Here is a 41,786-nt window from a genome sequence, read left to right as displayed (position 1 = left end):
AAAAAAATGAATGAACTGCGTCTTCTTTAGTGCTGTTCTTTTTCTTCGACTGCCAGATATTTAATTTTCATGGTAGTTTAAACTCGTGTGCCTCCCTACTACTACAAAAAACGTTCACCCAAGTGAGTGAACGCCATAGAAGAAACCTTCTTATCTTTATTTACTACTTCAACACTTTATTGTCTAATTCAAGACTTTAATGTCTCCCGACACATTATTAGCATACACACCGCCCATTGACATTCCATCTTCCACGTAATAAAATATTTTTACGTAACATATTCATTGTACTGGAGGAAACCTCTCCATGCTAAAAGATATCCAAGACAGGTATTACATCGAGTCTCCCGAACAAGCAACAGTCCTGCTGAACCCAATTCGCGGCGAGATCATCGCGCAGCTTCTGGAGCCGGGATCTGCCGCTGAAGTGGCACGAACGCTAGGAGAAACTGCGCAGCGCATCAACTATCACCTGAAGGCCTTGGAGAAAGCAGGTCTCGTTCAGCGAGTCGGCACACGTCAAGTGCGCAATCTTGTGGAAGTGCTGTACAGAGCCATCGCCAAAACCTTCGTTCTGGCAGACTCGCTCAGCATGAAACCGGAAACTGTGCAAAAGCTGAAAGACCAGAGCTCGCTAGCGCATCTTGTCACGACATCGGAACGCATCCGAAGAGATGCGATACTGCTCATGGAGCAGTCCGATGTGGGAGAATTTATTCCCAGCGCCACCCTTCAACTGCAGGTACATCTATCCGATGAGGGGCAAAGGCAAGCTTTCATCGAGGAGTATGCCGCTTTGGTGGAGCAGCTCGTGAAACGTTACGCTATGCCTGCAGGCAAAGAGCAGCATGATCCCTATCACGTATTGTTAGCCGTGTACCCGAAACCGAAAGAATGAGGAGGCTGCCTAAGATGAGCAATAATCAGGAGCATGAAACGAATAAGCCGCTGAAGGATGCTGCCCATGAATCACCTGTAATTACGTGGGAGAAAGCTTTAGTTGAACGGTCAATTCACGAAAATGACAAGGTGATTCCGCTCGACGCCTATCGCCGCCAAAGCGAGTCTGAATCAGAAGCTACATTTAACGTTCGTACCTTCCCCGCCTTTCAAGGAGAGGAACCTATCCGTCTCATCGTCGTTTCCTCCGGGTTTGGTCAAAAGCTGCCTGTTTCCCATCATACGGTGCAAAGCAAAGCCGCTGCCTAAAATCGGTTATCTCTTACAAAAGAAAGGATGAGTCCTATGAGTTTCATACCTATGGTTGTTGAACAAACGTCGCGCGGCGAGCGCTCTTACGATATTTATTCCCGTCTGCTCAAAGACAGAATCGTGTTCCTCGGAACAGAAGTGAACGATCAGGTCGCCAATGCGATTATTGCCCAGCTGCTTTTTCTTTCTGCCGAAGATCCGGAGAAAGATATTTCGCTCTACATTAACTCACCTGGGGGCTCCACATCGGCTGGATTAGCCATTTATGATACGATGAATTTCATTAAGCCTGACGTATCTACAATTTGTGTCGGTATGGCGGCATCCATGGGTGCCATTTTACTGACGGCCGGCGCACCGGGCAAGCGATTCGCTCTGCCGAATGCCGAAGTTATGATCCACCAGCCATGGGGCGGCGCTCAAGGGCAAGCCAGCGATATTCATATTCGCGCCCAGCATATCCTCAAAACACGCCATACCCTTAACCGCATTCTGGCAGATACGACAAAACAACCAATCGAGAAAATCGAATTGGATACAGACCGTGACTACTTTTTGGAAGCCGAAGATGCAAAAACTTACGGCTTGATTGATAAGGTTATTGAGAAAATCTAATCTAATGACTAAACGAGAGAGCCCTCTGGGGCTCTTTTTTTAACAACTGGACAGCATAGATCGCTGTCTCTGGCTGCACAGTCTGAACTGTTAAGCAGAGTAGCGCGGAAAAAAGCAAAGCTAGAGCGGAAAAGAGAAAAGTGGAAGAAGACAGTGTGGAAAAATGCAGAACGGGGCAAGCGGAGTGGAAGAAAGCAAAGCGGAAGAAGGCAAAGCGGAAGAAAGCAAAGCGGAAGAAAGCAAAGCGGAAAAAGGCAAAGCGGAAAAAGGCAAAGCGGAAGAAGGCAAAGCGGAAAAAGGCAGCGGAGATATAACCAATGGGAACAATAGTACGCTATTTCCTCAAAAAACTAGCTTTTAGCCAATCAGCGGGAACTATGATCCGCTATATTCCGTTTTTATGCAGCTTGAGCCCAACATGGGGAAAATAAGACCCTATAGGTTCCCAATAAGCCTAATAGCAGCGCATTTGGCTCAAATAGAGCCCTGTATTTCCCTCCCACAACAAAATGAAGAGGCTGCCACGAAAGCAGTATAGTCTACTTTCGGGACAACCCCACCTGAGGTATATGGATATCTTATATACGGATTACGCCATCCCTCGATATCGTCAGCTTCTCCCATCCGCTATCCGTGATCAAGTACGTATCCTCAACCCCGACCACCCCGCGGCCAGGGAAGGTGAACTTGGGCTCAATCGCGATGACCATGCCGGGCGCCAGCGGGTATTTGAAGCCTTTGGCGAGAACGGGTAGTTCATCAATCTCGAGCCCGATGCCGTGACCAAGAAATTTCACTTGGTCGGCGCCGTACCCCATGAAGTGGGCGCTCAGCCCCGCTTCCTGTACTTGATCCAGCGCGAGCAGATACAGATGCTCGGCAATCACCCCAGGCTGCAGCCTGGCTTCCGTGGCGCGGAGCACCTCCTCCGCCACGTCATAGGCACGCTGCAGCTCCGGGTCCAAATCGCCGATCACCAGCGTCCGCGTCTGATCGATCAAATACCCGCTCGTCATACAGCCGATGTCGACGAGGATCGGTTCGCCGCGCCGAATCAGCGTGCGGCCCGAGCTCTGCGGGCTGGACGGGTGAAGCCCTGTGCCCCCGGCCGGCCCGTCGAAATAAGTCGGCACCGCTGCCGACGCGCCTGCCGCGACCATTCCGGTGATCAACTCGGAATTGTACGCGCGCATGCGCATCAGCCCTTGGTGCCCGCGCAGCCGGAGCTGATGCTCGATGAGCGCCATCAGCTCAAACTCCGCCATCCCCTCACGCACGTGAGGGATGACCGCCTCCAGCGCCGCGTCGACGACGCGGGCGGACTCGCGAATCGCCGAAACTTCGTCCGGCGATTTAATCATCCGCTGCTCGCGCACGAGCAGCGAGCCGTCCTCCCAGACCGCGCCGGGCAGCGCGGCCTGGAGCTTACCATAGAGCTGGACGGGCAACACGTCCAGCTCAGTCGCGATCCGCAGCGGCGCATCCGCTGCGGACCCGCGCGCGCGAAGACGCTCAGCCAGCGTCTTCCAGGAGCCCAGCGCTTCCACGTCCGCTGACGCTTCCTCCTCCGCGCGGGTCAAACTGCGGCGAACGAGATAGAGCGCTTCGCCCTCCGCCGGTATAAACAAATACCCCGTCTGCATCGAGCCGCAGTAATAATATATATCCACATGGTGGGTGACCAGGAAGCCCGACCACCCTCGCTTTAATAACTCCCCCTGCAGCCACTGCTGCCTTTCCCGAAAAATCGTCATTCGTACCTCTCCTTACACTGCCAAGAATGTACACCTCACCTTCTATTATACATTCAAAATACCATTTCCGCAGAACACTTCACCGTCCAGGCAATTGGCTGTAGAACCGTATAGGTTCGAGGGTACTCCATGCGAATAAACATGATCACCCCCGGCCGGTTCAGTGTAACCGAGTACCCGTAGGCCGAATTCGTATACGTATACGGAAACACCTCCCCATGATTAACAATCTTAAATAACTCTACGATAATCCCCTTCTGCAGAAAGGATCCCGGCAGCGGAACATTCGCCGCATCCAGCCGCAAATTCGCTTGCAAATACTGTCCTGCCGCCTCCCTCGCCTTCTTCTCATCTATGGCATGAATGCCCTCTGCCAGCTTCGCTTGATCGCTTTGCTGAGCCGCCGCATGAACAGCACGATTCAGCGCATGTTTCCCATAAAAAAGCGTATGCATCGCCACCTCCTGATCGGTTTGCAAAGCATACATCGACATGATCAGCACACTCATTAACACCGTTAAAAGCAGCTTGTACAACGCACCACCTCAATTGCTCCGTCCTTAAGGCACATATTCGCTCATTTTCATTCCCATTGCCCCCATCCGGTCAGATTCGGAAGGAACCGTAATGCCGACCAAACGGTCGATGACAAAAAGCCGATGATACGGATACGTCAGCTTTAGCCGCAATCCCGCCCCCCTCCAAACAGGGGCGCTTGCATCAGTTCCCCCGACTCCGGTCGTCGTTTCTACCGTATACACAAGATCACCCGGAACGAAGCCTCTTGCTTTCATGCGAATCCTCGACTCCTTGATCATCGCGCTGTCGATATACCCATGCCTGCCGTTAGCGCCTATTTCCAGCAAATAATCGACCTCCTTTTGCAAGACCGCCTGCCGCACAATCAACACATGCTTATACACCGGTGCAAACATGAGCCAACAAAGCAATGCAGCCAACATTACGAAAACCAGAATCTGCTTCATGGATCAATCCGCTCTATCGTTCCATTGATTTTCGCCCCGCTGTGGCCAACTTGCTTCCGTGTACCCATATTCCCACCAACAATACTGTTGTATAAAACCACCACCACCGCAATCAGCATCACCGTCACTAAGATAGACCTCACACTAACCTTCCTCCCTAAGGAGTTAATGCCGTAATATCCGAATTGGCCTTGGAACCGTGTGTCGAAATATTCCGTCTTAATCCTGTCGAACCATCATTAACAATGGATGTAAAAAGAAAAGCTACCACAATAAGCATCATTACCGTGATCAAAATATTCCTCATCGTCCTGCACGCTCCTTAATTAATCCCATGAAATAATCGCTGGCCTTCTGCCACCCACGGGTACATGAATACCCGAAACGTATTCAAAATCGGCAGTCCCGCAAGCACAAACAGCACGTAAGAAACCGTCTCTTTCCTACCGTCGCGGACCAAATCCATCTTCTCTTTGTAATCTTGAATTCGCTGCTTGAGCAATTCGTAATAATCTGCGCGTTCATTCAGCCTAAGGGCATTCAGGGTCTCCCCAAAGCTGTGCGCTTCGTCTGTTCCCAGCCGTATTTTGAACTGGGCGATCGCCGCTTCAGCACCTTGATACCATTCATTCAGCAGTAGACCGAATTGCGTCCTGATCGACCGAGTCTGCGGTGCGCACAAAGAAAGCTTGGCATGCAAACTCATTCGCGAGTCATTGTAATACAGCAAATGATGACTAATGACATAAATCTCCCGAACTATGCGATGTGCCCTTTTGGCTTTCAATTGAACCAGCGCCTTTTTATCGAAAAACAGGAAAATGAGCACGCACAGCGCCGCCGCCATGACGTAGGCAGGTTCCATATTCAAAGTGACCACCGGGTGCTTCAAAGCGATATATCCCGCACCCCCTGCCAAGAAAGCCGCACACATCAACAATCTCTTCGTCCCTTCATAGAGTCCGGCATTTATCCGAAATCCACAACCCAGCAGAAGCTGCCGCTTCTCTTCCACCCTCTTCACTTTCAACCTCAAAAGCTTGAATAGCCATGGAGGAAGCTGTGCCTCCTTCAGATTACGTAAGACTTCAAACGATCTCCATCTTTTCGCCCGAACGGGAAGAAGCATAAATCCGTGGTACACAGCCATCATCAATAGCACAAAAAGCAGCACATGAAATATGATTTGAATCCTACTCACCCTCACATTCTTCGCATCGAAAGATATATGCCCATTAAAAAAGAAACAAAAATAAGCAATAGCGCATCCAACAGCATATTTCGCCCAACTGGATCAACCATATAATACAAATAAGCGTTGTCTGCATTAACCTTGAAATTAATGAATAGAAACAAGGCAAGAAACAAAATCGGCGTAAAATTGGCAATCCGAATTTCCAATAACCGATTTCGCTCCAACTGATCGAAGCGCTGCGCTTTCCTCATATCGACAATCAATTCCTTGAAGCTATCGCCGACATAGCTCCCTTCCGTCAAAGCGACACGCAGAATGCCGATAAAATAATCCCCCCATGCGTGACCCAAAGTGAGAGAGAAAATGCGCAAGCTCTCCTCCGTATCTCTTTGTGTCATTAAATTGCGGTATAATTGTTCAAAAACAGGTTTTATCGGATACAAAATACGGTTCTCCTCTAAGCAATACTTCAATGCCATTTTGATGTTCTTATGAGGATCAACCATATAGTACTGATAGAAGACTTCCACTACCGGCAGAAACTCCAGCCGGGTTTGCAGCCTGATACTGACCAGCTTAAGTCTGAGCAGCATATAGGGCAGCGACATGCAGATAAACGTTAAAACAAGCACGCCTTTCACAGACTGGAAAAACAACGCCCCTGCCAACAGTCCGACGAGAAATAAAATTAGGCTTACCGTCAGCATCGTCTGCATGCTCATGCCCAATTCGACGGATTCCATCATCTCCTTCACATGCTTAAACAAACGGCTCCTATTTCCCAAATATTCGCTGAATCGATGGCCGAACGCGGACATTTTGACATAATGCAGCCTGAACCTGGCTTTCCTTTGTCGGATAACAATGTGTAAAACGGACCTTATAACCAAGAATATCAATACGAACAGCAAGAGTAGAAAGACATATTTGGCAATAATCATCCCTTTACTCGCCTTCTTTCTCAATAAAACCGAGCTTCGACAACAAAGCATGCCCCGCTTGGTCAGCCTTACCGATTTTCCGCGATGCAGGTTGCGACAATTTCCCGGGAAATTTCCACCCATCTGTCGACTTGTCATAAACTGCGAGATCCGTGACGCAAACCTCTTCATTTTCGAACCGATATTCGACGATCCGCACAATTTTTCTTTTCCCGTGAACGACAGCCATTTCCATCCCGATTTGTGTCACAAACTCGGTGATTCTTTTCCTTAAGCGGAGCGGATTCATCCCTCGGCCATCCAGCATGCACATATCTGTAATGGCATCCGGCACATCCTCCAATTCACTAACATGGACAGAAGTGATGCTGCCTTCATGCCCCCGCGTGCAGGCCCTGACATAAAGATTGGCGTCATCGTCCCGTATTTCGGCATGACAAATCCGTTTCGGCGATTGCCTTAAAGCCAGCTTAAAAGCCTGCAAACCGGAATGTCTCGGATCCTGGTCATCAATCTCGTATTCGACGATATTTTTGTGCGGAAAATCCCGCTTTAAATTCAATTCGAACCGCGATTCGATCGTAATAATCCTTTCGTTATCATCCATCTCAGCAATGATCGCTTTAATGAGATTCGTTTTACCAGAATTCGTCGGGCCGATCACGACCATATTGAAATACGAGCGGATCATGCACCGGATCAGCACTTCCATGCGATCGTCCATCGTGGCAAGCTCAGCAGAAGCAAGCACGGCCAGATCAAATCGCTTTACCGTATAAAAACGAATCGTCAACGTCGGTTCAGCCGTGAACCCAAACCCCGTCATCGTCACACGGGATCCGTCCCGCAGCACAACCTCGGCCCATTTTTTCCTGGGATTCAGCGTATCGTTATTAAAAAGCACCAAATTTTGCTGAATTCTTTCCAATTCGCGTACAGATGGCAGAACATAACCCGAAGGCAAGGCGTATCCGCCTCTCACCTCAAAAATTTGTCTGCCGACAACCTGAATCTCTTCAAGTCCCTCCTTCTGCTTGAGCACAAGCTCAAGTACATTCATCCCGATGATTTCGGCAAAAATCGCCTCCGGCAGCGTCGTATACCCGCTCGTCCGGGGAGGCCGGCCCGTGAGTCTTCTTTTCGACACAATATCATGGATAATGGCGAGAAGCTTTCCACGCTCCTCTTCATATCCGAGAATAGCCCGATTTAATGTCTCGTTATAGAGCTGCTTCTCCTCATCCGTCCTGCCCTTCATCCCGACAAGCTCGCTTCGTATTTCCTGCACCCATTGTTGAAAAATCACATCTTCAATCTCTGTGCCAAGAGACCTTCCTAACATGCGGCCCGATCTCACATCCGTTTGCAAACCTATGGTGTCAGCTTGTTCCTCCGTTTTCCGTTCATGCATATAGGTAATAATCGAAAACCTTTCCTCGTTCACTCCTCTCACCTCATTCCCGGTTCATTAACTGGCCGTTTTTCTCCCTGTCATAAGCTTTTGCAGCCAGGTGGCTTGCCGAATATTCTCCTTCCTCGGCAGCTTATAAAAGTCGGCGAACTTCAACGCTACATCTCTAACCTCCTCGTACATCAGATGGCTTGGACTTAGCATGTCGAACAGCTTCCCTTGATTGCAGCGAGCAAGCGCATCGCCATGCCTGGATACTTGCCCCATCAAATGCAGCTGCGTCTCCTTCCGAATATCTTTAATCGTAAACTCATTGTGTTTGGCATGCTTCTCGGTTTGAACCGCCATCAGCTCAAAACGATCCGGCTGCAGCCCAAACACCGAACCGACCTGCCTGATCCACCTTGAAAAGTCCTCTTGAAATTGTGCAATATCCGCTGTTGTTACGACGACCTTGCTGTCGGCTTCCAATAATCCGCAGACCGTTGCCGCATTGTCCCAATACGCATTGACCTCGATGATACAAATATCAAAAGTACGCCTGGCTACGCGCAGCAAATGCACAATTTCCGATGGCGTGAAAAATTCCGCCTGTTCGCGCAGCATATTCCCGTACAGCACATGCAGTCCCTGCGCTTCTCTCGGTTGATCGCAAACGAGCAGCAGCCTCTCTGGCGTGAGACTCTGAGCTTTGAGTTCCGCCCTCAGGCCGTCGAGTGTAAATACTTGATCGTCTTTCCCTAAATAGCGATGAAGCTTTGAGCTTTTTAAATTTAAACAAAGATAACCGACCCTTACACTCGTCTCCATAGCCAGCAAAGAGGCAACGCCAAAAGAGGCAAGCGTCGTACCTATATTGGGGGTTGAGCCGATAAAAGTAAGCAATTTCCCCGCCGGCTGCCCGGATGCCTGTTCTCCCGTCCCTCCATCCACCCAAGCCCGAATATCGTCAGCAATAACTGCCGTGCTGCGTCCTGGTTGAATGTAGTCAAGCTTCATCAGCTTGCACATCTTGACATACTTTTCATTCATTGATACGTCATGATAATTGGATAGCATAACGATCATTTTCAGTTCCGGGTTCATCTGCTGCAAATGCTCCAGAAACTCCTCCAAACCGCCAAAGTCAAGCTCGCGATCCGAAATAATCATATGAGAAAAAGCCTTCTCTTCCCCTAAACTGGCGGCCAGCTCCGCCGCAGACGGCGAAACAACCCAGTTCACAGGCTGTCGGTAAACGACGTGAATAATTTCGTCAATTAAACGTTGATCGGTTGAAAGTAATCCGACATTCACCTCTCCTACCTCCTTTCCATTCGCTAATCCCATTAATCTTCTCTCAAAATGGAAGAGGAGCTGAATGCAATCACCAGCTTTGCTTTCTTCGTACTGCATAAACGATCGATCTCCAGCCATTCATTCTCCGTTAAATTCAGGTTAATCTGGTCAATAGCCCCGTTCGCTTCCAATCGGGAAGCATACATCTTCTCCTTATCTCCTTCCACCTTGGATAGCAGATTAGGATTCTTCGGATTGTCCACTTCCACATTGGCGGATGATTTGACCGAGGCAACCTTTATCTCTTTTTCATCAAAAAGCCGCCTTGAACTGCTGCCATCGCTACCAGACACATAGAGCCGGACCCGATCTCCAGCGCGAATGCCATTAGACACAGACAGCACATATTCTTTAGGAATTTGAAAAGTCGCCTGCCATTCCGCCGGGAGCAAATGATAGCGGTTCACCTTCCATTTTAAAATCGGTTCCTCCTTCCCTAGCGGAATCAACGTCTCCAGCCCGACAATCTCATTCAAGTCCGACATCATACTGCTCGTGAAGCTCCCTTTTTGAACCGATTTCAGCTCTACCATATCCTCTTGAATCAAAACACCGGCCCGGATAAAATCTTTCGGAACCGCCACCTGAACCGTCTGCTGCAGCTCAACCTGATTGACTTGCAGCACATACACCCCGTACACAAGCATTGCTGCCATAATTGCAGACACCAAGCCGATTAGCAGGCTTCTCCTGCGATTCACCTTCTCACCTCCTTTTCCAAATAGCCCACAGCTACTTATTCAGCGACAAAAAACAAAAAAACGCAGCTCTCGGACATTCATCCGAAATCTGCGTTCTTCGCCATTTAAAAATATCATAGAATCTTCCAATTATCAACCTACAAATATCACTTTTGCGTGCATGCAAGCGAAATCTCTTAATAAAATCTTAACGATTGGGTGTTGTAGACATAACAATTGACTGCTAAAATTAGTACAAAAATCACAATAAACAAATTAAACACAATAATAAATAGTTGTTGTTAGTTGTTTATTGAGGAGGCGACTCAATGAGTTTTCTAAGCGATTTTCGCACCATGGTGCTCGGCATTTTATTGGAGTCGTTCCCTTTTATTCTGCTCGGCGTCATCATTTCTGCGCTGCTGCAAACCTTTATTAGCGATCAGACCCTACAGCGATGGATACCGAAAAAAAAGATTCCCGGCATCCTTTTCGGATGCTTGCTGGGCATCATCTTCCCGCTCTGCGAATGCGGAATTATTCCTGTCGTGCACCGGCTGATTCGCAAGGGCATGCCGCCTTATATCGGCCTCGTATTCATGATGGCCGGGCCGGTTATCAATCCGGTCGTGTTCACGTCCACGTTCGTAGCTTTTCGGGCTCAACCGGAGATGCCTGTCGCCCGCATGGTGCTGGCCTTTGCCGCTGCGGCACTTATCGGGCTGTGGGCTGCTCGTGTCGATGGCAATTCTATCCTTCGCACGCCGGTGAGCAACACGCATGATCATACCGCTTCGAACAAAAAAAGCCTCAAACGCCCGCTCCTGGGCAAAACCCCAAAAGCAGCAGCATGGAAAAGTAAATGGCATGAAACGCTCGAACATGCCGCCATCGAAATGTTCGATGTAGGCAAATTTTTGGTGTTAGGCGCTACCGTTACAGCTTTGCTCCAAACGGTCGTAAGCAAGAAATGGCTGCTTGCATTAAGCGACGGGGACTTCACTCCGCATTTGTTTATGATGGGACTCTCCTATGTTCTTTCCATCTGTTCCACTGCAGACGCCTTCGTTGCCGCTACGTTCATTCCCGGTTTTAGCCTTGGCTCCGTGCTCGCCTTTCTCGTTTTTGGCGCCATGCTCGATATCAAAAGCACCTTGATGCTGCTGAAAGTGTTCCGTGTCAAAACCGTCGTGACGGTCATGATCCTATCAGCCGTTGTTGTTCTGCTAGGATCGGTCGCATTCGATCGGCTGTATTCGTACTTATAGAATGGAGGGATAACTATGCACAAATGGTCGAGGTTCGCGCATCGAACGATACGAGCTGCCGTCTTAATTGCATTCGTCATTTTTATTGTCCAGATCAGCCGTTCAGACGCATTAATCTATTATGTGGCTCCGAGAATGACACTCTGGGTGAAAAGTCTTGCCGTCGGCATGTATATTCTGGCAATGCACCAGCTCTATTTGGCGGTTCGGGACATCCGATCCAAGGGAAAAACGCCGTCAATCGCATGTTCATGTTCGGCGCATAGCCATAGCCACGATCAATGGAATTCAAGCGTAATTATCATGTACGGGGGTTTGATCATCCCGCTTATCCTTGCCTTTTCATTTCCCAATGCGGTATTAGGAAGCCAGATGGCAGCCAAAAAAGGGTTGAACTTTACACCTTCAGCCATACTGGCCCTTAATAATTCCGGCGATGCAGGCCCAAACCTGGTTCCGAATGATAAGCTGCAAGTAGATGCCGGGCCGGCTTTTCCGTTTAACGATTACACCAAGCCGTATGCTAAGCGGGCTGCGGAAATGTACAACCAACCACTCACGTTGATTAACGATGATATGTATATAGAATCGCTAACGTCGCTGGATTTGTATCAAGACCAATTTATCGGCAAAAAAGTGCAAATATCAGGCTATGTTTACCGCCTCGACAGCATGAACAAAAACCAATTCGCCTTGGGAAGATTTTCGATGCGCTGTTGTGTTGCGGACTCCGTGCCGCTGGCTATCCTAGTTGAAACCGATAATCCTGAGCAATGGAAAAACGATATGTATGTTGTTGCTCTCGGCACCATTGAGAAACGAAATTTCGACGGTAAAGACGTGGTAACGATCGTCGCCAAAACCATCGATACACAGAATGCGCCGTCAAATCCATATGTATACCAAAATGCTTACTTTGGAAGCTAGCGCATCCAAAAGAAGTAAGCTCCTCTTAACCCCGCAAGCAAAAAGGAGGGAATTAAATTCTTGAAAACCAACAAATACGTTGCTGCCGTAATGGCCTGCACAATGATTTGCTTCTTCTTGACGAGGACAGCAACAGCACACAATTTAGATGTCGGTTTTTCTAATATCACACTCAAGGAAAACGGTCTGCGGTACGAACTGCTGCTCCTTCCGGATGAAATGAGTCCACTTCTTCGTCTAGATCTGGATCGAGACGGTGCAGTTACAATGGAAGAAGCCAATCAGATGAAACCAGATTTAGAGAAGTTAATCGCACAATCGTTGTCCGTTAAAGCGGACGATGTCGAATTACAGTCGAATCTTGAGTCTTTGGAGATCACTCAACGAGGCCCGGGAATTCCGATGGTTAAGTTGGACCTTGACTATTCTTTTGGAAAGAAAGTCGATGAAGTGGTTATTAACTATAACCTCTTGTTCAACGTAAGTCCGTTACATCGCAACCTTGCAACGGTTACTTTACTTGACGGTTCGGCAAAAGAGCATAATTTTGATAAAAATAATCGAATCTTAAATCTTTATATAGACCCTGGCAGTCCGAAGGCGCTTGTTAATCAACTAGTCAAGATCAAGATTCCAATCTGGATGCTGTTTATGACGCTGCTGCTCATAGGAGCAGTAATCATCATAATCATCTATTTTAAAAGACTAAAAAAAATTAGGAGGAAAAAGTGATGTTGGAATTATCGATTCCCGAATGGCTAACTACGGTATCGAGTTATGTTTGGATGGGCATGGAGCATTTATTTACAGGGTATGATCATTTATTGTTCCTATTAGGTCTGATTATCGTCCGTCTGAAGTGGAGTGAATATTTGAAAATCATCACATCTTTCACGGTCGGACACAGTATAACTTTGGTGTTAGCGGCACTGGAAATTGTAGAGATTCCCGGGGCCATCATTGAACCTTTAATTGCTTTAAGCATCGTATTCGTGGCAGCAGAAAATATGTTGCGCAAGCAGTATAAGTGGCGGTGGCTGATTACAGCATTATTCGGTCTTATTCATGGGTTCGGATTCGCAGGTCTTCTAAAGGGGCGTTTTTCAGGGGACGTTGCCTTGCCGCTCTTTTCCTTCAATCTGGGAATTGAACTGGGACAACTGGCTGTCTTGCTTGTTCTGCTGCCGATCATTCATAAAATTGGACAAACTCGTTGGAAAGTCCAGACGGTTTATAGCGTTTCAAGCATAATCGGCATATTCGGAATTTATTGGTTCCTCGAACGCGTGATCTAAAAAAGATCGCCATTCCTCCTGCTTTTCAGGTGGTTTGGCGATCTTTTTGTGTATTAACTATTTCAACAAGTTATAAATGGCTTGTGCAGCCTCCGCACGGGTCGTATGCTCATCCGGTACGAATAGCCCTTCTTGGCGCCCTGTCAACAACTTCGCTTTCAGCGCACTGTTTACATATGGCAATGCCCAGTCGCTGATTTCGGATGCATCCGAGCTTGTTGCTGCAGACGGCTCAAGCTTCGATCCTGTCCGGTGCTCATAAGCACGTACGAGCATAACGGCCATCTCTTCTCTCGTAATACTGCGATTCGGCTCAAAAGCTTGCTGTGAATTGCCGGAAATAATTCCCGCTTTATAGGCGGCAGCCACTTCCTTGGCATACCAATCTTTCCCTGCAACATCACTGAACGGAGACGTTTCCGCAGATGCAAGACCTAGCGTCCGAGCCAACAGCGCTGCGAACTCGGCACGGGAAATATCTTTGCCGGGCGCAAACGTCGCTTCCGCTGCCCCATTTACGATATGTTGGGCGGACAGCTCTAGAATCGTCGCGTATGCCCAATGCTGCTTGGTCACGTCAGCATATGTTTTCTCCAAAGAAAGCACCGCATATTGACTGAGTCGGCTAGTACTCACTTCGATGGCGGTATTTCCGTTTACACGCTTTCCGCCCAAGTAGGCGAGGCTTCCGTCTCCCTTGATCTCGTAGATGCCTGCCAGCTTCGGATCCATGCCCGCAGGAATCGGGAACGTCATCGTTACCGGCTTTCCAAGCTTATCGAGGCTGAATTGTTTACCTTCTGCATCTGTTGCGAAAATGGAGAGATCGACCATCTGTCCGCCCAGCTTATAGATACCGTTGTCCTTGCGGCTTGCTTCCTTCAGCGTCCGCTCCGCTTGCTCGGCTGCAACCGGTTCGATTTTCACAGTAACCTCAGCCTTGTTGTCAGATGCCGGAATCAGACTGCTTGCGGATTTCAACAAATCGCCGGGAACGGTCAGTTTTACGTTCTGAGCCTGAATTTGCAAAGAGCGTCCGTCAAGCTGCTCGGCCTGCTCCACCGGAATCATCAGGCGATTCTTTCCTTCCGGTAATCCGACGGATACGGTGGCAGAGCTCTGTTTGATGTCCTCGTCCTTTATGGTCGCTACGTCTTCCGGCAGCTTCGGTTTCTCCGGCGTTGTCGATGGTCCTGATGAAGTTGTCGAGCCTGGGCCCGGATCTGGATCTGAACCTGGATTTGATAAACGTTTAATCGTAATTGTATAAATTTTGACCGTGCCATCCTGTGCCGTTACCTTAACGGTAATCGGATTATCGCCGACACTCAAATTCTCGCCACCACTCACGATTACGGTTGCAGCAGAGTCCGCTTTCGTATAGGTTACGCTTGTCACCGTCGTGCCATACGGTACCGACAACGCATAGTTCAGCTTGTCCGGTGCGAATTCGCTCAATATCTTTCCATTCACACTCAAATCAAGCAAGTTTGCATTGGACGATGCCATTTGAGGCTGTCTGGTTACGACAATCGTATACGTACTCATGCTGGTACCGTCTTGCGCCGTCACCGTAACAGTGACTGGATTATCACCGACGATTAAATTGTCCCCACCACTCACCACTGCGGTTGCAGCAGAGTTAGCTTTCGTATAGGTTACGCTTGTGACAGTAATGCCATAAGGTACCGACAACGCATAGTCGAATTTATTCGGAGCAAATCCGCTTACCGCCGTTCCGTCCACCTGCAGATCAATCAAAGAACTGTCGGACGATAGCGGTTCAGCATGTCTGGTTACTACGATGATATAGGTTTTCTCGGTACCGTCTTGCGCCGTTACCGTAACGGTAACTGTATTATCGCCGACGATCAAATTCCCACCGCCACTTACCACTACTGTTGCAGCAGGATCAGCAGCCGTATAAGTTACACTAGTCGCCGTTGTGCCATACGGCACTGATAACGCATAGCCGAGCTTATCCGGCGCGAAGCCGCTGGGCGTAACGCCATTTACTTTTAAATCCGTCAAAGCTGCATCGCTGCTTGAAGCCTTTTCACCAGTAAAATCAATTTCGCTCATACTGGTATAGGTTGCGACTGAATCATAGGTTCCGGTCACGACGAATTTCACATACCGGCTCAGCAGTGTTTTGTCCAAAGTAACATAGTCCTTATAAACCGTACCTGTCCAGGTCTTGCCAAACGTACCGGTAGCCTTGTTAGCCGCATTACCCAAGAATGCAGGATCATTTAAGTCGGCCAGATTATCCGAGGCGTACAATTCAAATGTTTTGGGGAATGCCATATACGATTGATTGGTACGGCTCTTTCTCTGAATACCAGTGATCTTATTCGTGTTCTTCATATCGATAATGACCCAATGCGGGAAAGGAGCAGCCTGCGCCTGATATTTGGTATGCCAAATCGTCGACTCTTGATCGTCGAGGATGTTTTTCGCCTCATCATTGTCATTGTCAGCATAAGAACTGTAAGAATTAATTGAGAAATTAGTCTTCGGTATGAATACGTACTCGACAGCACCTTGCGCTGCTTTCAATGCCCAACTCAAATCGAGGTAAGCCTGATCGATCGCTGTTGCAACAGAACCCGATGTCAAAGATTTTGCTGCAGCAATTTGAGCCGTCAGTTCATTTTGAACCTGTACAGGAAGTGATAGTCCTGTTGTACCCGCAATTTGCGCTGCGAATTGCTCAGCTTCTTGAATTTTTGCCGTCAATTGATTGAAATTGTATAAACTCTCCGTCGTCTCTCCTTTATAGGAATCCGACAACGCCTTGGCTTCCGTGGCAGTCAGAGCGCGTTTCCATATTTTCAAATCGTCCAGCGTAACTTCTGCTCCACCATTTCCTTTATTGCCATCTACTCCGAGAAAAATGTTAAAAGAAGTATCAAGGCTGGCCGTACCTAATGCAGAGATGTCCTTGGTTGCCTTTACAACACCGTCCACGTACGTTGAAGCTGTCTTATTCGTCCTGTCTACAGATAATGTGAAGTAATGCCACTCTACTCCCACATTTTGAGCGGAATAATCGATACGATTGCCTCCAGCAGCCATGTTAAGAGTCATGTAGTTCGTAGTAGCAGGGCCGACATACCAGCCGGGATTTCCACCCGAATTCCAGTTTTTATTGGCGAGAACCGTCTGATCTCCTGCCAAATCCCCTTTGTGCCAGAACGAAATCGTGAAGCTGCCATTTCCGAACTTCAAGTCTGATCTATCGCCGAGATCAACATAATTAGCATTGCCGGCTGCAATGCGGACGGCTTGATCAGATTTGCCCGGGACAAAGGAAACATCACCGCTTTGGACAGCCTTACCGGTTACGCTTGGAGCAACGTCATTGAGATTGCCATCGAATTTCATATCAGACACGAGCCCGTTCCACATTGTAGAAGGATCTATCGGTGTCAATTCCGGTGCCGTTCCTGCGGTCCGGTAGGTGGTCTGCACAGGAGTGCTTTTGTTCCCATAAACATCCACCGCTGTAACGTTGATCACATAGGAAGTAGCCGGATTCAAGTCGGCCAGCGGAATATTCATTCTATTCGGAATCGGTGAAAAGTAGTAATCCGACAAAACGCTGTACGATTTCATTACCTCAGCAGTTCTCTGATTGAACAGCTTAATTTCATAGTGGTGCATGGACTGATCGTCTTTGGCTTGCCGGAAAGAAAGCACCGGCACATTATTTGCTCCCGGCAGCATTTTGATATCGGGGTTCGCCGGAAATTGAGGCGCCGTTTTGTTGCGGTTGCTTGTTGTGTACGTGAAGTTGCTTTTAATTTCCGCATTAGAATTACCTTGTAGCTTCACAACCCACTTCTTTCCTGCCAATGCACCAGCACTGGAGTACGGAGGCGGGGTGCCGGCTCCTTCTTTTCCTATGCCTTGCCATATGCCTCCATCGCTGATAGACCTTGGATCGCCGTTATACTCCACTCGTTCGATCTCTATGCGATCTTTGTATACCTCAATAAACTCCGATTGATTAACAGGGAATAGGTTACGACCATCCATTAGACCCTCATTCGTTACAGCAGCATACCCTCCCTCTGTCTCCACATAAGACATGGAACCCAGATTGATCGCTGTAAAGTCTTTCTGGTAAATGGAACGATCATCATTAATATTTAAATGCGAGTGTCCGGATAAGACGATAACTTGCGGAAAATCCTTTAAATCCACATTCAAATTATCATTTGAAGACTGCATGCCGTCCATAACTGTATTTTTAACTGGATGATGTAAGGTAATAAAGATCGGTTTGTTAAGATTCGCCGGATCACTCGTCAGTGCTGCGAGTCGCCCTTTCAGCCAATTTCTTTGATTCATGTCACCATTATAGTTATTACCATTCAAGAAGATAAAGGAGTAGCCTTTGATTGTTTTCTCATAATAACCGTTCGACTGACTTGTGAACCATTCATCCGGATAACCGGCTTTGACTTCTGCTACGCTGGCGTCATGATTGCCGATGGCAATCTGTACAGGCATATCTTCCCAGCCTTTTCGTGCCATCTGCTCCTGGAAAACCTCGCGAACAAAAGCATGATCGGCTCCCTTGCCGTCGTAATTGTCATTGATTAAATCGCCTCCGATCACAATGGCATCCGGCTTGAAAATGGAAGATATCACATTAAAGTTGCTGGTGTACCTTGCTTTCGTACTAAGTTTATCCTCCGGTGTGTTAGTTCCGATATGAATGTCAGACATCGCTGCGAATTTCAGCAGCGGCTGCTCGGCGGTCTTAATAATGTAGCCGTAAGTCCCGGCTGTACTCCAAACGCCGTCTTTCAGAGCAATCACCGAGATGTTCGTTGATTCCGTCAAGACGATCGGAGCTCCGGTGAATTTAAGGCTGGTTTCGTCAGGCAATGTGCCGTCCAGCGTGTAATAGATGTCCGCACCTGCGGTCGTGGTGGAAAGGGTAACACTGACGGTCTCCACATAACGCCCTGCGGGTAAGGAAGGCACTGGCTTGTCGACGGTTACCGAAGCAACTGCAACCGGGATAAAACCTGCTCCCGATGAGTAAACAACTGAACAAGCAATCGTACATGCCATTAATGCGGATACGAATTTCTTGGTATTTAACATGATGAGTCCTCCTTTTATTAACGTAGATTCATAATCCGTACAGCCTCATGTACGTTGACAATGACAGCCCCGGCATAAAATTCTGACTGACCAGTTGAATTTCCATCCTCCCTTTTTAATAAAACAACACAAAAACATATGAAGTTAACTTATACAATTGTTTTTGTTAGTATTTAATTGCATTTTATTGGTTTTTTATTCGTGCAGTGTCAATTTAATGTTGTGAATTTGTAAATATAGTGGAGCGAACAGAGGAAAATCAGGAGATGTTACGAAACTGCGAGTCTTATAAATAAGTAGGATTGATTGCCTCGATCAAAGATCCCCCCCATATCGCCTTTTTCATAAAAACAACTTAAAACAACTACAATTAATTAATATAAGTTGATTTACGTTGTTTTTATGATCAAATTATATGTTGTCATTTATCAGGTGTCAACAAATTAATGTTAATATATATGACATTTACCATTTTATTTTTAGGTTTTTCGACTGAAATGAGAAAATACATTTGAAAAACCACACTTTAATGTAATATTTAATCACACAATAGTCACATGAAAATAACCAAAGCGCCCTGCCCCCTACATACACGAGAAAACGCAAAAAACCTCTAAACCAGCCATCCCCATGGAATGACCGTATTTAGAGGCTTAACTACGGGATTTGTAAATTGCCGTTTATTGCACTTCCGCAAGCGTCGGAAGCGCAGGAATCGCGCCGCGGCGCGTTGTGGTGATAGCGCCCACGCGATTGGCAAAGCTGAATACGCGCTCGGCGACACCAACTTCGGCAAGCGCGTCCACGATGTTTGCAGGCGTCACGCCCAGCGACGCCAACTGAAAGAGCATGCCGCCGACAAAGCTGTCGCCGGCGCCTGTCGTATCCACGGCAGCCACTGGCACGCCGGGGATGACGACATCCTGCCGCGCGCTCACAACGCGGCAGCCCTCAGGGCCTAAAGTGATGATAATCACTTTAGGTCCGCGCTGCAGCAGCTGCTGCGCCCCTGTGGTCGCGTCCACGCCGAGGAGGAATTCGATTTCCTCCTCGCTGACTTTGACCACATCCGCAAGCCCAAGCTGCGCAAGAATTTCCGCCCGAGCCGCTTCGGCGCTCGGCCACAGCGCAAGGCGCACATTGGGGTCGTAGGACACCAATGCTCCAAGATCTTTCGCTCTGCGCGCTGCATCCAGCGTCGCGGTGCGGCAAGGCTCGGTGATCAAGGACACCGAGCCGAAATGATAGACCGCGGCGTCTTCCAGCCACTGCGTCTGGACTTCGTCTGCGCGCAGCAGCATGTCCGCCGCCGGGTCGCGGAAAAACAGGAAATCGCGCTCGCCATCCGCGCGCAGCGAAACAAAAGCCAGACCGGTCTTCGCCTCATCGGTCTGGATGACAGCCGTCTGCACGCCGACTTCGTCAAGCGTGCGCACGAGGAAATCGCCGAAAGGGTCCCGGCCGATTTTGCCGATAAACCTGGCGTCGCCACCGAGCTTGGCGACCGCCGCAGCCACGTTGGCCGGCGCTCCGCCCGCCGCCCGCTGGAAGCTCGTCACGTCGGCCAAAGCCTGCCCGTTCACTTCGGGTACGAAGTCAATCAAAAGCTCACCTAAACATACGATATAGGATTTACGCATAAGTCCTTATTCCCCTTTACTTTGATAGCCCAATGCATTCATTACATAGGTTGTTGTTTGATGAATGAGCGTGTCCATATCTGGCCGCGGATCCGTGAAAAGCGGCTCGAAAAAATCCCTTTGCTTATAGAAAAATATCGAACCCAATACAAACATTAACGTGCTATCCAGTGACTCGAAATGATAAAGGCCATCCTGTCTGCCCTTTTCCAACAAGGATCTTACTTTGTCCCATACCGGAAAAACGAGCTCTCTCACCTTCTCCATACGTGGGGACATTGTAATAATCTCCATTTGAAGCAGGCTGACCATTTGCGGATCTTGATTGCGAAGTAAAATGACTTCTTTAATAATTGCCTTCATCCCTATGACAGGATCTTCAATATTAAAAAAGCCGGATAGCTTGTGGCTCGGAAAAAACTGAACAAAGATTTCGTAGAAAACGCTCTCTTTTCCGCCAAAATAATAGGAAACCAGAGCCACATTGGCTCCGGCCTCCTCACATATTTGACGAACGCTAGTGGCATCATAGCCATGCTTGGCGAACAACTTTTTAGCTGCCAGTACAATTTTCATCTTCATGTCTAACTCTTGATGTGCCATACTTCAGCGCCCTCCTTGCATACAAAATTACGCAGCTTGCGAGCGATGTCCAGCGGCAGGTGCCTTCACTTTTTTCAAAGACACGACCACAATATCAATAACTAGAGCAATAGCCGCAATCAGAAACAGGAATCCGGCTTCTTTACCCACGCCAGGACCGCCGAACAAAATATTCATCAAACCGTTCACCGCATAAGTAGCCGGGAAAGCGTTGCTCAAGGAATGATAGAAACTCGACAGCAGCTCCCTCGGTACGATCGCTCCTGAGGACACTAATTGCAGGGACAACATCGCGATGTTAAATAGCATACCTGCGTTCCCAAACAAAGTCAAAAACATTTGAGCAACGAAAGCAAAAGTAAGCAGGAATAAGGATTCGAACAACCATAGTGCGAAAAATCCTTTCTCCACATGACCGCCCAAAGAAACAACCATCGTCGCGCTGATAAGTCCGACAACCACTGCAGCGATAACGGTCAGCACCAGGCGTGCGGCCATTTTGCTCATTTTATTTACCGATGCGCCGAGAATGGTCGTAGACACGTTAAAGTTCATCCCCATGATCATCGTTCCTACGATAGAAGCAAGCACTAGCATCATCGGAAGCATCTGATTCGGCATATCTTTCACTTTATTCGTACTTTGAATATCCGAGGTTACTTTACTAGCGAGCCCTTGGGCGATTTGCCCTGCTTGCTCGGCCGGCAGATTCGGGTTCATTTGAGTCAATACGGCAGACGCTCCTGCGGCCACAGCTTCCTTGTTCACAGTTGCCGTTACATTGCCTGCTACCGCCTGCATCACAGACTTCGTCATCGACGGATTGGATTCATTAATTGTATACGTAATTGGAGCTGTTTGCCCCGGAGTTTGGAGCTTTTTAGAGAAATCGGCCGAAATGTGCATAACCATCTGCACGTCGCGATTGTTGAGCATTTCTTGCGCCTTATCATTGGAATCTACTTGTTCCATCTGAAAAGGCAGATTCGCTTTCAAATTGGTTGCCACTGTTTTGCCTAAGCCTTGATCTTCATTCACGATAGCGATCTTCAAATTCTTCGTGTTATCAGATACGCCTGCGTAACCAGTCATCCAAATCAAACTGAATAACAGCTGAAACGTAATGGCTGTAATAATTCCGACCTTCGTCGTGCCTTGCTTAAAAAATGCGCCTAATGCTTGTTTCAAGTTTACCACTCCCACTAAATTTAAATGATTGTTTTAATTAAACGTTTGTTTAAATTATAGGTTGGAAGTTATCAGCTGTCAATGGAAAAGTAAAGTGTCTGATGACACAAATCTGCCTACATAAAGGCGCTTTATCTTTTTGTTAATTTTACACCGGTAACCTGTCTCCTGCCGGTTAATGTCAAATTCATTTAATGCAAATAATGTAGTAGCACCCTCTTCTAATCATCAGAACCAGCTTTTAACCCGCACTGAATTATCCAAGTATTTAGGCGTTCGTCTCTGACGGTCAATTTAACGAGTGGTGTAGTAAACTAAGCGATCTGCAGGCAAAGTATCCAAATATGAGCGCCAACCTACTCTACCACGCATTAACGAAATCACTAGATACAGGGTACAGCGCGGAAGCGATGGGGATCGGAAAGAATAACTACCCGTTGCCCATCGTCACGGCTGCGCTATTCACCTTGCACCAACAGAAGAAATCGAAGGCGTCGTTTAAAATCTTTACATTCTTTATGAGGCCTCGATATAAAACTTAGTTAATTTTGTACTCCCATCTGAAATCTGCCCATTTGATGACTTAATTGTAGAAGGGGTATAAATCGTAATTCTATACAACCCCTTTTTCTCAGGCAATACTAATTCCCAATCAATTTTCACCTCATTAATTTTGAGAACCTCAGTTTTAATTTTTACAAATCCATTTATTGTTTTTTCTTCTTCAATTACTGTTAGTTCGTTTCCAACCTGTTGTAGGACAGAACCCTTTAGATTAAAATTATTTGTTTTAATTTTTTCATATCCATATTTCGGATTGTCAAAAGTTATTTGGCTAAATGACAAAGAAAATTCTGGTGGTTGACTTACTTCTAGTAGAAAGTTTTCTGCTGGTGATGTTTTTACCGAATTAGGGTTATATGAAGTTTCATTTTGTGGTGAACAATAGAGTATATCCAGATTTGATTTTACATTCCTTATTAGCTTTAATGCTTCTGCTCTAGTTAACGAGTCATTACCTGAATAACCTTGAAGTGATTTATTAGATTTTCCTTGAACGATATTAATATCCAACAAAAATTGAACAGAATCAGTCTGATTATAATTCCTACCATAAGTATTTGTGATTAATTTCGCAGCTCTAAAGCGGTTCATTCCTACGTCTGAAAAGGAATGAACTCCTGAAGTTGGTGGTGGCACAACGATACTGCTTCCCCAACCATTATCAAAAGCGTAGTGCATATATGGTTTAAACCAATCTGTATCTTCATTACTTTTTTCAAAGTCGATAGGTTTGTATGCGCGGATCAGCATACTGATAAATTCTGTTTGTCCGATTGTTTTTTCTGGTTTAAAAGTCCCATCGGGATAACCGTCAATAATATCATTTTCTACTCCCCACCGGATATCATCAATGGCCCAATGATTGGAACTAACGTCAGAGAAAGTGATTTCTTCAGCTTCTACATTATGTTTGAAAAATAAGGAGGAAATAAGGAACAGAGACATCACGAGTTTATTTTTTATCATTAATAAACCTCCTATACTTATTTATATTTCCCTAGAGAAAGTTATTTTTCAGCTTCTACGTTAATAGTACTCGAAAAATTGGTCCTGGTATACAAAAAGACCCCATTTGAAAAGAGGCCTTTTTTGTATAATACTGACCTGACCATTACTTAGGCAGGTTAAATCGGATCGATACTTCATTGTTTTGCGGTGTACCAGAAACCGCGATTATAGTAGATTGCTCATCGCTTGTTCCCGATTTACGCTCAAAAGCCGTTCTTGAAGAATCCCAATTAAAAGTACTACCGGTAGAGTCTGCAAGAAGTGTATTTTTATGCTTACCATATAAACTATAAGAACCATCAGTTAAGTAACCTTCATCTTGAAAGAACGTTAGCGAGTGTTCACTGTCAACATAACTACTGCTATTAGTGGTGCTAAAACCATGGTTAGGAGCATAGTAAAAAATGGCAGATAACTGAGACCCCGTATATTTGCTAAATGCACTGGTAAACAGGTAGTCATTAGCTTTCCAGCAAGCTAATCAGGCCTCAACTTTACATTTTAAACCTCTGAAAATCTAGTTTCTGCGTCATCCGCGGAGTGTGCAGCGCTTGAAGCCAACGTCATCTCGTCTAAACGGACGTAACGGAGATTGGCGTTTTTGAGCTTGGGCAATACTTCCTCCAATGCGAGAAGCATGTATTTCGGCGCTTCAGGATCTGCACCCCAAGTATTTCCACAGTCGTGAAGCAACACAATGGTGCCTTCTCCGTCTGGAAGGGAAGCGGAGGTTATTTGGCGCACCAACTTGTCTTTCAGCTTCTTCTCCGCAGTGTCTCGTCGCCAATCGAAGCCCATCACAGACCAAAGTACGAACGTATACCGTTTAGCGAGAAACAGATCAGCAAGGGAGAAGATTCCCCATGGAGGACGATAATAGCGGGGGCGTACGCCGGTGATGGATTCGACCGTATCTGCGGCCCGTTCAACTTCGCGTCTTACCACCCATGGGGGCATCAGGATGTTCATTCGGTGTGTGTAGTTATGGACGCCAATGAGATGACCTTCCCGCCACATGCGCCGGATCAGATCAGGGTGCGCTGCAGCTTTTTCTCCGAGAACGAAGAAAGTGGCTTTAACCCCGTATTTGCTCAGCAAATCAAGGAGGATCGGCGTGTAAACCGGATTCGGCCCATCATCAAAGGTGAAGGCGACTTCCTGCGGAACTGCGCCTTTGCGGATAGCACCTATGCCGAGGATACGGGTAAGCACGTAAGGAACGATCGCATACAATATAATGATACCGATCATAATAATAAAAGCAGGTCGATTCATATCTACCAAAGAAAACCTCATCCTTTCAAAGGCGGCTATTCCGCATTCGCAGTGGCGATAACATCCTACTGCTGCGTATCGTGGGAACGTACTGGTTTTCCATCTCCATAATTGCCTCTAAAGTAGTGGCAGCGCTATGTTTACGGTTAATCTGCTGGGCCGCTACCTTCATTCGGCTTAGATGTGATCCGTTGGCCAACACTTGCTGCAGATAATTCGCTAGCTCGCTCTCGTTGGATGCCTCCAACGCTGCACCGGCACCAACAAGGTAAGCGGCATTGTCTTCTTCTTGACCAGGCAGCGGTTTAAACAACAGCATCGGAAGCTCAAGCGAAAGAGCTTCGGTAACTGTAAGACCGCCCGGCTTCGTTACGATCAGGTCGGATAACGCCATAAGCTCATGGACTTCGTTCACATAGCCTGTAATCCAATAGTTATGCAGATTTTCTCCCAGCTCACTCAGCCTCTGCACTTCTTCCTCCAACTTTGTCTGCAGCTTCTTGTTGCGTCCGCAGACAATAACGAACTGTACTTTTCCTGGAAGACCGTTGCTTTGCAATTGAGACAACAATTTTTTGCCGATCAAACCACAGCCTCCTCCCATAACGAGAACGACATATTGATTCGGTTGTAACCCATATTTCCCGCGCAGCTCGTCACGGTCATAAGTATTGGAGAAGGAGTGACGGATCGGAATGCCGGTCACTTCGATCTGAGATTCCGATACTCCGTGTTGTAGAAGTGCTACCTTTACATGCTCGGCTCCTACCAGATAGCGGTCGGTGAAAGGATGAACCCAATAACTATGAGCGGTATAGTCGGTTATTACGGTGGCTGTCGGCAATCCCGTAAGCCCGGTGGAGCGGAGGAACGACATCGCTGCCGCAGCTCCAGGGTACGTGCTGACGATCTTCGTCGGTTGCACAATTCGCAGCAGCTCCATCATCCGATAGGTCCGGAAGGAACGGATTTTTTTGAACAAGGTGGACCATTTATTGTCACTGCGCGTTTTGCGGTATAAGTATCCGTACATAGAGGGCATGCTCTTCACCCACTGTAAGTAGCAGAACCCGCCGACTGCATGCAGATGAGGATGGACCCATTCCAAAAAATCAACGGTGACGATCTCCGCTTCCGGGTATCGCAGCTTCGCTTCCTCCATAATAGCTTTTGCGGCCTGGATGTGACCGTCGCCCCTGGATCCTGTTAACAACAATATTTTTTCACGTGGCATTACTTAAGCACCTCGTTTCGTTTCAAAGTTTTGGACAGACTGCGGCAAGTCCATTTCTAATTTCAACATACCTGACCTATAGGCACTGCCGAGCCAAAGTTGCCGTATACGACCTAGCGCGTAGATCACCATCTCGGCAACAGCAATGGCGCCAGCAATATCAAGCAGGACGTGCTGTTTGACGAATTGGGTGGAGGCGATGATCAGTAGAGACACGATGGCAACCGCAATGCGGATGGACCTAGCGACCAATGTAGATCGAAGATAGGCTTTCATCATCAAGTAAGACGTCAACACATGTGTGCTAGGAAAACAGTTGATTGGCTCATCTTTGCTGTATACGAGGCGAACGGCTTTTGTCAGGAAATCGTCTCCAACAAGCTCAGGCCGCGGTACATAAGTTTGATAGAGGGTGTAGGTCGCATAACACGCAAGAAGGCCAAAGACGAAATGTAGCAATGTTTCGTAATAAACCTCGCGCTGCTTCACAGCCAAATAGACGAAGGCAATAATAAGGAATCCAAACCAACTCAAATAGGGAAGAATGAAAATTTTCAAAAAAGGAAGCTGACGATCCAAATCGGTAACCAAGCTATGTGCATCCCCACCGGCATGATTGAGATAAACGTAAATTATCCCGAGCAGCGGAATAATCAATAGCGAACTTAAAGCAAGCAATAGTGGTTTGAACCTCTGTATATTCATTTTGAGTTCCTCCTTAATGATTCGTTATAACTCCAAGGTAAAATAGATGTGCACTTGCACTATAATCTTGTTTCGTCTATTTAGTGAGATAGTAACTGATACACAGCAGAAGTGTAGCAACAAAGGAAAATCCTACTCGTTTCAACAACGCGCCCCCCAATCCCTAATGTTTAGATAGAGTATAGGAAAAACTATTGAAGATTCTGTTGGGGAAATTCTAAAGAAAATCTGAAGCTAATTTTTTTCACCGTTTTATACAAAAAAAACAAAAACACGACACAAATTTACTCCGTTTGTGTCGTGTTTTTCTTTTTTTGAGTCGTTAGCGTCAGTAAACTCTATCTTTCTTGGCTTTTTAACTGGCTGTCGTCTTCTAGTAACGACATTGATTAAACTATGTAGTTTAGTCTACAAAATTAAAAAAGCCGGAGACGCGCTCCGGCTGCAGTGCTTTAATTGATTGTTTTGAATGACTTGATCGTATCGGTAAGTTGTTTTTGCAAGAAATCCGTTTGAATTGCCTTCGGGTAATTGATCATGAATAAATAATGGCTGTCACCCTTTTGAAAGATGCAAAAGGTCGATACAATGTTCTTATACTCCCATTCGCGCCAGATTGCTTGAACGCCGTCAACGGTTTCCGTCCGACTGACTGTCTCTTTGATATCCGAACCGCCGAGCTCAGACTGAAATTTCCCTTTTATCTGATCGAGAATCTCTTGACTGCTTAAGCCGGATAGATCAGAATCATTGACGACAAAAAGAAGATTACCCATTCCGAACGAATACGTCAGATTGCCGTTTTTGCTTTGGGCAGCATTAAGCTTCCAGTAATCAGGAATTGAAATTGTATAGTTATAATTCTTATTCTTCACTACACTCGTTTTCGAACGGTCCAAGTTTTCCGCGCTGTCTTTGATTGTGCCAATCGAACTGGAAGGCTTACCAATCTTAATGGATTGGAACGTGGATTGAATGAAGCTCTCGGAAAGGTCGTCCTTATTGCTAAAATCAACGACAATATAATATTTATAATTTCCTTTGATGATATACACATTCTCGGTTGCGTCCCAAGTACGGGAGTCAAATGTATTCGACGTTCGCGTTGCAAGCGCCGGGTTTCCGTCAACAACGATACTTCGTGGAACATCCCTTTTCCTATACGCTGAAGAGTATAACTGTGTATAATTGTCACCGTTACGATCAGACCATTTTTGCAGCGTATCGCTTTCCGACTTTGAAGTTACTTTATAACTGATGCTTCTTTTTTTCTTCGGATCTGTGAACTGAATCATATCGCTGTTGCTGCCGGATTTCGACCAATCGGCTGGGATCTTGATGGAGAGTCCATACGTTTCATCCGTAAACATGCGCAATCCATCCTTGACCGTCGATAGGTCTTTCAAGGATTTAGCACTCGTATCAAATGATAATTGAAAGCTGTTTAATAGATCCTGATAAGAATTATGCTTCGTTATAACCTTATCATTTTCTTCCTTCTTAATCGTGAAAATAAGGATATATACCTTGTCACCGCTTTGATATGCGCGATATTCATAGAGTTCATGATCGTACTTGGATTTAAGCAGCGCGTATGGACGCGTACCGCTTGCAACATATTTTTTCTCTATTATCGGTTCATCATCCGTTTGATCCACCAGCAAGTCCAGCAAAGCATCCTCCGACAGATTCTCAGTCATGTCGGATTTCACCGATACGGAAATGCGGTATTCTCCATTCGCATCATCGAATGAAACATAATCCTCCTTAAAGCTCTGATAATCCTTCACCAGACCCGTCGGATATTTCATTGACCAGCCATAATAGCTGTTTCCGATATGCGTCTTTCCTAAATCCGAATCAATACCTTCCGCATCCGTGTTCGCTGCACGCGTGCTAGAAATCGTAATCGTTGACGTCGCTTCATCGAACTTTACGCTAGCTCCAAACTTCTCCGAAATGAATCGAAGAGGTACCATCGTCGTACCGTTTTTCAACTCAGGCGCAGCCTCAATCTGTTCTTCTTTACCGTTGACTGTAGCTGCCGTGCTGCCGATTTGTAACGAAATGGATGTACTGTTATAGGTGAGTCCTACCGTCTGCGTTTCAGATGCCCAGCTTAATGCTGCTCCGAAGGCCGATGTAATCACTCGTAGAGGAACAAGTGTCACCCCATTGTTCACATAAGGAGTTTCAACAGAAATGGTTTGATCGTTAATCGTAATATGATCTTCACCGAGCTTCAATTGAATATGTACCGATTGGTCTTTCGTTTGCGTATCGGCAAACGCGCTGAGCGGCTGAATCATAATGAGTATAAATGCTAATAAAAGTAGGTATGTATGGCGCAATTTTATCATTCGTCACCTTCCGGGTTTATTGGGTTTGAGTAGCATCAAGTAGTGTGATTTCTTTTTGGACAATGTCTCCGTTGGATTGCAGGGTTAAAGTAACCTTGTCTCCAGGTAAATATTGTTTCAAAAGCTCATTCAAATCAACCAGCGTTTTCACATTGGCATTATTCACAGAGTACAGGACGTCGCCTTCTTTAATTCCGGCAGCGGCAGCGGAGGTATTGGGATCCACGCGCGAAACCTTAAGCGGCTCATCCGTAGGAAGCCCGACAACAGCTGCCCAGCTCTCTTCCACTTCCAGACCAAGCGCCGGACGTTTGACTTTCCCGTACTTTAAAAACTGATTCAATATGTATTGTACCGTGTCTGAAGGAATAGCGAATCCAAGCCCATCGATACCTGCAGCAGATAACTTCAACGAGTTAATGCCTACAACCTCGCCCTGCAGATTAACCAAAGCGCCGCCGCTATTGCCCGGATTAATGGCTGCATCGGTTTGAAGCAATCTATACGTAGAATGCAGGGAACGGTCGGTCCCGCTAATCACCCCATAGGTAACTGAGTTGCGAAGAGCAAAAGAAATGGGCGTACCGATCGCAACAACAGGTTCACCGACCTCAACATTGCTGCTTTTGGCAAAAGTGGCTGCCGCTAAGTTTTTTGCATCAATTTGCACGAGCGCCAAATCGCTCTCTTCATCCAAATGAATCGTTTTTCCAGCATATTGCTTTCCTTCCGAGGTCACAACGATAATCTGCTTCATGTTTTCGACCACATGCGCGTTTGTTATTATGAGACCCTCAGATTGCACGATAATTCCGGTGCCATGAGCTAAATTAAAACGGTTGTCCGACGAAGCATTACTTCCGTTCATCGGCTTGCCAATAATTCCGACTATAGACGGCGAAACCTTTTTAACTACCTCCGTTACACGAGATCCTGACGCATAGGCAAAATCATTCAAATCAGCCCGGTACTCCCCGCTTCCTCCTAGCGTTTTGACAACGTCGGAAGCCTTCACATAAACCTCACCGTCCAGCTCTTTCGTTGGCCAATGCGAAACGCTCCATTTGTCACCGCCATTCGAAGCTTGAGCTGCAAATCCTTGCCCGTCGCCCCCACAAAGCGCAAATGTCAGTAGGGCGGGGATTACATAGCGAATATAAACTTTCAAATATCTCTCTCCTTCTCTAGTTTATGGAGATTATTTCCTTTCTATTATACATAAATATCACTCTATCCATCTACTAAAAATAGTGAAAGCGTTAGGAAAATATGGTTTAATTTATAAATTACAATAAAAATAACCGATCTTAATCGACCGGTTAATATATTAGAAATTATTATGTTCGTAAACATTGGTTAACGGGGGCCTCAGTGAAAGCACTCCTATTATCTCCAGCGGCTTCAGAAACAATTGCTGTTGCTGCTTCAAATATGGCTGGTCCTTGGGTACGAATTGAATCAATGAGAAGCTTATTTAGCATTGCATCAACATCCGTGTTATTTAGCGAGGTATCTCCAGGTTTCCAGTCAGTACTTAATGCTGCATCAAAAAATCTTGCTGATATTCTTGTGCGGTCATATTCTGTTTCTGTTACTCCGCTGGATGCATTAGCTTGTAGATCTAGTTGCTGTCTTTTCTTTGTCTCCTCAAGCATCATGTTCACGATCCTCACTCCCTCCAATAACAGTTCAGGATTCATTAGGTCACCAACTACACAATATGCATTTGGTAATATTATCATACCACCCGTCGAATTCATGTTCAAGCAAATCCGATAATCCTCTACAAATGACTCCTTCAAAACCAGCAACTGTTCGGAAAGATTCATCACTTTAAATCCAGGAACGCGATCTGCCACATTGAAAATATATCCGTGTTTCGTAAACCAAGTCAATATGCCCGCATTCATTACCGGACTGCTTTGAACTGTCTCAGGATATATGTTAGTAATTAATAATTGTTTAAATACATAGTCAAATCCCATCCAATGTAGAACATGTCCATGTTCATGAATTAATGTTTGCGCACATCTTTCGTTTATGTTTAATAGTAAAAGATTATTATAGAGATGGGTAAAGGTTTCTTGTGTTATTTTGCCCTGATTCAGCATTTCAAGTGTCCTATTTATGTAAAAGTTCTTTTCTTGTTCTATTCTAGCACTTGTATGATCAGGATGGAGTAGTATCCATCGTTCTCCTCGAGTGGTCGTATACATTTGAGCGGTCGGAAAATTCAGGAAGGAATCAATTCGATGACTTGATATGCGGAAAAATAAATTATACACTTTGACCTCATTTAGAGGAGCTCCCCGAGATAAAGCGATTTTGTATCCACCTTTAAATTCTGTTTCACTTCTTCTATCATCGGGAAAAGTCATTTTTACATTTTCACCGGAATACAGCTCAGTCATTAGCTGTGCGTGGGAGATTAAATTGCGAAGACCTTGTTCATCAACATCAACTCGCCCTAGCTCGTGGTCTATATTTTCATGATCAATATAATGCTCAGGATTGTCTATTTCTTCTAATAAGAAAGGATTAATTAGATGACACGATAGTGCTAATTCTCCCATGTTACCTCGCAAAATGAATAGTAGTATATACACCCTAGCACAAATTTTATAATATGGAAATGATTTTATTTGAATTTTTTGGAAAATATCCATACAGCCTTCTTTAATCGCTGGACAGCCAAAAAATAATCACGGAGGTGAGAAATTTTGAAACAGTTCCTTCTGTTTTTGACTGTAATTCTTTTATTTATCATCGTGGCATGTTCTGCCCAACCAGTCAGCACCAAGGATACTAAAGAGGCCGATTCTACGAATATGGAATATACGATTGGGCTCACAAGTCCTGGCAGCGCAAACAAAAATACTGATTTTACAATCGAAGCAAAATTTACAATCAAAAAGATAGCGACATACGCCTCAGTCTCCTTGCCTTTGTTCAAACACAGATTCAAAGACCCTTGACATCATCTCTGCTTCAGTGTAAATTTATAACGCAAACGATTAATAACCATTAGCCATTCCTATCATGTAAGAATTGAATATGACTGTAATTTGGAGGAGCCTGTCACCAAGGGCTCCTTTTGGTCTTTTTTTGACATGCCGAGCCCTTGGTGGGCTCTTTTTTTATGCAGAGAAAGGAGAATAATATATGAATGAACTCATCAAATTACTTGTATCCGCGGCGCAAAGTCATTAATTGACTATTTTTCATTTCAACCCAAATAACATGTGGGAGGGATTAGGATGGAACAGCAAGCAATTTTAGCTATTGGCATCTTTCTAGTTACTTACGGCCTGATTATTGCCGAGAAAATTCATCGTACGATCGTCGCTATGCTCGGCGGCGTCCTCATGGTCGTCCTTGGCATTGTTGATCAAGAGGCGGCATTGCACCATATTGACTTTAATACGCTGGGGTTATTGATCGGGATGATGATCATTGTGAACATTACCGCAGAAACCGGTCTTTTCAAATATATCGCTCTAATTTCCGCTAAAAAAGCGAAGGGCGACCCGGTCCGCATTTTGATTTCACTCGTTCTGATCACTGCAATCGGCTCTGCCTTCCTGGACAACGTGACTACCGTACTATTGATGGTACCCGTTACGTTTAGCATCACCAGGCAGCTTCGCGTGAACCCTGTGCCTTTTCTTATCACGCAAATACTGGCTTCCAATATAGGCGGCACAGCTACCTTAATTGGAGATCCGCCGAACATCATGATCGGCAGCGCAGTTAAAGAATTAACGTTTATGGCCTTCATTAATAACCTTGCCCCAATTGTCGTTGTAATCATGGCATGCATACTGCCTATTTTCGTCGTTATGTTCCGCAAACAAATTCAGACCACACCAGAACTGAAGATGAGCATCATGCACATGGATGAAAAAGATGTGATTACGGACCGTACTTTGTTAATTAAGAGTGTTTCCGTATTAGGGCTTACGATCGTCGGCTTCTTCTTGCATCAAATGCTTCATCTGGAATCAGCGACCGTCGCCTTAACAGGCGCCTTTATCCTGCTGCTTCTAACCGGCGAACACGCCATGGAAAATGCCTTCACTAAGGTGGAGTGGACCACCATCTTCTTTTTTGTCGGGTTGTTCGCGCTTGTCTCAGGTCTTGTGGAAACCGGCGTCATCTCCGAATTAGCCGCGCAAGCCATCGAACTGACCGGAGGCAATCCCGTCGCTACATCTATGCTGATTCTATGGCTTAGTGCGATTGCTTCCGCTTTTTTAGACAATATCCCTTTTGTCGCGACGATGATTCCGATGATTCAAGAAATGGGCAATATGGGCGTAAACAACCTGGAACCACTGTGGTGGAGTCTGGCTCTCGGTGCATGCCTGGGCGGAAACGGCACACTAATTGGGGCCAGCGCCAATTTAATCGCAGCAGGGCTGTCTGCTAAGGAAGGCCACCCTATTAAATTCATAACCTTTATGAAATACGGCTTCCCCCTTATGCTGCTCTCCGTCGCATTAGCCAGCATTTATATTTATGTCCGTTACTTGCTATAATGCGGGAGGAATACGTGTCCTTCCGCACAAATCAACAGCTCGGTCTTTAGATCGGGCTGTTTCTGTTTGTGTTTCTTTTTCCTTAACTTGTATGGTTCATTTACTTCCAGGGTACGATAAACCGAATGGTAAAGTGAGGAATTGGAGGAAATAGCATGATCGAACAAATCCGCGCTGAACTTAATGACCCATCCGATCTTTCTTATGACACATTGGATAACGGTTACCTCCAGATGGAGCTTGTTTACTTTCCTGCACTATGCGATCAGGCATCGATCAAGAATGGGCTGCTCATTCCATATTCCTATTGTTTCGATCCGGAAGAATTCGATCGCATGATCAACGCTAACCCGAACTTCGGCATCGCCGATCAACCCGACATTTGGACACAACTGCTGCTCAATGGCACCCTTTTATTCAAAATCGAGGACAATATTTACCGCTTCAATGTGCAAAGAAAGTTTCAGGACAAGCCTGATTCCGTTCAAATTGAAGCCTCCCTTCAAGGTCCTCAAACAGCACTGACAGAAGATTTAGATCTTAACATAAGCCTTATCCGCTTGCGTTATAATCTCCCTTCTCTTTCTGTCGATCAGCACATCATAGGTGAGAACTCCAGAACACGCGTAAGTGTGCTATATGACAAAAAGCTGGTGAATAAAGAAGTCCTTGATGTATTAAACGAGCGGATTAGCAAGCTGCAAATCGAGATTCTCCGCGCGGCGGGTCAGCTGTTGCAAGCACTATCCGGGAAAAGACACCGGTTTTTCCCGATTATCCTCCAGACAGAAAGACCCGACCGGATCGCCATCATGCTCGAACGCGGAAAAATAGCGCTCCTTCAAGACGGAAGCCGCTTCGGTCTTGTGCTCCCTGTTCGATTGTTTGACTTCCTTCACGCGATGGACGATGACTACGAATCCTTCTGGATGAGCCAATCGCTGGTCATCCTCCGATATATTGCCACGCTGCTGACGATTACCTTGCCTGCCCTTTACATCGCTATTGTCTCTTATAATCCTGAAGTGCTGCGGGTCCAATTAACACTGTCAATAGCCGGCAGCCGAGTAGTCGTCCCTTACCCTTCATTCATCGAAGTCTTTATCATGCTTTTTATGATTGAAGCCTTGAATGAGGCCAGTCTTCGCCTGCCTCGCTATATCGGGTCAACGGCAACAACCGTCGGCGGATTAATTCTCGGCCAAGCCATTCAAGAGGCGGGATTAGTGAGCAGCATCATGATCATCGTAACTTCCGTTGTCGCCATCTCTAATTTTGTTATCCCGAATAACGGGTTTGGTTACTCCGTGCGTTTCATTAAATACCTGTTTGTGATCGTCTCCATTTTCTATGGATTGCTGGGGGTCGTCGTTTCATTTTTTGCATTAATCGTGTATTGGTGCAATCTTCGAAGCTTTGGCCAACCTTATTTGGCGCTCTACATTCCGAAGTTAGAGGCGAAGATGCATCATCATGGAAAGGGGACAAAGTAAGCCATGGCACGATATACCTATTATCATGTGCTTTATGTCGGCATGATCAACATTATGATGTTCGTGCCAACACTGCTCATAAGGGATCGGTTCCAAGGCGCAATTTCCGGCATGCTCATCGCAACGGTAATTGGCTCCGTGATGGCTTACGTGATGATGGCTTCTTTTGAGAAGTTTCCCGGGCTGGGCTTTCCCGAAATATGCGATCGATACATACCCAGATGGCTTACCGCTACCTTAAGCTTAATGGCTGGTTTGTTTGTCTGGCTGCCGGCAGGGACCATCATTATTTTTGCCTATTCGGAGACGGTTCGGATGTTCTTTTATCCGGATATGAATCCTTACTTAAATTTGTTTCTCATGGTTAGCGCCGGCATATGGGCAAGCTCCCGGTCAACCCGATCCGTCCAGTTTATCCTTGAAATCATGATGCTGATCATCTCTCCGCTGCTGCTTTTGTTTCTGTTTAAAGCCATTGTTAATGATAGCTTCAACTGGGACGCCGTCCGTTACGTTGCCGGATACGTGAACAAGCCGCCGTCCTTCGTATCCATAGCTGCAGCTACCTTTTTGTTTTCAGGCCATTTCTCCCTCTTTCTATTGAATCGCTTGCATGTTGAAGGATTTCGCTTTCGTTTTCGCTGGATCGTTCCTTTATTCGGGTGTTTCTTCTTATTGGTTACTTTCTTCGTCCCCATCGGTTTTCATGGTTCGGTAGGTGTGGGAGATTACGTTTATCTTTGGAGCATGACGGCGGATTCCATGATTATGGAGTACGGATTCATTAATCGGGTTTTATTTGTCTTTTTGCTGCTCTTTACCGGATTATCGCTGCTGTTTGTCATGAATACATGGCATACAACCATCATGTTGATCCGATATGCCATTAATCGTTCTGTGGCTTTAGAAGAGGACCCGGTTCCCAATATGAATAAATGGTTAGCGTTAGGTGCCGGGATCTTATCTTTCGTCTTTATGCGATTTGTGAGCCTGGAGGTGAACCAGGTTATTTCTGAGACATGGCTCGTTGTCCGGTTTTTCATGGAATTCCTATTTCTCTTTATGATGCTCTATTTTGTATGGAGGAAAAAGAAGGAGAACGTATGTGCATGAGGATTTTATTACTGCCTGTTGCTTTGCTGTTGATCTGTTTATCTCTGGGAGGATGCGGGTTCAAGGACCTTGATAAGAGATTCTTCGTCGTGGCTATGGGCATGGATTGGACCGGGAAAAAGGAAAATCCTTACCTCGTCACACTTCGGCTAGCCATACCGGCCTCTAAAGTCGGTGAGGGAATGGCAGAGAGCCAGATCGAGCATTTGGAAGCCAAAAGCATCGCGGAAGCGGTTAGAAATATAAAAGCTCATGTCGATAAAGAGCTCGATTTCGGTCATTGCCGGATGTTCTTGTTTGGAGACAGCTTAGTGAAGGAATCCATGGAGGAGCCGCTGAACTGGCTAGCGAGAAGAAGAGACATTCAACTGATTTCTTATATGGCATTAGCGGAACCGAACGCACACAAGCTGTTAAAGGCAAATCCGTCAACGGAGAGGCTGGCGGGCAATTCCTTCTTTTTAACCTTTGGCAAAGAAGGGACGGTTTCCCCTTACACCGTAACCGCAAACTTATTCGATAATTTTCGCCGGTTTAAAGAAAAGGGACTCGATCCCTACCTGCCCATCGTAAGCTTTGACGGCGATTCCTACGTTGTCGAGAAGCTTTCTTTGCTCAATAAAACGAAAGAACAGCTTCGGTTAAGCCCGATGGAAACCATCCTCTACAACATGAGTGCGAACGAGTTCAGCCGTTCAGGCGTCCCCATTGATTACGAAGGGAAGCGGCTGGCCTTCTACGTCTCACGGATATCCAAACATGTTTCCATAACAAACGATGAAGTTCCAACAGTCGTGTATTCCCTCAAAATGAATGGAATGATTGAGCAAAGCCCGATTAAAGTGCTGAATTCCAACCTCCGCGAAGTCCAGAAAATGCTTGAAACAACGGTCAACAAGACAGTGGAACAGCTGCTTTATAAAATCCGGGATGCCAATGTTGACCCCTACGGCTTCGGCCTTCACTACCTAAGTCAATATTTCGGTAAAGAAGACGACTGGGAACATTGGCAATCCGTTTATTCCTCTGTCAAATTTCAAGTTAAAACACAAATCGTTATTGAAAGCACCGGGCTTGTCCGTTAAAGACGGAGCTTTTTATTCTAGAAGCCCGCTTAGTTCCGATGCTTTCTCCGCATTCGTTTTATTGCCGGGCATTAAGCCAAGCCGCTGTGTCATTTGCTGGCTAATGTCGCCAAGACGTTTGGTATGCTCTGTCGCCGATTGGATAATGGTCCGATTGGACTGTTCAAACATATCCAAGGCGCTGAAGAGATCGGCCATGCCCCGTTCAATGGAGTCCATTTGCAAGCCTGGTTTTCCAAGCAATTCGTTCGTTTTCTGAGTCGTTTCCTTCAACAAACGTGAATTTTCCTCAAACATTTTATTCAGCGTCGCATTCGCCGAATTTACAGCATCAATAGTCTGTACCTGATCCTCGATGGCCATAGAAATCATTGCAGATACGGTAAGCAGATTCTGTGTTTTATCGATTGTCGCATTAACGGCATCGATCAATTTATCGTTATTATCGTTGATGATATCCGTCCCGGCAATCGCCTGCTGATAGAGGATGACCATTTCCTGAAAGGACTGTATGCGCGTCACGACCTTGCGAAGCCCTCTTTCAAGATGCGTTTTGCGGCTTTCGTTTTCGGGCTTGGCAATCTCCTGCTCAAAGAGCTGCTTCAAGTTCTCACCCATAGCTATCCGCATTTGAAGATTGTAGACAGAATCTATAGAATTCCTCTTCAGTGTTTTCATATAAGCCATATTCTCTTCAAGTGTTTCTTTACCGTTGCGCAAGGATTGAACGATGGCATTGACGTTTGTCTTCACAGACTGATATTTGTAGATATAATTTTTCAGAGGTGTCTTTTTCATCATTTTTTCAAAAAAACCGAGTTGTTTGCTCTTACTCAAAGAATCGATTTCGTTGCGAAGCTTCAAAATGTTGTTTTGAACCTCCGAACGTTTGCCAGACATCAATTCGTTGACCGGACGCTCGAGCATGGCCAAAGATTGACCGGCCTGCTCCATCGTTTTTGTGCCCATACGTCCTATTGAATCCATTAACGTTTCTAATTCCATCGTATCGGTTGCAGATACTTTTTGGAGCAGTGCTTTTGCTTCCTGTTCTACTTTCAACAAATCTGTTGACTTCAATTGTACCAGTTGGGTTGACATTTTCGGTTCCTCCTTTAGTCTGTTGAACGATAGCGTTGTTGAATGAGTTCCATTCGCGTTTGCAGTTCAATTAAATCTTTCTGTTCAATGGTCTCAACATAAGCGGAGATTTGGGAGTTAATATCCTTGATCCCGGATAGCAGCAGCCGGCGATTTAATCGTTTCGCTTCTCCGCCAAGCTTCAGGAATGGGTTAATAGCGCCATTAAGGTCCTTGAAAATTAAACGTTGGATGTTATGATTCATGTTTGGATCGTTAAGTTCTTTCAGCTGCGGGATTAACCGGCCTACTCTGGAAAGCAAGCTAAGCGTCTTTTCAACGATTTCACCGTCTAATGTGTTCTTCTGCCCCTCGGAAATAACGGTCTCTTCGATCACGTGAATATATTCAGAAATGGGTCCCCAGAATGGATCGCTTTCCACATGCTCCACTTTACTATCCGGTTTGGCACTGCTCACAGGCTCTGTGTTCGGTTCAGATACATTGGTAGCATCCGGAATATTGGGGCCTTTCCTTGCGGCATCATGACGACTAAGTGCGAGAATGCTTCCTAACGAAAAAGTGGTCGGCACCAATAAGTTGAGTGCGCCCGGTAGAAATCGAGCCGTTAAAAGACTCACTACATATCCCACAATGGATATGCCTACAGCGAATTTAAATTTCGATTGCACAGTACTTCCCCTCCGTTTGATCTGCTTGAAAGAATATATCTTTGCTCGTCCATATCTCGTACATCGATCTTTTCTTCTGGGAATATAAAGTTAATTATACCTTACAGAATAACTCTATGATACATTCAAAGTCCAACTCCACCCAAAACCAAGACAAAAAAGAAGAAGACCTCCTCATCAGCAGAAGTCTTCTTCTCACACGATATCCTTGTTGGAATTATCCTGAATTTATAACCAAAATTTTAGCTGCTTGTTATTCTCATCGCATCCCGCTGCGCAATCAAGCACAGTTCCGCTGCTTTGAAAGCATGCTCCTGCGTCATGGCATGCTCCGTACGATGCAAGCAATCGAGAATCAGTTGGCCGAAGTAAGGGAATCCAACCTTACCGTTCACGGCAAAGTGCTGCTCGCCATCTCCATTCACAAGATACACATGGTCGCTCGTTTGCTCTCTGGCGATATCCACGTATTTGCGAAGCTCGATGTAGCCATCCGTTCCGAGGATTGTCATGCGGCCGTCGCCCCATGTGCTTAATCCATCCGGTGTAAACCAGTCTACACGGAAGTAGCCTGTTGCCCCATTGTCGCCGACCAATGTCGCGTCCCCGAAATCTTCGAACGTCGGGTGCTGCGGGTAGTGGTAGTTCGCAACCTTACTGTGCACCACCTTAGCGTCCTTCGCACCGGTAAACTGCAGAAACTGCTCGATCTGATGGCTCCCGATATCGCACAAAATACCGCCGAACTTCTCCTTCTCAAAGAACCAGTCCGGTCTGTTCGACAGGCTGATGCGATGCGGGCCAAGGCCGATCACCTGCAGCACGCGTCCGATCGCGCCTTGCTTAATAAGCTGCTCTGCGTAGATGGAGCTCTCTACATGAAGACGCTCGCTGTAGTAAACGGCATATTTCTGCTTCGTCTCTGCCACCTTCGCGCGTGCCGCTTCCAACTGCTCCAGCGTCGTGAACGGCGCTTTATCCGTGAAATAATCTTTGCCGCTATCCATAACCTTTAGCCCCAGTGGCCCGCGATCGCATGGAATCGCTGCGGATGCGACCAGCTTGACTTCGGGATCCTGGAGAATCTCCTCCAAGGAGCTTGCGACGCGAACGCCCGGGAATGTAGACACAAACTTATCCACCTTGGCCGAATCGGGATCGTAAACCCATTTCAACTCGCCGCCCGCTTCGCGAAGCCCGTTGCACATGCCGTAGATATGGCCATGATCCAAAGCTGCTGCTGCAAATATAAACTCCCCCGGTTTGCAAACGGAGTTAAATGTACCGACTGGTGCGTAATTCATGCCATCATTTTTTTGCATCGCGTTAGTCCCCTGTCATCTTTGAATTGTCGCTGCATCGTCCTTCTTAACAATTCAAGCTTACCAAGATACAAGGGGCAAATGTGACTCTACGTTGTGAAAAAATGATACTACTTTGCGGTTCAACAAAATAAACCCACAGAGGTGTCAACCTCCCGCGGGTCCATTTCGCGCTGTTTCTTTTGACTGTTATTATTTACAAATACAACGGGTAATGATAACAAGCAAAATAAACAGAACCAGAATGCTGCCCAGATTATTGTGGCCGTACGAGCAAACTTTGGCTACCGGAGCTGCAGCAACAGGTTTAGGGAAAACGAACGAAGTTTGTTGGTACGATGCATGCAGGTGAATATCATTGTGCACCGGTTTATGATGATGCATAATCGGGGCTGGCGCTGGCTGTTGTGCGATCGGCATGGTGATTGGCATTGGCATAGGAGCAGGGGCTGGCATTGGAGCCGCCATCGGTGCAATTGGATAATTTGGAGCTTTAACATATTCCATGGTGGAGCACCTCCTTAGAATTATGAAGCATTAAACTCATGTTGTTATTGATCATGTTGGGTGAATAGCTTACAACATCAGTCTATGGGGGAGCACCTACGACGAACACGGTAAACACCCAGTTCACCCAAAAATGGTTACGTATCATGGGCGAACGAGCCTCCGGCATAAGCCCGCTTGTACATGTGGGACAAGCCGTTCTGGGGAACTGCGATAGAACAAAAAAAACGGCGGTCAGGAACAAATTCCCGACACACCGTCTGGTCTTACACATATGGATTGTTGTCTCTTTCGAAACCAATCGTTGTTTTACCGCCGTGTCCCGGATAAACGATGACATCGTCTTCGAGAACGAACAGCTTATCTTGAATGGAGTCGAGCAGCGTATTGTTATCCCCGCCAGGCAGATCCGTCCGGCCTACCGACAGCTTAAACAAGACGTCCCCGCAGAATAAATGTTTGTCTAGCAGGAAGCTAACGCTCCCCGGAGAGTGGCCTGGCGTATGGAAAACTTTGAATTGGACGCCTAGAAATTCTAAGGTTTGCCCTTCATCCAGCGCATATTCCGCCGGCTCCGTTTCAATAAGGACGCCCAGCTCAGGCCAACGCGCAGAGCCGTTCTTCTTCGGATTCGTC

At 46.3% G+C, this 41,786-nt stretch carries 37 protein-coding genes (1 of these 37 only partly in view); 12 read left to right on the top strand and 25 right to left on the bottom strand.

All coding sequences use genetic code 11. From position 1 onward, the window contains the following. Window positions 1–307 precede the first annotated feature (307 nt). The 4 genes from AC3WRW_RS16480 (at window position 308) to AC3WRW_RS16465 (ending at window position 2,188) form a co-directional block, all read left to right on the top strand. Window positions 308–898: an ArsR/SmtB family transcription factor gene (locus AC3WRW_RS16480; protein WP_492547390.1), complete on the top strand. Its 591-nt coding sequence runs from the start codon at window positions 308–310 to the stop codon at window positions 896–898. A 14-nt stretch (window positions 899–912) separates the two neighbouring features. Further along, window positions 913–1,209, top strand: coding sequence for a hypothetical protein (locus tag AC3WRW_RS16475; RefSeq protein WP_492547389.1), 297 nt, complete (start codon window positions 913–915; stop codon window positions 1,207–1,209). A 36-nt stretch (window positions 1,210–1,245) separates the two neighbouring features. Further along, entirely contained in the window at window positions 1,246–1,827 is a 582-nt protein-coding gene (gene clpP, locus AC3WRW_RS16470) for an ATP-dependent Clp endopeptidase proteolytic subunit ClpP (RefSeq protein WP_492547388.1), read from the top strand. Between the two features lie 163 nt (window positions 1,828–1,990). Continuing rightward, complete coding sequence (locus AC3WRW_RS16465; RefSeq protein ID WP_492547387.1) at window positions 1,991–2,188, top strand: hypothetical protein; 198 nt, start codon at window positions 1,991–1,993, stop codon at window positions 2,186–2,188. A 217-nt stretch (window positions 2,189–2,405) separates the two neighbouring features. On the opposite strand, the gene AC3WRW_RS16460 is transcribed toward AC3WRW_RS16465, so the two are convergent. From AC3WRW_RS16460 to AC3WRW_RS16420, 9 genes are all read right to left on the bottom strand, one after another. Beyond that, window positions 2,406–3,581 (bottom strand): M24 family metallopeptidase, encoded by a 1,176-nt coding sequence (locus AC3WRW_RS16460; protein ID WP_492547386.1) that lies wholly within the window; start codon window positions 3,579–3,581, stop codon window positions 2,406–2,408. A gap of 53 nt (window positions 3,582–3,634) precedes the next feature. Beyond that, the gene (locus AC3WRW_RS16455; protein ID WP_492547385.1) at window positions 3,635–4,117 is read right to left on the bottom strand and encodes a hypothetical protein; all 483 of its coding nucleotides are present in this window, start codon (window positions 4,115–4,117) and stop codon (window positions 3,635–3,637) included. A gap of 24 nt (window positions 4,118–4,141) precedes the next feature. Then, window positions 4,142–4,567 carry a hypothetical protein gene (locus AC3WRW_RS16450; protein WP_492547384.1) on the bottom strand — a complete coding sequence of 142 codons (426 nt, stop codon included), beginning with the start codon at window positions 4,565–4,567 and terminating at the stop codon, window positions 4,142–4,144. Continuing rightward, the gene (locus AC3WRW_RS16445; RefSeq protein WP_492547383.1) at window positions 4,564–4,710 is read right to left on the bottom strand and encodes a hypothetical protein; all 147 of its coding nucleotides are present in this window, start codon (window positions 4,708–4,710) and stop codon (window positions 4,564–4,566) included. The genes AC3WRW_RS16450 and AC3WRW_RS16445 overlap by 4 nt, the downstream gene beginning before the upstream one ends. Before the next feature lie 179 nt (window positions 4,711–4,889). Continuing rightward, entirely contained in the window at window positions 4,890–5,597 is a 708-nt protein-coding gene (locus AC3WRW_RS16440; protein ID WP_492547382.1) for a hypothetical protein, read from the bottom strand. A 173-nt stretch (window positions 5,598–5,770) separates the two neighbouring features. Continuing rightward, complete coding sequence (locus AC3WRW_RS16435; protein ID WP_492547381.1) at window positions 5,771–6,484, bottom strand: type II secretion system F family protein; 714 nt, start codon at window positions 6,482–6,484, stop codon at window positions 5,771–5,773. Window positions 6,485–6,707: 223 nt separating this feature from the next. After that, window positions 6,708–8,147 carry an ATPase, T2SS/T4P/T4SS family gene (locus AC3WRW_RS16430; protein WP_492547380.1) on the bottom strand — a complete coding sequence of 480 codons (1,440 nt, stop codon included), beginning with the start codon at window positions 8,145–8,147 and terminating at the stop codon, window positions 6,708–6,710. 24 nt (window positions 8,148–8,171) lie between these two features. After that, window positions 8,172–9,410 (bottom strand): CpaE/TadZ family protein, encoded by a 1,239-nt coding sequence (locus AC3WRW_RS16425; protein ID WP_492547379.1) that lies wholly within the window; start codon window positions 9,408–9,410, stop codon window positions 8,172–8,174. Window positions 9,411–9,442: 32 nt separating this feature from the next. Then, window positions 9,443–10,153, bottom strand: a complete 711-nt coding sequence (locus AC3WRW_RS16420) for a CpaB family protein (RefSeq protein WP_492547378.1) — start codon at window positions 10,151–10,153, stop codon at window positions 9,443–9,445. A gap of 308 nt (window positions 10,154–10,461) precedes the next feature. Between AC3WRW_RS16420 and AC3WRW_RS16415 the strand changes: the two genes are divergently transcribed. Genes AC3WRW_RS16415 through AC3WRW_RS16400 form a run of 4 tightly spaced genes read left to right on the top strand, consistent with a single transcriptional unit; the run spans window position 10,462 to window position 13,622 of the window. Beyond that, window positions 10,462–11,400: a permease gene (locus AC3WRW_RS16415; protein WP_492547377.1), complete on the top strand. Its 939-nt coding sequence runs from the start codon at window positions 10,462–10,464 to the stop codon at window positions 11,398–11,400. Window positions 11,401–11,415: 15 nt separating this feature from the next. Beyond that, window positions 11,416–12,327, top strand: coding sequence for a TIGR03943 family putative permease subunit (locus AC3WRW_RS16410; RefSeq protein WP_492547376.1), 912 nt, complete (start codon window positions 11,416–11,418; stop codon window positions 12,325–12,327). Between the two features lie 60 nt (window positions 12,328–12,387). Next, entirely contained in the window at window positions 12,388–13,059 is a 672-nt protein-coding gene (locus tag AC3WRW_RS16405; RefSeq protein ID WP_492547375.1) for a hypothetical protein, read from the top strand. Continuing rightward, on the top strand, window positions 13,059–13,622 hold the full coding sequence (locus tag AC3WRW_RS16400) for a HupE/UreJ family protein (RefSeq protein WP_492547374.1): 564 nt from the start codon (window positions 13,059–13,061) through the stop codon (window positions 13,620–13,622). Before AC3WRW_RS16405 ends, AC3WRW_RS16400 begins: the two co-directional genes overlap by 1 nt. Before the next feature lie 57 nt (window positions 13,623–13,679). On the opposite strand, the gene AC3WRW_RS16395 is transcribed toward AC3WRW_RS16400, so the two are convergent. The 11 genes from AC3WRW_RS16395 to AC3WRW_RS16345 form a co-directional block, all read right to left on the bottom strand. Then, entirely contained in the window at window positions 13,680–18,743 is a 5,064-nt protein-coding gene (locus tag AC3WRW_RS16395; protein WP_492547373.1) for a cadherin-like beta sandwich domain-containing protein, read from the bottom strand. A 680-nt stretch (window positions 18,744–19,423) separates the two neighbouring features. Beyond that, window positions 19,424–20,383 (bottom strand): PfkB family carbohydrate kinase, encoded by a 960-nt coding sequence (locus AC3WRW_RS16390; protein ID WP_492547372.1) that lies wholly within the window; start codon window positions 20,381–20,383, stop codon window positions 19,424–19,426. Between the two features lie 6 nt (window positions 20,384–20,389). After that, window positions 20,390–20,986, bottom strand: coding sequence for a TetR/AcrR family transcriptional regulator (locus AC3WRW_RS16385; RefSeq protein ID WP_492547371.1), 597 nt, complete (start codon window positions 20,984–20,986; stop codon window positions 20,390–20,392). A gap of 27 nt (window positions 20,987–21,013) precedes the next feature. Next, window positions 21,014–22,174, bottom strand: coding sequence for a YhgE/Pip domain-containing protein (locus AC3WRW_RS16380; protein ID WP_492547370.1), 1,161 nt, complete (start codon window positions 22,172–22,174; stop codon window positions 21,014–21,016). 516 nt (window positions 22,175–22,690) lie between these two features. Further along, window positions 22,691–23,704, bottom strand: a complete 1,014-nt coding sequence (locus AC3WRW_RS16375; protein ID WP_492547369.1) for an S-layer homology domain-containing protein — start codon at window positions 23,702–23,704, stop codon at window positions 22,691–22,693. 543 nt (window positions 23,705–24,247) lie between these two features. Further along, window positions 24,248–25,021, bottom strand: coding sequence for a polysaccharide deacetylase family protein (locus AC3WRW_RS16370; protein WP_492547368.1), 774 nt, complete (start codon window positions 25,019–25,021; stop codon window positions 24,248–24,250). A gap of 25 nt (window positions 25,022–25,046) precedes the next feature. Then, window positions 25,047–26,255 (bottom strand): MGDG synthase family glycosyltransferase, encoded by a 1,209-nt coding sequence (locus AC3WRW_RS16365; RefSeq protein WP_492547367.1) that lies wholly within the window; start codon window positions 26,253–26,255, stop codon window positions 25,047–25,049. Window positions 26,256–26,258: 3 nt separating this feature from the next. Then, window positions 26,259–26,960 carry a phosphatase PAP2 family protein gene (locus AC3WRW_RS16360; protein ID WP_492547366.1) on the bottom strand — a complete coding sequence of 234 codons (702 nt, stop codon included), beginning with the start codon at window positions 26,958–26,960 and terminating at the stop codon, window positions 26,259–26,261. Window positions 26,961–27,412: 452 nt separating this feature from the next. Continuing rightward, window positions 27,413–29,320, bottom strand: coding sequence for a copper amine oxidase N-terminal domain-containing protein (locus tag AC3WRW_RS16355; RefSeq protein ID WP_492547365.1), 1,908 nt, complete (start codon window positions 29,318–29,320; stop codon window positions 27,413–27,415). Window positions 29,321–29,336: 16 nt separating this feature from the next. After that, complete coding sequence (locus AC3WRW_RS16350) at window positions 29,337–30,488, bottom strand: S1C family serine protease (RefSeq protein ID WP_492547364.1); 1,152 nt, start codon at window positions 30,486–30,488, stop codon at window positions 29,337–29,339. Window positions 30,489–30,657: 169 nt separating this feature from the next. Beyond that, window positions 30,658–31,986, bottom strand: a complete 1,329-nt coding sequence (locus AC3WRW_RS16345; protein WP_492547363.1) for a hypothetical protein — start codon at window positions 31,984–31,986, stop codon at window positions 30,658–30,660. A 591-nt stretch (window positions 31,987–32,577) separates the two neighbouring features. On the opposite strand from AC3WRW_RS16345, the gene AC3WRW_RS16340 reads away from it, so the two are divergent. From AC3WRW_RS16340 to AC3WRW_RS16325, 4 genes are all read left to right on the top strand, one after another. After that, the gene (locus tag AC3WRW_RS16340) at window positions 32,578–33,858 is read left to right on the top strand and encodes an ArsB/NhaD family transporter (protein ID WP_492547362.1); all 1,281 of its coding nucleotides are present in this window, start codon (window positions 32,578–32,580) and stop codon (window positions 33,856–33,858) included. A gap of 155 nt (window positions 33,859–34,013) precedes the next feature. Continuing rightward, a complete protein-coding gene (locus AC3WRW_RS16335) occupies window positions 34,014–35,351 on the top strand; it encodes a spore germination protein (RefSeq protein ID WP_492547361.1) in 1,338 nt (445 codons plus the stop codon). 3 nt (window positions 35,352–35,354) lie between these two features. Continuing rightward, window positions 35,355–36,464 (top strand): hypothetical protein, encoded by a 1,110-nt coding sequence (locus AC3WRW_RS16330; RefSeq protein WP_492547360.1) that lies wholly within the window; start codon window positions 35,355–35,357, stop codon window positions 36,462–36,464. Continuing rightward, a complete protein-coding gene (locus AC3WRW_RS16325) occupies window positions 36,461–37,549 on the top strand; it encodes a Ger(x)C family spore germination protein (protein WP_492547359.1) in 1,089 nt (362 codons plus the stop codon). Before AC3WRW_RS16330 ends, AC3WRW_RS16325 begins: the two co-directional genes overlap by 4 nt. 12 nt (window positions 37,550–37,561) lie before the next feature. On the opposite strand, the gene AC3WRW_RS16320 is transcribed toward AC3WRW_RS16325, so the two are convergent. The 5 genes from AC3WRW_RS16320 to AC3WRW_RS16300 form a co-directional block, all read right to left on the bottom strand. Beyond that, on the bottom strand, window positions 37,562–38,650 hold the full coding sequence (locus AC3WRW_RS16320) for a toxic anion resistance protein (RefSeq protein WP_492547358.1): 1,089 nt from the start codon (window positions 38,648–38,650) through the stop codon (window positions 37,562–37,564). A gap of 14 nt (window positions 38,651–38,664) precedes the next feature. Continuing rightward, window positions 38,665–39,321 carry a hypothetical protein gene (locus tag AC3WRW_RS16315; RefSeq protein ID WP_492547357.1) on the bottom strand — a complete coding sequence of 219 codons (657 nt, stop codon included), beginning with the start codon at window positions 39,319–39,321 and terminating at the stop codon, window positions 38,665–38,667. 242 nt (window positions 39,322–39,563) lie between these two features. Further along, window positions 39,564–40,643, bottom strand: coding sequence for a Gfo/Idh/MocA family protein (locus AC3WRW_RS16310; RefSeq protein ID WP_492547356.1), 1,080 nt, complete (start codon window positions 40,641–40,643; stop codon window positions 39,564–39,566). Window positions 40,644–40,835: 192 nt separating this feature from the next. Beyond that, window positions 40,836–41,150, bottom strand: a complete 315-nt coding sequence (locus AC3WRW_RS16305) for a hypothetical protein (protein ID WP_492547355.1) — start codon at window positions 41,148–41,150, stop codon at window positions 40,836–40,838. Between the two features lie 266 nt (window positions 41,151–41,416). Further along, window positions 41,417–41,786, bottom strand: the 3' portion of a protein-coding gene (locus AC3WRW_RS16300) for an MBL fold metallo-hydrolase (protein ID WP_492547354.1). The gene runs 254 nt beyond the window's last position; only the last 370 of its 624 coding nucleotides appear in the window; the start codon falls outside the window, past its right edge — the gene reads right to left on this strand; its stop codon occupies window positions 41,417–41,419.

It is taken from the genome of Paenibacillus sp. FW126-R14 (genome assembly GCF_058789495.1).
This window is presented reverse-complemented; position numbering and strand designations above follow the sequence as displayed.

Bases quoted from the DNA above. Each gene is read 5' to 3' on its own strand.
- AC3WRW_RS16480 (WP_492547390.1), top strand. From the start codon at position 308: ATGCTAAAAGATATCCAAGACAGGTATTACATCGAGTCTCCCGAACAA.
- AC3WRW_RS16475 (WP_492547389.1), top strand. From the start codon at position 913: ATGAGCAATAATCAGGAGCATGAAACGAATAAGCCGCTGAAGGATGCT.
- clpP (WP_492547388.1), top strand. From the start codon at position 1,246: ATGAGTTTCATACCTATGGTTGTTGAACAAACGTCGCGCGGCGAGCGC.
- AC3WRW_RS16465 (WP_492547387.1), top strand. From the start codon at position 1,991: ATGCAGAACGGGGCAAGCGGAGTGGAAGAAAGCAAAGCGGAAGAAGGC.
- AC3WRW_RS16460 (WP_492547386.1), bottom strand. From the start codon at position 3,581: ATGACGATTTTTCGGGAAAGGCAGCAGTGGCTGCAGGGGGAGTTATTA.
- AC3WRW_RS16450 (WP_492547384.1), bottom strand. From the start codon at position 4,567: ATGAAGCAGATTCTGGTTTTCGTAATGTTGGCTGCATTGCTTTGTTGG.
- AC3WRW_RS16435 (WP_492547381.1), bottom strand. From the start codon at position 6,484: ATGAGCATGCAGACGATGCTGACGGTAAGCCTAATTTTATTTCTCGTC.
- AC3WRW_RS16415 (WP_492547377.1), top strand. From the start codon at position 10,462: ATGAGTTTTCTAAGCGATTTTCGCACCATGGTGCTCGGCATTTTATTG.
- AC3WRW_RS16410 (WP_492547376.1), top strand. From the start codon at position 11,416: ATGCACAAATGGTCGAGGTTCGCGCATCGAACGATACGAGCTGCCGTC.
- AC3WRW_RS16400 (WP_492547374.1), top strand. From the start codon at position 13,059: ATGTTGGAATTATCGATTCCCGAATGGCTAACTACGGTATCGAGTTAT.
- AC3WRW_RS16395 (WP_492547373.1), bottom strand. From the start codon at position 18,743: ATGTTAAATACCAAGAAATTCGTATCCGCATTAATGGCATGTACGATT.
- AC3WRW_RS16390 (WP_492547372.1), bottom strand. From the start codon at position 20,383: ATGCGTAAATCCTATATCGTATGTTTAGGTGAGCTTTTGATTGACTTC.
- AC3WRW_RS16385 (WP_492547371.1), bottom strand. From the start codon at position 20,986: ATGGCACATCAAGAGTTAGACATGAAGATGAAAATTGTACTGGCAGCT.
- AC3WRW_RS16375 (WP_492547369.1), bottom strand. From the start codon at position 23,704: ATGATAAAAAATAAACTCGTGATGTCTCTGTTCCTTATTTCCTCCTTA.
- AC3WRW_RS16370 (WP_492547368.1), bottom strand. From the start codon at position 25,021: ATGAATCGACCTGCTTTTATTATTATGATCGGTATCATTATATTGTAT.
- AC3WRW_RS16365 (WP_492547367.1), bottom strand. From the start codon at position 26,255: ATGCCACGTGAAAAAATATTGTTGTTAACAGGATCCAGGGGCGACGGT.
- AC3WRW_RS16360 (WP_492547366.1), bottom strand. From the start codon at position 26,960: ATGAATATACAGAGGTTCAAACCACTATTGCTTGCTTTAAGTTCGCTA.
- AC3WRW_RS16355 (WP_492547365.1), bottom strand. From the start codon at position 29,320: ATGATAAAATTGCGCCATACATACCTACTTTTATTAGCATTTATACTC.
- AC3WRW_RS16345 (WP_492547363.1), bottom strand. From the start codon at position 31,986: ATGGATATTTTCCAAAAAATTCAAATAAAATCATTTCCATATTATAAA.
- AC3WRW_RS16340 (WP_492547362.1), top strand. From the start codon at position 32,578: ATGGAACAGCAAGCAATTTTAGCTATTGGCATCTTTCTAGTTACTTAC.
- AC3WRW_RS16335 (WP_492547361.1), top strand. From the start codon at position 34,014: ATGATCGAACAAATCCGCGCTGAACTTAATGACCCATCCGATCTTTCT.
- AC3WRW_RS16330 (WP_492547360.1), top strand. From the start codon at position 35,355: ATGGCACGATATACCTATTATCATGTGCTTTATGTCGGCATGATCAAC.
- AC3WRW_RS16325 (WP_492547359.1), top strand. From the start codon at position 36,461: ATGAGGATTTTATTACTGCCTGTTGCTTTGCTGTTGATCTGTTTATCT.
- AC3WRW_RS16320 (WP_492547358.1), bottom strand. From the start codon at position 38,650: ATGTCAACCCAACTGGTACAATTGAAGTCAACAGATTTGTTGAAAGTA.
- AC3WRW_RS16310 (WP_492547356.1), bottom strand. From the start codon at position 40,643: ATGCAAAAAAATGATGGCATGAATTACGCACCAGTCGGTACATTTAAC.
- AC3WRW_RS16305 (WP_492547355.1), bottom strand. From the start codon at position 41,150: ATGGAATATGTTAAAGCTCCAAATTATCCAATTGCACCGATGGCGGCT.